This is a genomic window from Desulfocurvus vexinensis DSM 17965, from assembly GCF_000519125.1.
Taxonomy (GTDB): domain Bacteria; phylum Desulfobacterota; class Desulfovibrionia; order Desulfovibrionales; family Desulfovibrionaceae; genus Desulfocurvus; species Desulfocurvus vexinensis.
The window spans coordinates 1-55,763 of record NZ_JAEX01000006.1 but is presented as its reverse complement, the minus strand read 5'-3'; the positions used below and the strand labels follow the sequence as shown (position 1 = coordinate 55,763).

At 71.1% G+C, this 55,763-nt stretch carries 50 protein-coding genes; 35 read left to right on the top strand and 15 right to left on the bottom strand.

Annotation, left to right across the window (positions count from 1 at the left end; all coding sequences use genetic code 11):
• Positions 1-114: 114 nt before the first annotated feature.
• The 10 genes from G495_RS0107255 to G495_RS0107210 all read left to right on the top strand — a co-directional run bounded on the left by G495_RS0107255 (position 115) and on the right by G495_RS0107210 (position 11,080).
• Positions 115-858: a phosphoadenosine phosphosulfate reductase family protein gene (locus tag G495_RS0107255; RefSeq protein WP_169734365.1), complete on the top strand. Its 744-nt coding sequence runs from the start codon at positions 115-117 to the stop codon at positions 856-858.
• 242 nt (positions 859-1,100) lie between these two features.
• On the top strand, positions 1,101-2,228 hold the full coding sequence (gene ispG, locus G495_RS0107250; RefSeq protein ID WP_035251311.1) for a flavodoxin-dependent (E)-4-hydroxy-3-methylbut-2-enyl-diphosphate synthase: 1,128 nt from the start codon (positions 1,101-1,103) through the stop codon (positions 2,226-2,228).
• Complete coding sequence (locus tag G495_RS0107245; RefSeq protein WP_028587262.1) at positions 2,229-3,986, top strand: proline--tRNA ligase; 1,758 nt, start codon at positions 2,229-2,231, stop codon at positions 3,984-3,986.
• A 1-nt stretch (position 3,987) separates the two neighbouring features.
• Positions 3,988-4,650, top strand: a complete 663-nt coding sequence (locus G495_RS0107240) for a LysE family translocator (protein WP_051445166.1) — start codon at positions 3,988-3,990, stop codon at positions 4,648-4,650.
• 9 nt (positions 4,651-4,659) lie between these two features.
• Positions 4,660-6,153, top strand: a complete 1,494-nt coding sequence (gene xseA, locus G495_RS18125) for an exodeoxyribonuclease VII large subunit (protein ID WP_051445165.1) — start codon at positions 4,660-4,662, stop codon at positions 6,151-6,153.
• Positions 6,153-7,031 carry a M23 family metallopeptidase gene (locus G495_RS0107230; RefSeq protein ID WP_035251309.1) on the top strand — a complete coding sequence of 293 codons (879 nt, stop codon included), beginning with the start codon at positions 6,153-6,155 and terminating at the stop codon, positions 7,029-7,031. Before xseA ends, G495_RS0107230 begins: the two co-directional genes overlap by 1 nt.
• A gap of 10 nt (positions 7,032-7,041) precedes the next feature.
• Positions 7,042-7,269, top strand: a complete 228-nt coding sequence (xseB, locus tag G495_RS0107225) for an exodeoxyribonuclease VII small subunit (RefSeq protein ID WP_156939623.1) — start codon at positions 7,042-7,044, stop codon at positions 7,267-7,269.
• Positions 7,262-8,155 carry a polyprenyl synthetase family protein gene (locus G495_RS0107220; RefSeq protein WP_211234133.1) on the top strand — a complete coding sequence of 298 codons (894 nt, stop codon included), beginning with the start codon at positions 7,262-7,264 and terminating at the stop codon, positions 8,153-8,155. Before xseB ends, G495_RS0107220 begins: the two co-directional genes overlap by 8 nt.
• Positions 8,156-8,232: 77 nt before the next feature.
• Complete coding sequence (dxs, locus tag G495_RS0107215; protein ID WP_028587257.1) at positions 8,233-10,137, top strand: 1-deoxy-D-xylulose-5-phosphate synthase; 1,905 nt, start codon at positions 8,233-8,235, stop codon at positions 10,135-10,137.
• A 322-nt stretch (positions 10,138-10,459) separates the two neighbouring features.
• Positions 10,460-11,080 carry an FMN-dependent NADH-azoreductase gene (locus G495_RS0107210; protein WP_028587256.1) on the top strand — a complete coding sequence of 207 codons (621 nt, stop codon included), beginning with the start codon at positions 10,460-10,462 and terminating at the stop codon, positions 11,078-11,080.
• Positions 11,081-11,201: 121 nt separating this feature from the next.
• Here G495_RS0107210 and G495_RS18120 read toward each other — a convergent pair whose 3' ends face one another.
• On the bottom strand, positions 11,202-12,989 hold the full coding sequence (locus G495_RS18120) for a long-chain-fatty-acid--CoA ligase (RefSeq protein WP_084457984.1): 1,788 nt from the start codon (positions 12,987-12,989) through the stop codon (positions 11,202-11,204).
• Positions 12,990-13,410: 421 nt separating this feature from the next.
• Between G495_RS18120 and G495_RS20300 the strand changes: the two genes are divergently transcribed.
• The 3 genes from G495_RS20300 to G495_RS0107190 are packed head-to-tail and all read left to right on the top strand — an operon-like array spanning position 13,411 to position 18,267.
• Complete coding sequence (locus G495_RS20300) at positions 13,411-14,076, top strand: TetR/AcrR family transcriptional regulator (RefSeq protein ID WP_051445164.1); 666 nt, start codon at positions 13,411-13,413, stop codon at positions 14,074-14,076.
• Positions 14,063-15,160, top strand: a complete 1,098-nt coding sequence (locus tag G495_RS0107195) for an efflux RND transporter periplasmic adaptor subunit (protein ID WP_051445163.1) — start codon at positions 14,063-14,065, stop codon at positions 15,158-15,160. Before G495_RS20300 ends, G495_RS0107195 begins: the two co-directional genes overlap by 14 nt.
• Positions 15,157-18,267: an efflux RND transporter permease subunit gene (locus G495_RS0107190; protein ID WP_028587254.1), complete on the top strand. Its 3,111-nt coding sequence runs from the start codon at positions 15,157-15,159 to the stop codon at positions 18,265-18,267. Before G495_RS0107195 ends, G495_RS0107190 begins: the two co-directional genes overlap by 4 nt.
• Before the next feature lie 126 nt (positions 18,268-18,393).
• On the opposite strand, the gene G495_RS0107185 is transcribed toward G495_RS0107190, so the two are convergent.
• From G495_RS0107185 to G495_RS18105, 6 genes are all read right to left on the bottom strand, one after another.
• Positions 18,394-18,924: a MerR family transcriptional regulator gene (locus tag G495_RS0107185; protein WP_035251307.1), complete on the bottom strand. Its 531-nt coding sequence runs from the start codon at positions 18,922-18,924 to the stop codon at positions 18,394-18,396.
• A 20-nt stretch (positions 18,925-18,944) separates the two neighbouring features.
• Positions 18,945-19,454: an SRPBCC family protein gene (locus G495_RS0107180; protein WP_028587252.1), complete on the bottom strand. Its 510-nt coding sequence runs from the start codon at positions 19,452-19,454 to the stop codon at positions 18,945-18,947.
• 270 nt (positions 19,455-19,724) lie between these two features.
• Positions 19,725-21,368 carry a glutamate synthase-related protein gene (locus G495_RS0107175; protein ID WP_028587251.1) on the bottom strand — a complete coding sequence of 548 codons (1,644 nt, stop codon included), beginning with the start codon at positions 21,366-21,368 and terminating at the stop codon, positions 19,725-19,727.
• 254 nt (positions 21,369-21,622) lie between these two features.
• A complete protein-coding gene (locus G495_RS18110) occupies positions 21,623-22,309 on the bottom strand; it encodes an SPOR domain-containing protein (RefSeq protein WP_035251305.1) in 687 nt (228 codons plus the stop codon).
• Positions 22,310-22,327: 18 nt separating this feature from the next.
• Positions 22,328-23,983, bottom strand: a complete 1,656-nt coding sequence (argS, locus tag G495_RS0107165) for an arginine--tRNA ligase (protein ID WP_028587250.1) — start codon at positions 23,981-23,983, stop codon at positions 22,328-22,330.
• 45 nt (positions 23,984-24,028) lie between these two features.
• Positions 24,029-24,982: an ACP S-malonyltransferase gene (locus G495_RS18105; protein WP_035251303.1), complete on the bottom strand. Its 954-nt coding sequence runs from the start codon at positions 24,980-24,982 to the stop codon at positions 24,029-24,031.
• Positions 24,983-25,144: 162 nt separating this feature from the next.
• On the opposite strand from G495_RS18105, the gene G495_RS0107155 reads away from it, so the two are divergent.
• The gene (locus tag G495_RS0107155) at positions 25,145-25,792 is read left to right on the top strand and encodes a 16S rRNA (guanine(527)-N(7))-methyltransferase RsmG (protein ID WP_245588387.1); all 648 of its coding nucleotides are present in this window, start codon (positions 25,145-25,147) and stop codon (positions 25,790-25,792) included.
• On the opposite strand, the gene G495_RS0107150 is transcribed toward G495_RS0107155, so the two are convergent.
• Together G495_RS0107150 and G495_RS0107145 are read right to left on the bottom strand one after the other, a co-directional pair.
• Complete coding sequence (locus G495_RS0107150; protein ID WP_035251301.1) at positions 25,753-25,977, bottom strand: hypothetical protein; 225 nt, start codon at positions 25,975-25,977, stop codon at positions 25,753-25,755. The two genes, G495_RS0107155 and G495_RS0107150, sit on opposite strands and share 40 nt — an antisense overlap.
• A 33-nt stretch (positions 25,978-26,010) precedes the next feature.
• Positions 26,011-26,481 (bottom strand): 23S rRNA (pseudouridine(1915)-N(3))-methyltransferase RlmH, encoded by a 471-nt coding sequence (locus tag G495_RS0107145; RefSeq protein ID WP_028587247.1) that lies wholly within the window; start codon positions 26,479-26,481, stop codon positions 26,011-26,013.
• Positions 26,482-26,620: 139 nt separating this feature from the next.
• Here G495_RS0107145 and G495_RS18100 point away from each other — a divergent pair, with 139 nt between their 5' ends.
• From G495_RS18100 to G495_RS0107120, 5 genes are all read left to right on the top strand, one after another.
• Positions 26,621-27,226, top strand: coding sequence for a DUF4390 domain-containing protein (locus G495_RS18100; RefSeq protein WP_051445162.1), 606 nt, complete (start codon positions 26,621-26,623; stop codon positions 27,224-27,226).
• 10 nt (positions 27,227-27,236) lie between these two features.
• The gene (locus tag G495_RS0107135; RefSeq protein ID WP_028587246.1) at positions 27,237-29,438 is read left to right on the top strand and encodes a sensor histidine kinase NtrY-like; all 2,202 of its coding nucleotides are present in this window, start codon (positions 27,237-27,239) and stop codon (positions 29,436-29,438) included.
• A gap of 159 nt (positions 29,439-29,597) precedes the next feature.
• Positions 29,598-30,569, top strand: coding sequence for a TIGR01777 family oxidoreductase (locus G495_RS0107130; protein ID WP_028587245.1), 972 nt, complete (start codon positions 29,598-29,600; stop codon positions 30,567-30,569).
• Positions 30,566-31,936, top strand: coding sequence for an HD domain-containing phosphohydrolase (locus tag G495_RS0107125; RefSeq protein ID WP_028587244.1), 1,371 nt, complete (start codon positions 30,566-30,568; stop codon positions 31,934-31,936). Before G495_RS0107130 ends, G495_RS0107125 begins: the two co-directional genes overlap by 4 nt.
• A 90-nt stretch (positions 31,937-32,026) precedes the next feature.
• Positions 32,027-33,412 (top strand): sigma-54-dependent transcriptional regulator, encoded by a 1,386-nt coding sequence (locus G495_RS0107120; RefSeq protein ID WP_028587243.1) that lies wholly within the window; start codon positions 32,027-32,029, stop codon positions 33,410-33,412.
• A 173-nt stretch (positions 33,413-33,585) separates the two neighbouring features.
• On the opposite strand, the gene G495_RS0107115 is transcribed toward G495_RS0107120, so the two are convergent.
• Both G495_RS0107115 and G495_RS0107110 read right to left on the bottom strand, forming a co-directional pair.
• Positions 33,586-34,335: a purine nucleoside phosphorylase YfiH/LACC1 family protein gene (locus G495_RS0107115; protein ID WP_028587242.1), complete on the bottom strand. Its 750-nt coding sequence runs from the start codon at positions 34,333-34,335 to the stop codon at positions 33,586-33,588.
• The gene (locus tag G495_RS0107110; protein ID WP_028587241.1) at positions 34,314-34,937 is read right to left on the bottom strand and encodes a 5-formyltetrahydrofolate cyclo-ligase; all 624 of its coding nucleotides are present in this window, start codon (positions 34,935-34,937) and stop codon (positions 34,314-34,316) included. The genes G495_RS0107115 and G495_RS0107110 overlap by 22 nt, the downstream gene beginning before the upstream one ends.
• Positions 34,938-35,038: 101 nt before the next feature.
• Between G495_RS0107110 and G495_RS0107105 the strand changes: the two genes are divergently transcribed.
• The 10 genes from G495_RS0107105 (at position 35,039) to G495_RS18095 (ending at position 44,046) form a co-directional block, all read left to right on the top strand.
• A complete protein-coding gene (locus G495_RS0107105) occupies positions 35,039-35,704 on the top strand; it encodes a metallophosphoesterase (protein WP_028587240.1) in 666 nt (221 codons plus the stop codon).
• A gap of 9 nt (positions 35,705-35,713) precedes the next feature.
• Positions 35,714-36,484 (top strand): exodeoxyribonuclease III, encoded by a 771-nt coding sequence (locus G495_RS0107100; RefSeq protein ID WP_028587239.1) that lies wholly within the window; start codon positions 35,714-35,716, stop codon positions 36,482-36,484.
• A 1-nt stretch (position 36,485) separates the two neighbouring features.
• Positions 36,486-37,076: a hypothetical protein gene (locus G495_RS0107095; RefSeq protein WP_028587238.1), complete on the top strand. Its 591-nt coding sequence runs from the start codon at positions 36,486-36,488 to the stop codon at positions 37,074-37,076.
• Entirely contained in the window at positions 37,073-37,489 is a 417-nt protein-coding gene (locus G495_RS0107090; RefSeq protein WP_028587237.1) for a gamma-glutamylcyclotransferase family protein, read from the top strand. Before G495_RS0107095 ends, G495_RS0107090 begins: the two co-directional genes overlap by 4 nt.
• A 245-nt stretch (positions 37,490-37,734) precedes the next feature.
• A complete protein-coding gene (locus tag G495_RS0107085; protein WP_035251299.1) occupies positions 37,735-38,388 on the top strand; it encodes a succinate dehydrogenase/fumarate reductase transmembrane subunit in 654 nt (217 codons plus the stop codon).
• 12 nt (positions 38,389-38,400) lie between these two features.
• Positions 38,401-40,251 (top strand): fumarate reductase flavoprotein subunit, encoded by a 1,851-nt coding sequence (locus tag G495_RS0107080; RefSeq protein ID WP_028587235.1) that lies wholly within the window; start codon positions 38,401-38,403, stop codon positions 40,249-40,251.
• Positions 40,252-40,253: 2 nt separating this feature from the next.
• Entirely contained in the window at positions 40,254-40,997 is a 744-nt protein-coding gene (locus tag G495_RS0107075; RefSeq protein WP_028587234.1) for a fumarate reductase iron-sulfur subunit, read from the top strand.
• 18 nt (positions 40,998-41,015) lie between these two features.
• Positions 41,016-41,852 (top strand): fumarate hydratase, encoded by an 837-nt coding sequence (locus G495_RS0107070; protein WP_028587233.1) that lies wholly within the window; start codon positions 41,016-41,018, stop codon positions 41,850-41,852.
• Positions 41,852-42,409, top strand: coding sequence for a Fe-S-containing hydro-lyase (locus G495_RS0107065; protein ID WP_028587232.1), 558 nt, complete (start codon positions 41,852-41,854; stop codon positions 42,407-42,409). The genes G495_RS0107070 and G495_RS0107065 overlap by 1 nt, the downstream gene beginning before the upstream one ends.
• 437 nt (positions 42,410-42,846) lie before the next feature.
• Positions 42,847-44,046, top strand: coding sequence for a Fic family protein (locus tag G495_RS18095; protein WP_169734364.1), 1,200 nt, complete (start codon positions 42,847-42,849; stop codon positions 44,044-44,046).
• A 121-nt stretch (positions 44,047-44,167) separates the two neighbouring features.
• On the opposite strand, the gene G495_RS0107055 is transcribed toward G495_RS18095, so the two are convergent.
• Positions 44,168-45,382 (bottom strand): SLC13 family permease, encoded by a 1,215-nt coding sequence (locus tag G495_RS0107055; RefSeq protein WP_028587231.1) that lies wholly within the window; start codon positions 45,380-45,382, stop codon positions 44,168-44,170.
• Positions 45,383-45,801: 419 nt separating this feature from the next.
• Between G495_RS0107055 and G495_RS0107050 the strand changes: the two genes are divergently transcribed.
• Positions 45,802-46,224 carry a PaaI family thioesterase gene (locus tag G495_RS0107050; RefSeq protein WP_156939621.1) on the top strand — a complete coding sequence of 141 codons (423 nt, stop codon included), beginning with the start codon at positions 45,802-45,804 and terminating at the stop codon, positions 46,222-46,224.
• A 15-nt stretch (positions 46,225-46,239) separates the two neighbouring features.
• On the top strand, positions 46,240-47,076 hold the full coding sequence (locus tag G495_RS20295) for a class I SAM-dependent methyltransferase (protein WP_051445159.1): 837 nt from the start codon (positions 46,240-46,242) through the stop codon (positions 47,074-47,076).
• 66 nt (positions 47,077-47,142) lie between these two features.
• Here the strand turns inward: G495_RS20295 and G495_RS0107040 are convergent, their stop codons facing one another.
• The 3 genes from G495_RS0107040 to G495_RS0107030 all read right to left on the bottom strand — a co-directional run bounded on the left by G495_RS0107040 (position 47,143) and on the right by G495_RS0107030 (position 50,962).
• The gene (locus G495_RS0107040; RefSeq protein WP_084457979.1) at positions 47,143-48,297 is read right to left on the bottom strand and encodes a DMT family transporter; all 1,155 of its coding nucleotides are present in this window, start codon (positions 48,295-48,297) and stop codon (positions 47,143-47,145) included.
• Between the two features lie 72 nt (positions 48,298-48,369).
• A complete protein-coding gene (locus G495_RS0107035; RefSeq protein ID WP_245588386.1) occupies positions 48,370-49,299 on the bottom strand; it encodes an AraC family transcriptional regulator in 930 nt (309 codons plus the stop codon).
• A 346-nt stretch (positions 49,300-49,645) separates the two neighbouring features.
• Positions 49,646-50,962 (bottom strand): malic enzyme-like NAD(P)-binding protein, encoded by a 1,317-nt coding sequence (locus G495_RS0107030; RefSeq protein ID WP_028587227.1) that lies wholly within the window; start codon positions 50,960-50,962, stop codon positions 49,646-49,648.
• A 342-nt stretch (positions 50,963-51,304) separates the two neighbouring features.
• Here G495_RS0107030 and G495_RS0107025 point away from each other — a divergent pair, with 342 nt between their 5' ends.
• The 4 genes from G495_RS0107025 to G495_RS18085 all read left to right on the top strand — a co-directional run bounded on the left by G495_RS0107025 (position 51,305) and on the right by G495_RS18085 (position 54,969).
• Positions 51,305-52,897 (top strand): glycosyltransferase family 9 protein, encoded by a 1,593-nt coding sequence (locus G495_RS0107025; RefSeq protein ID WP_028587226.1) that lies wholly within the window; start codon positions 51,305-51,307, stop codon positions 52,895-52,897.
• Between the two features lie 48 nt (positions 52,898-52,945).
• The gene (locus G495_RS0107020) at positions 52,946-53,554 is read left to right on the top strand and encodes a DUF8043 domain-containing protein (protein WP_028587225.1); all 609 of its coding nucleotides are present in this window, start codon (positions 52,946-52,948) and stop codon (positions 53,552-53,554) included.
• Positions 53,555-53,556: 2 nt separating this feature from the next.
• Positions 53,557-53,913 (top strand): hypothetical protein, encoded by a 357-nt coding sequence (locus G495_RS0107015; RefSeq protein WP_028587224.1) that lies wholly within the window; start codon positions 53,557-53,559, stop codon positions 53,911-53,913.
• Between the two features lie 153 nt (positions 53,914-54,066).
• Positions 54,067-54,969, top strand: coding sequence for a pseudouridine synthase family protein (locus tag G495_RS18085; protein ID WP_051445158.1), 903 nt, complete (start codon positions 54,067-54,069; stop codon positions 54,967-54,969).
• The last annotated feature ends 794 nt before the right edge of the window (positions 54,970-55,763 follow it).

Genomic DNA, 55,763 nt, shown 5'->3' with positions numbered 1-55,763 from the left:
CCTGCGCGCGGCCTGGGTCTGGCGGGCGGCCCGCCCGCGCCGTTGCCAAGGGCGCTGGCCTGGGGTATCCGGGGCCTGCGCTGCCTTTGCGGCGCAGGGAGCGTGGCCGGACCCATGAGCGGACAGACGATCGATCCCCAAACCCTGCTGGCGGCCCTGCCGCCCCTGGCCCCGGGCGGGCCCGTGCTGGAGGGCCGCCTGGCGGCGGCCTGGGCTTTCCTGCGCGCGGCGGCCCTGGCCGCCGGGCCGGGGCGCGTGGCCGTGGCCTGGACCGGCGGCAAGGACTCGACCCTGGCCCTGTGGCTGTGGCGCGCGGTGCTGGCCGAGGTCGCCCCGGGGGCGCGGCCCCGGGCCGTGAACCTGGACACGGGCTGCAAGTTCCCGCAGGTGCTGGCCTTTCGCGACGCCCTGGCCGAGGCCTGGGGCGTGGACCTGCATGTGGCCCGGCCCGGGGTGGACCTGGAGGCCTACCCCGTGGCCGTGGACAAGGTGGCCTGCTGCCGCGACCTCAAGGTCCGACCCCTGGCCGGGGCCGTGGCGGCGCTGGATATTGCCGTGCTCATCACCGGGGTGCGCGCCGACGAGCACCCGGCCCGCGCCGCGCGCCCCGCCGCCGAGGCCCACGCCGACCCGCCGCACCTGCGCCTGGCCCCGCTGTGGCATTTCGGCGAATTCGACATCTGGGCCGCCACCCTGGACCACGGGCTGCCCTGCTGCGCGCTCTACGGCCAGGGCTACCGCTCCCTGGGCTGCGTGCCCTGCACGGCCCTGCCGGACCCCGGCGCCGGGGAGCGCTCGGGCCGCGACCAGGACAAGGAGCGGCACATGGAAGCCCTGCGCAGCCTGGGGTATTTCTAGGCGCGCAGGGTTTTTCCGCCCGGGCGGGCGGCCCGGCGTCGTGCATAAGGACCGTCGGGCCGAGCGCATGGTTTTCCCCACCCCGCAAGGCGGCCCGGGGGCGGCGGCCACCCCGCGCGGATTGCCGCGCGGCCTTTCCCCGCCCCGCCCGCCCGGGGCCGGGGGGCGGGTTGTCCTTGGCTTGGCGCGGGAAATGGGGTAACAAGCCTTCTCTTCGCAAGCCGCAGCACACGAGCCGCACCATGACCGCCGCAGAGCACGCCCACGCCACCGTGACCGACCCCTTCCGGCCCCCGCGCCGGGTCTCGCGCGTGGTGCGCGTGGGGGGGGTGGCCATCGGCGGGGACCATCCCGTGGCCGTGCAGAGCATGACCAACACCGACACCCGCGACGTGGGCGCGACCCTGGCCCAGATTCGCGCCCTAGCCGAGGCCGGGTGCGAGATCGTGCGCCTGGCCGTGCTGGACGAGGAGGCCGCCCGGGCCCTGGCGGCCATCCGCCGCGACTCGCCCGTGCCGCTGGTGGCCGACATCCACTTCGACCACCGCCTGGCGCTCATGGCCGTGGACGCGGGCCTGGACGGGCTGCGCATCAACCCCGGCAACATCGGCGGGGCGGCCCAGGTGGACGCCGTGGTCCGCGCGGCCAAGGCCGCCGGGGTGCCCATGCGCATCGGCGTCAACTCCGGCTCGGTGGACAAGCGCCTGCTGGCGCGCTTTGGCGGGCCCACGCCCGAGGCCATGGTCGAAAGCGCCCTGGAGCACGTGCGCCTGCTCGAAGAGCGCGACTTTTTCGACACCAAGATCTCGGTCAAGGCCTCCAGCGTGCCCGCGACCATCGCGGCCTACCGCCTGCTGGCCGGGCGCTGCGACTATCCGCTGCACATCGGCGTCACCGAGGCGGGCACCCCGGGGCGCGGCACGGTCAAATCGTCCGTGGGGCTGGGCGTTTTGCTCTACCACGGCATCGGCGACACCGTGCGCGTGTCGCTCACGGGCGACCCCGTGGCCGAGATGGACGTGGCCTGGGAGCTGTTGCGCGCCCTGGGCCTGCGCGCGCGCGGCCCGGAGATCGTCTCCTGCCCCACCTGCGGGCGCACGGAGATCGCCCTGGCCGAGCTGGCCCGGGCCGTGGAGGAGCGCCTGCGCCCGGTGACGGACGTGTTCACCGTGGCGGTCATGGGCTGCGTGGTCAACGGCCCCGGCGAGGCCAAGGGCGCGGATATCGGCATTGCCGGAGGCCGGGGCAAGGGCCTGATCTTCCGCCGGGGCGAGGTGGTGCGCACCGTGCGCGGGGCGCAGAATCTGCTGCCCGAATTCATGGCCGAGCTGGAAAAATTTCTCGAAGAACGCAAGAAGGAGACGCCATAGATGAAGATGAGCACCCTGTACGCCCCGACCCTCAAGGAAGCCCCGGGCGATGCCGAGGTCGTGAGCCACAAGCTGCTGGTGCGCGCGGGCATGATCCGCAAGCTGACCTCGGGCATCTACACCATCCTGCCCCTGGGCCTGCGCGCCGTGAACAAGGTCGCCGCCATCGTGCGCGAAGAGATGAACCGCGCGGGCGCCCAGGAAATCCTCATGCCCATGGTCCAGCCCGGGGACCTGTGGCGCGAGTCGGGCCGCTGGGAGCACTACGGCAAGGAGCTGTTGCGCTTCGAGGACCGCCACGGGCGCGACTACTGCCTGGGCCCCACCCACGAGGAGGTCGTCACCGACCTGATCCGCGGCGAGGTGCGCTCCTACCGCCAGCTGCCCCTGAACCTCTACCAGGTCCAGGGCAAGTTCCGCGACGAGATCCGCCCGCGCTTCGGGCTGATGCGCTGCCGCGAGTTCATCATGAAGGACGCCTACTCCTTCGACGCCGACGAGGCCGGGGCCGAGGCGAGCTACCGCGCCATGTACGACGCCTACACGGCCATCTTTACCCGCCTGGGCCTGCGCTTCCGCGCCGTGGACGCCGACTCCGGGTCCATCGGCGGCAGCTTCTCCCACGAGTTCATGGTCCTGGCCGACACGGGCGAGGACACCATCGCCGTGTGCCAGGCCTGCGACTACGCGGCCAACCTGGAAAAGGCCGGGGTGCGCGGCAAGTTCGACCCCAGCCCCGAGGAGGGCCCGCGCCTGACCGAGGTGCCCACCCCCGGCGCGCACACCGTGGAAGAGGTCGCCGCGCTGCTGGACGTGAACCCCACCCAGATCATCAAGACCCTGCTCTACGACGCCGACGGCCAGCCCGTGGCGGCGCTGGTGCGCGGCGACCGCGAGCTGAACGAGATCAAGCTCAAGAACGCCCTGGGCTGCGCCGAGCTGCGCCTGGCCAGCCCCGAGCAGGTCCGGGAGTGGACCGGCGCGCCCGTGGGCTTCGCCGGGCCCGTGGGCCTTGGCGTGGCGCGCATCCTGGCCGACCAGGAGCTGCGCACGGCCATGGACTACGTGGTCGGGGCCAACAAGGCCGACGCCCACTTCCGCCACCTGTGCCTGGGCCGCGATGTGCAGGCCAAGATCGACTACCGCGACCTGCGCACCATCACCGCCAAGGACCCCTGCCCGTGCTGCGGCGGCCCCCTGGCCCTGCCCCGGGGCATCGAGGTCGGCCACGTCTTCAAGCTGGGCACCAAGTATTCCGAAGCCCTGGGCGCGCGCTTCCTGGACGAGGCGGGCAAGGAGCAGACCATCATCATGGGCTGCTACGGCATCGGCGTGACCCGCGTGGTGGCCGCGTGCATCGAACAGAACCACGACGCGGCGGGCATCGTGTTCCCGCCGCCGGTGGCGCCCTTCGAGGCCGTGGTGCTCTGCCTGGACCCCAAGGATGAGGCCGTGCTGGCCCGGACCGAGGAGGTGGCCGACGCCCTGCGCGCCGCCGGGGCCGACGTGCTGCTGGACGACCGCGACGAGCGCCCGGGCGTGAAGTTCAAGGACGCCGACCTCATCGGCTTCCCGCTGCAGTGCGTGGTGGGCGGCAAGGGCCTGGCCCGGGGCATCGTGGAATGCAAGGACCGCCGCAGCGGCGAGAAGACCGAGCTGCCCCTGGAGGGCTTCGCGCGCGAGGCGGCCCTGTGGCGCAAGGGCGTGTGGTGCGGCTGGGGCCTGGGCGCCGGGGACGGCGTCGAGGAGTGCCGCTAGCATGGCCGCCGACGCGCTGGCCGGGCTGGCCGCGACCCTGGGCGGGGGCCTGACTGGCGCCGCGCTGCTGGCCCTGGCCGGGGCGTCGGCCGTGTTCGCGGCGGCGCCCGGCCCGGGCATCGCGGCCATCGTCTCCCAGGCCGTGACCCGGGGCCGGGGGCCTGCCGTGCTCTGGGCCATGGGCACGACCCTGGGCGACATGGTCTACCTGCTGTTCGCGGCCTACGGCCTGGGCTGGGTGGCGGGCACGGCGGGGCCGGCCTTCGCCGCCCTGCGCTGGGCCGGGGCGGGCTATCTGGTCTGGCTCGGGGTGCGCAGCCTGCGCGCCGCGCCGCCCCGGGAGCCCCTGGCCGCCCCGGGCGCGGCCTGCGGGCGCAAGCGCTTTTTGCTGGGCGGGATGTGCGTCTCCCTGGGCAACCCCAAGGTCATCGCCTTCTACTGCGGGTTCCTGCCCGCCTTCGTGGACCTGGAGCACCTGACCCACGCTGGCGTGGCCGCCGTGGCCCTGGTCGTCGGCGCCACGGTGCTGTGCGTGGCCACGGCCTTCGCGGTGCTGGCCGCGCGGGGCGGGGCGCTGCTGCGCCGCCCGCGCCCGTGGAAGATCATGAACCGCACCGCCGGGACGGTGATGATCGGCGCGGGCGTGGCCGTGGCGGCGCAGTAGGGGCCTGCGGTGCCGCACATCTTCGAGGTCGGCGAGCTGACGGGCGCCGTCAAGGACGTGCTGGAGAGCCAGTTCCCCTTCGTGTGGGTGCGCGGCGAGGTCGGCGGGGTCAGCCGCCCGGCCAGCGGGCACCTGTATTTCAGCCTCAAGGACGCCCGGGCGCGGCTGTCCGTGGTCTGGTTCCGGCGCAGCCAGCGCTGCGTGGCCCCCGGCGGGGTGGACCCGCGCACCGGCGAGGTGCTCGAGCACGGCTGCACCGCCGAGCTGACCGAGGGCACCACCGTGCTGGTGGCCGGGCGGCTTTCGGTGTTCGAGCCCCAGGGGGCGTACCAGCTGGTGGCCGAGCTGGTCCAGGAGCAGGGAGCCGGGCAGCTGGCCATGCAGTTCGAGGCCATGAAGGCGCGCCTGGCGGGCCTGGGCTACTTCGACCCCGGGCGCAAGCGGCCCCTGCCTGCGCACCCGGCGCGGGTGGCCGTGGTCACCGCGCCTACGGGCGCGGCCATCCGCGATTTCCTGTGTCTGGCCGGGGAGCGCGGCTGGGGCTGCGCCATCCGCATCTACCCGGCCCTGGTGCAGGGCGAGCAGGCCCCGGCCCAGGTGGCCGCCGCCCTGGACGCGGCCTGCGCCGACGGCTGGGCCGAGGCGGTGGCGCTGATCCGTGGCGGCGGCTCCCTGGAAGACCTGTGGGCCTTCAACACCGAGCCCGTGGCCGACGCAGTGTTCCGCGCCACGGTGCCTGTGGTCTGCGGGGTGGGCCACGAGGTGGACACGAGCATCGCCGACCTGGTGGCCGACGTGCGCGCGGCCACGCCCAGCCACGCGGCGCAACTTTTGTGGCCCGAGCGCGCGGCGCTCATGCAGCGGGTGGACGTGCTGGAGCAGGGGCTGTTCACCGCCATGGGCGGGCTGCTGGAGCGCCGCGAGGCCGCCCTAGGGCAGGTGGAGAAGGCCCTGCGCTGGCTCTCCCCGGCCCAGCGGCTGGCGCGCATGCAGGAGCGCCTGGGCACGGCCCTGCGCGACCTGCTGCGCGCGGGCAAGGCCCTGACGGCGCAGCCCCGGGCCGAGCTGGACCGTTGCGCGGGCGCCCTGGACGCGGCCTTCGGACCCCGGGCCGTGGCGCGGCGGCAGGGCGAGGTGCGGGCCCTGGCCCTGCGCCTGCCCCGGGCCGCGCGGCCCCTGCTGCGCGAGGCCGAGGGCGCCCGGGCCCTGGGGCGGCGCCTGGCCCTGGCCGGGCAGGCCGGGCCCCGGGGCGCGGCCCAGGCCCTGGCGCTGCTGGAATCGCGCCTGAAGGCCGTGGACCCCGAGGCGCCCCTGGCGCGCGGCTACGGGCTGGTGCGCGTGGCGGCCACGGGGCGGCTGCTGCGCAGCGTGGCCGAGGCCGCGCCTGGGCAGGAGCTGGACATCCGCGTGGCCGACGGCGCCGTTGGCGCGCGGGTGCTGGACGTGCGCCCCGGGCCGGCCGGACCTGGCGGATCGGGCGGGCCGGATGGAGAGGCCGGGTGATGCGCGCGCCGCGTGTCTTCATGGTCCTGCTGGCCCTGGCCCTGCTGGCCTGGGCCACCCCCGCCCGGGCCGGGGCGCGCCTGGAGTGCCCCGCCGAGGTCGGCCAGGGGCTGCCGTTTTTCGTGCGCGTGGTGGCCGACGAGGCCCCGGGCGCGGTGGACCTGGAGTTCGGCTCCGTGCGCGCCCGGGTGGAGCCCCGCGAGGGCGGCGGGGGCTGGGAGGCCCTGACCCTCCTGGGCACGAACCTGGAAGCCGCGCCGGGCCCGGTGCGGCTCGTGGCGCGGCTTGCCGGGCCGGGCGGGCCGCTGGTGCTGGAGCGCGAGGTGCGCGTGGTGGACCGCAGCTTTCCCGAGCAGCGGCTTTCCGTGGCGCGCGAGATGGTCCACCTGACCCCCGAGGCCCGGGCGCGCCACGAGGCCGAGCGGGCCGAGGTGCGCCGCGTGCTGGCCGACGTGTCCCGCCCCCGGGCCTGGGGCGGGGAGTTCGTGCGGCCCGTGCCGGGCGCGGTGTCCAGCGCCTTCGGCCTGCGGCGCTTCTTCAACGGCGAGCCGCGCGCCCCGCACCGGGGCGTGGACCTGCGCGGCCCCGAGGGCCAGCCCGTGCTGGCCATGGCCGCGGGCACGGTGGTCCTGGCGGCGCAGCACTATTTCGCGGGCGGCAGCGTGTATGTGGACCACGGCCAGGGGCTGGTGAGCATGTACTTCCACCTCTCGGAGCTGCTGGTGCGCCCCGGCGACGCCCTGGCCGCCGGGGACGTGCTCGGCAGGGTGGGCAGCACCGGGCGGGTCACGGGCCCGCATCTGCATTTCGGCCTGGCGGTGTATGGCGAGCTGGTGGACCCCATGCCGCTTGTCACCGGCAGCCTCAGACCAGAATAGGAGCATGCGCATGAGTCAGGACAAGGACGGCTTCGAGGCCAGCATGGCCCGGCTGCGGGAGATCGTGGAGAAGCTCGAAGGCGGGGACCTGCCGCTGGAGGAGGGCGTGACCCTGTTCCGCGAGGGGGTGGCCCTGGCCAGGAGCTGCCGCGAGCGGCTGGACAAGGCCCGCAACGAGGTGACCATTCTGGCCGACGGCGTGTTGCGCGACTTCGCACCGGAGGACGGCGATGCCTGACGTGGACGTGAAGAAGACCCTGGCCAACTATGCGGCGGCGGTGGAGCGGCACCTGGAAACCTGCCTGGAGGGCCGCGACATCGCGCCCCGGCTGGCCGAGGCCATGCGCTACAGCCTGCTGGCCGGGGGCAAGCGCCTGCGGCCCGTGCTGTGCATGGTCTGGGCCGAGATCGCCGGTACGCCCGCGCAAGCCGTGGTGCCCTTCGCGGCGGGCATCGAATGCATCCACACCTATTCGCTGATCCACGACGACCTGCCCGCCATGGACAACGACGACCTGCGCCGGGGCAAGCCCACCAGCCACAAGGTCTTCGGCGAGGCCACGGCCATCCTGGCGGGCGACGCCCTGCTCACCGAGGCCTTCAGCCTGATGCTCGGGGTCACGGAGGTGCCCGCCGAGCGGGTGCTCCAGGCCACGGCGGTGCTGGCCTACGGCGCGGGCCCCAGCGGCATGGTCGGCGGCCAGCAGGTGGACATGGAGCTGACCGGGCGCGCGGGCGTGGATCTGCGCGACCTGCAACGCATGCATTCCCTCAAGACCGGGGCGCTCATCACCGCCTCGTGCCTGGCCGGGTGCATCCTGGGCGGCGGCGGCGAACAGGACATGCAAAACGCCATGGAATACGGCAAGCACCTGGGCATGGCCTTCCAGATCGCCGACGACATCCTGGACGTGGTCGGCGACCAGCAGGAGCTGGGCAAGCCCGTGGGCAGCGACCAGGACCAGGGCAAGAACACCTACCCTTCGCTGGTGGGGCTGGAACAGAGCCGGATCATGGCCGTGCAGTGCGCCGTGCAGGCCAACCGGGCCCTGCAGGGCTACCGGGGCCCGCAGGTGGACTTCCTGGGCCATCTGGCGGCATATGTTGTGGAGCGCACCAATTGACGGCAACCCCGGGCGGCGGTCCTCCGGCGCCCCCCGCGACAAGGACCGGCGAACCCATGGCCCGCAAAGCTAGGACAATGGACAAGACACTTCCGCAGACGCCCATCCTGCCGCGCATCGCGCGGCCCAGGGACGTGCAGGCCCTGACTTCCGCCGAGCTGGCCGCCCTGGCGGCGGAGCTGCGCGCGCGCATCATCGAGACCGTGGCCGCCAACGGCGGGCACCTGGCCCCCTCGCTGGGGGTCGTGGAGCTGACCCTGGCCCTGCTCAAGGTCTTCGACCCCGACCAGGACAGGATCGTGTGGGACGTGGGCCACCAGGCCTACGGCTACAAGCTGCTCACGGGCCGGGCCGAGCGCTTCGGCACCCTGCGCACCCTGGGCGGATTGAGCGGTTTCCCCAAGATGAGCGAGAGCCCCTACGACCATTTCGGCGTGGGCCATTCGTCCACGTCCATCTCCGCTGCCCTGGGCATGGCCATGGCCCGCGACCTGCGCGGCGAGGACCGCAAGGTCGTGGCCGTCATCGGCGACGGTTCCATGACCGCCGGGCTGGCCTTCGAGGGCTTGAACCAGGCCGGGGGCATGGGCAGCGACATGGTCGTGGTGCTCAACGACAACGAGATGTCCATCTCGCGCAACGTGGGCGCCCTGTCGCAGTTCATCTCCAAGAGCATCACCAAGCGCTGGGTGGTGCGCTTCAAGAAGGACGTGGAGGCCCTGCTCAAGCAGGTGCCCAAGATCGGCAGCGACCTGGCCGACTACGCGCGCAAGTCCGAGGAGGCCTTCAAGCACTTCTTCACCCCGGGCATCCTCTTCGAGGCCTTCCGCTTCAACTACCTGGGCCCCTTCGACGGCCACAACGTGGACGGGCTGGTGGACGTGTTCCGCCATGTCCACGACCTGGAAGGCCCGGTGCTGGTGCATGTGCTGACCACCAAGGGCCGGGGCTACCAGCCCGCCGAGTCCAACCCGACCTACTTCCACGGCGTGGGCTGCTTCGAGCCCGAGACGGGCGCGGCCCTGAAGTTCGGCCCCTGCGCGCTGCCCTCGTACACCGAGGTCTTCGGCAGAACGCTGCTGCGCCTGGCCGAGGCCGACGAGCGCGTGGTGGCCATCACCGCCGCCATGCCCGAGGGCACGGGGCTGTCGCCCTTCGCCGAGCAGATGCCCGACCGTTTCGTGGACGTGGGCATCTGCGAGCAGCACGCCGTGACCTTCGCCGCCGGGCTGGCCACCCAGGGCTTCCGGCCCGTGGTGGCCATCTATTCGACCTTCATGCAGCGCTCCTACGACCAGATCGTGCACGACGTGTGCCTGCAGAACCTGCCCGTGACCCTGTGCCTGGACCGCGGCGGGCTGGTGGGCGAGGACGGGCCGACGCACCACGGGGCCTTCGACCTGAGCTTTTTGCGTCATGTCCCCAACCTGACCTTCATGGTCCCGGCGGACGAGGCCGAGCTGGCGCGGATGCTGGTCACGGCGCTGGGGCACGACGGGCCGGTGGCCCTGCGCTACCCGCGCGGGGTGGGCATCGGCGCGGCCCTGGACGACGAGCCCAGGCCCCTGGCCCTGGGCCGGGGCAAGCTGCTGCGCGAGGGCGCCGACGCCCTGGTGCTGGCCATCGGCAGCCGGGTCCACCCGGCCCTGGAGGCCGCGCGCGAGATCGAGGCCGAGACCGGGCGCCAGGTGGCGGTGTTCAACGCGCGCTTCGTGCGCCCGCTGCCCGTGGAGCAGATCGCCGCCCTGGCGGCAGGCACCACCCGGGTGCTCACGGTGGAGGAGAACGCCCTGGCGGGCGGCTTCGGCTCGGCGGTGCTGGAGGCCCTGGCCGACCGCGACCTGCTGGCCGGGCGCACCGTGCGCCGCCTGGGCCTGCCCGATGCCTTCGTGGAGCACGGCAAGCAGAAGGAGTTGCGCGCGCGCCTGGGCATCGACCGCGCGGGCATCAAGGCCGCGCTGCTGGAGTTGCTCGGGGTGTAGGGCCGCGCGCGGCGAAGGGGCCGCCAACCAATGGTTTTGCCGCAGCCCGGGCCACCCCGGGCTGTTTTTTTTGCGCGCCGGGCCCGGCAGGGCGGAGGCCGGAGACAGCGGGCGCGCGCCGGGGGGAGCGCCGCGCGCCGGGCGGGGCGGCACTCCCGGGGCCCGGCTGCGACCCGGCACGGTTCACGTTGACGCCGGGTGTGCAAAGACTATATGTTTGGTCAAGATAGCAACCCCCCGCCGCAGGGCGGGGCCGGATCAAGCCAGACCAGGCCGGACCAGTCCGGACCAGGTCAGACCAAGCCAGACCTAGGAGGACACGATGAACAGGCTGTTGTATCTCAAGGCGTCCCCGCGCGGGTCGCGTTCGCATTCCGTGGCCGTGGCCGACGCCTTCGTCGAGCAGTGGAAGGCCGTGAACCCCGGGGCCGAGGTGGTGGTCCGCAACCTCTTCGAGATGGACCTGCCGCCCTTTGACGGCGACCGGATCATGGCCAAGTACAATATCCTGCATGGCCGGGGCCATTCCCTGGACGAGAAGCAGGCCTGGGGCGAGATCGAGGCGATCATCAACGACTTCAAGTCGTTCGACCGCTACGCCTTCGCCGTGCCCATGTGGAACTTCAGCGTGCCCTACCGCCTGAAGCAGTACTTCGATATCCTCGTGCAGCCCGGCTACACCGTGGGCATGAACGAGAAGGGCTACTTCGGGATGCTCGAAGGCAAGAAGGCCTTCGTGGCCTACTCCAGCGGCGGCATCTACCCCGAGGGCAACCCGGTGGAGACCTGGGACTACCAGTCCACCTGGCTGCGCATGATCCTGGGCTTCATCGGCATCTCCGACGTGGTCAGCGCGACGACCAACGGCATGCTCATGGAGGGCCGCGACGCGCGCCGCTCCGACGCCATTGTCCGCGCGGCGGAGCTGGCCCGGGGGTTCTAGGGGCCCGGAGCCCGGGCCGCCCGCCCCGGCCAACGACAACCGAGCGCCCCGCGCGGCACAGCCGCGCGGGGCGCTTGCGTTGGTGGCGGGGCGGCCCGGGGGCAGCCGCCCGTGCGCCCGGCTAGTCCAGGTCCGAGCTCTCCGTGTTGTCGTCGGTGGGCTCGTCGTCCGCAGCACCGGCGGGCAGGCCGGCGGCCTTGCGCGCCGCGCGGCGCGCCGCGCGGGCCTCGGCCTTTTCGGCCTCCTCGGCGCGCAGGGCCCGGCGCAGCACCTTGCCGACCATGGTCTTGGGCAGCTCGGTGCGGAACTCCACCTGCCGGGGCAGCTTGTACTTGGCCAGCTTCTGGCGGCACCAGGCGATGACCTCGCTCTTGGTCATCTCCTGGCCCTCGTGCAGCACCACGTAGACCTTGACGATCTCCCCACGCGAGGCGTGGGGGATGCCCACGGCCACGGCGTCCTTGATCTTGGGGTGCTCGTGGAGCACCTCGTCGATCTCGCGCGGGTAGATGTTGTACCCGCTGGAGATGATCAGGTCCTTCTTGCGGTCCACGATGGTGAAGTAGCCTTCCTCGTCCATGGTGGCGATGTCGCCGGTGTAGAGCCAGCCGTTGCGCAGCACGTTGGCCGTTTCGTCGGGGCGCTGCCAGTAGCCGGACATGACCTGCGGCCCGCGCACGATGAGCTCGCCCTTCTTGCCCGGGGGCATGTTGATCTGGCCCACGTCCATGTCCACGATGCGGCTGTCGGTTCCGGGCAGGGGCAGGCCGATGGACCCGGGCTTCTTCACGCCCGTGAGCGGGTTGAAGTGCGTGGCGGGCGAGGCCTCGGTCAGCCCGTAGCCCTCGACGATCTCCGACTCGGTGAGCCGGGTGAACTCGCGCATGGTTTCCACCGGAATGGGCGCCGAGCCCGACACGCAGACCTTGAGGGACTTGAAGTCCGCCGGGTCGATGTTCTTCTGGTGCAGGATGGCCGCGTACACCGCCGGGGCGCCCGGGAAGATGGTCGGCTTGGTGGCCTTGATGACCTTGATGAGGTCCTGGGGCACGAAGCGCGGCACGGGCAGCATGGTGGCGCCGATGCTGGTGGGCAGGTTCAGGCCCACGGTCAGGCCGTAGATGTGGAAGAAGGGCAGGATGTCCAGGAAGCTTTGGTGCTCGCGGCCCAGGGTGTGCAGGATGGCGTGGCACTGCTGGACGTTGGCCGTCATGTTGCGGTGGGTGATCATCACGCCCTTGGAGATGCCCGTGGTGCCGCCGGTGTATTGCAGCAGGGCGAGATCCTTGCGCGGGTCCGCCGGGGGGCGGCTGATGCGCTCGTCGCCCTTGGTCAGCGGCTTCCAGCGCACCACGCGCGAGCCGTCCACCGGCACGTCGGTGAACAGGTTCTCCTTCTTCGCCTTGATCTTGTAGAGCAGGTTGAGCGGCAGGGCCAGGCAGTCGGAGATGGAGGTGACGATGAACTTCTCCACCCCGGGCAGCCGGTCCTGCACGGATTTGATCTTCGGCCAGAGGTGGTCGAGCACGATCATGAAGCGGCAGCCCGCGTCGTTGATCTGGTGGATCAACTCCTTTTCCATGTACAGCGGGTTGGTCATCACCACCACGGCCCCGGATTTCAGCGCGCCCCAGTAGGACAGGATGGTCTGGGGCAAGTTGGGCAGCATGATGGAGATGCGTTCGCCGGGTTGCAGCCCCAGGTGGCGCAGGTTGGCCGCGATGACCTCGGACTGCTCGCGCAGCTTGCGGTAGGACATGGACCAGTTGCGGAAGATGATGGCCTTGCGCTTGGGGAAGTTGTCCGCCGCGCGGTCCAGGTACCCGAAGATGGGGATGTTCTCGTAGGTGATGTGCGGATCGACCTCGCGGTCGTAGTGATCCATCCAGGGGCGCGGAAAGTCCGTCATGCGTGCCTCGCAACCGGGTGGGGGGGCGTCCTTGGTGAGGGCGCCCGCACCACGCGGGCGCGCCCTTGGGCCGGCCACAGGCCGGGCAGGGTTTCATAATCTGAAAAACGGAATCTGTGAAGCGTTTTGGCGCCCCGGGGGGCCAGGCCCCATCCCGCCCCGCCGGGCCGCGCGCGCCGCGGCCCCAGGTCGCGGCGTACGCATCCATTGGGCTGTAAATCATCACGGCGCAATTGTATAGCCCACCGCGCGGCTCCGGCGCGGCTTGTGGCGCCGCGTTGGCCTATCCTTCCGGAATATAAGGCCATGACTAATCTTAACATTCCCTGCCTTGACTTTCCCTGCCCGAATTCATACATGGCTTCAAACTAAAATTGAAACGCTGTTTTAAGAGAGTTCAAGATCCATCAGGAGTGTTGCCATGAGCGTCAGCGAAACGGTGCCGGCCCCGACCAGGGACAGGATTCTGGCCGCCGCCTCGGACGTGTTCGCCCAGGAAGGTTTCGAGAAGGCTACCGTGCGCGGCATCTGCGCCCAGGCCCAGGCCAACGTGGCCGCCGTGAACTACCATTTCCGCGACAAGCGCGAGCTGTACCGCATGGTGCTCCAGGCCTGGCAGGCCGAAGCCGAGGCGCGCTTTCCCCTGGACGGGGGGCTTGCGGCCCCGGAGGCCCCGGTGGCCGAGCGGCTGCGCGGTTTCTACCGCGCCATGCTGCTGCGCCTGTTCCGGGGCGCCAGCGACCCCCAGGCGGCCTATGGCCGGGCCAGGGTCTGGCTGGGCGAGCTGATCCAGGCGGGGCTTGCCCAGTCGCCGGAAAGCATGCGCAACTATACGACCATGGAGGCCCACCTGCGCCCCCTGGTGCATGCGGAGCTGGGGCCCGTGGAGGGTACCCGGCTGCGCGACGCCGTGGACAGCTGCCTGGCCCAGGTGGTCATCTATTTCCTGGGCTTTGTTTCCGACCCCGGTTTTTTTTCCCTCGCGCTGGCCAAGGACGGCGAGATCGACCGTGTGGCCGCGCACATGACACGCTTCGCCCTGGGAGGGCTCCGGGCGATGAAGGAGAACGGCAATGACGACATATGACGGCGCGCCCGCCCGGGCCGCCCGTATCGTGCGGGCCGTGGCCGCGTATCTCGCCGCCGGGGCCCTGGGCCTCGGGCTGGCGCTGGCTGGCTGCACGGACAAGGGCCCGGCCCCGGCCCCCGGGGCCGGGGCGGAGCAGGAGGCCGAGCACCGGGTCCAGGTGCGCGTGCAGCGGGTGGAGCCCGTCGTGCTGCGCGACGTGCTGACCCTGCCCGGCGAAACCGAGCCTGACGCCGACGTGGTGCTCTCGTCGGAGACCGACGGCGTCGTGGAATGGGTCGGCCCCGTGGAGGGCCAGCGCGTGGAGCAGGGCGAAACGCTCATGCGCATCGACGTGGCGGCCAAACGCGCCAAGCTGGAGCAGGCCGAGCTGTCCAGCCGCCTGGCCGAGGCCCAGGCCCGCCGCCGCGAGCAGCTTTTCCAGGAGAGCGTGCTTTCGCGCGAGGAGCTGGACGAATCGCGCACGGCCATGGAAGTGGCCCGCGCCAGCGTGGCCGAGGCCCGTGCGGACTTCGCCCAGGGCCAGGTGCGCGCGCCCATCTCCGGCGTGGTGGAGAGCCTGGACGCCGACCCCGGCGAGTTCGTCTCCGTGGGCCAGCAGCTTCTGCGGCTGGTCAACCGCGACGTGGTGCGCGTCATCGTCAGCGTGCCCGAGCTGGACGTGCGCTACCTGAGCCCGGGCAGCGAGGCCGACGTGACCGTGGACGCCTGGCCGGGGCGCAGCTGGCGGGGCCGGGTGGATTTCGTGTCCGCCAAGGCCGACAGCGCCACGCGCACCTTCTCCGCCCGGGTGCTGGTGGACAACGCCGACGGCGCCATCCGCCCCGGGATGCTCGCGCGGGCGTCGTTTTTGCGCCGCGAGATCGCGGACGCCGTGGCCGTGCCGCTTTCCTCGGTGCAGGACAAGGGCGGCGAGCGGATGCTCTTCGTGGAGGATGGCGGCGTGGTCCGGGCGCGCACGGTGGAGCTGGGCGTGGTCCAGGGCGGGGTGGTGCAGGTGCTCTCGGGCCTTGAGCCGGGCGAGAATCTCATCGTCGCCGGGCAGGGTTCCGTGGAGGAAGGTACGCGGGTGGTGGTGCAATGATCGTCAACCGCGCAGCCCTGGCCCGCAAGTCGGCGGTGCTGGTGCTCACCGTGTTCCTGGCCCTGGCCGGGGCGGTGGCCTACCGCTCCCTGCCCCTGGAGTCCAACCCCGACGTGACCATCCCCTATGTCTTCGTGACCACCGACTACGAGGGCGTGGCCCCGGAGGACATGGAAAAGCTGGTGACCATCCCCCTGGAGCGCAAGCTCAAGGGCCTGTCGGACCTGGAGGAGCTGCGCTCCATCTCCCAGGACGGCGCCAGCATCATCGCCCTGAAGTTCCTGCCCGACATCGATATCGACGACGCCTTGCAAAAGGTGCGCGACAAGGTGGACCAGGCCAAGTCCGACCTGCCTGCGGACCTGCCCGACGATCCGGTCATCGCCGAGATGAACTTCTCGGACCGCCCGATCATCAACGTCGTGCTCTCCGGGCCCTTCAGCCTCAAGCGGCTCAAGGTGCTGGCCGAATCGTTCGAGGACCGCTTCGAGGCCGTGCCCGGCGTGCTGGACGCCAGCGTCCTGGGCGGGCTGGAGCGCGAGATCCACGTGCTCTTCGACCTGGACCGCGTGGCCTTCTACCGCATGCCCTTTTCCAGCCTGCTCACGGCGGTCACCGAGGGCAACGTCAACGTGCCCGGCGGGTCCATGGACATCGGCGACCAGCGCTACCAGGTGCGCGTGCCCGAGGACTTCCAGCACCCCGACGAGATCCGCTCGCTGGTGGCCTTCACGCGCGGCGGGCGCCCCGTGTACCTGCGCGACGTGGCCAGCATCGAGGACGCCGCCAAGGACCAGGAGACCATCGCGCGCATGGACGGCCAGCAGAGCGTCACCGTGTCCGTCACCAAGCGCAGCGGCGAGAACGTGGTGCAGATCGTCGAGGCCCTGCGCGCCGCCGTGCAGGAGCTGCGCGGCGAGATGCCCCCGGCGCTGACCGTGACCCTGACCTCCGACCAGTCCGAGGACATCAAGAGCATGTTCGCCGACCTGGAGAACAACATCATCTCCGGGCTGGTGCTGGTGCTGGCCGTGGTGCTGTTGTTCATCGGCGGGCGCTCGGCGCTGTTCGTGTCCCTGTCCATCCCGTTGTCCATGCTCATCACCTTCGCTGTGCTCCAGGCCCTGGGCATCACCCTGAACATGGTGGTGCTCTTCGCCCTGATCCTGGCCCTGGGCATGCTCGTGGACAACGGCATCGTGGTGGTGGAGAACGTCTACCGCCACATGCAGGAGGGTGCGGACCGCGCCCAGGCTGCCCAGGCGGGCACCGACGAAGTGGCCTGGCCGGTCATCGCCTCGACCCTGACCACCCTGGGCGCCTTCGTGCCCATGATGTTCTGGCCGGGCATCATGGGCCAGTTCATGTCCTACCTGCCGCTGACGGTGATGGTCGCCCTGTCGGCCTCGCTGTTCGTGGCCCTGGTGGTCAACCCCGTGCTTTCGGCGCGCTTCCAGACCGTGCGCGCCGCCACCGCCGCCTCCCGCCCGCAGGACCGCGCCCTGGAATGGCTCCAGCGGCGCTACCTGGCCCTGCTGGCCCGGGCCCTGGACCATCGCCTGGCGGTGGCCGGGCTGGCCGTGGTGCTGCTGGTGGCCTCGGTGGGCGCCTTCGTGGCCTTCGGGCGCGGGGTGGAGTTCATGCCCTCGTCGGACCCCGAGCGGGCCTGGGTGCACATCGAGACCCCCGTGGGCACCAGCCTGGAAGCGTCGGACCGCATCGTGCGCCAGGCCGAGGCCCTGTGCCTGGCCGAGCCCGACGTGCTGCACGTCATCACCCAGGTCGGCACCATGGGCGGCAACCCCTTCGGCAGCTCCAACGCGGGCACCCACGTCTCCAAGCTCACCGTGGAATTCAAGGACTTCCACGAGCGCTCGCGGCCCTCCACCGCGCTGGTGGACGACCTGCGCGCGGCCCTGGCCGCCGCCATCACCGGCGCCACCGTGCGCGTGGAGAAGGAAACCATGGGCCCGCCCACGGGCGAGCCGGTGAACATGGAGATCCAGGGCACGGACATGCAGGCCCTGGGCGAGGTGGTGGCCCTGGTCATGGAGCGCATCAAGGGCGTGCCCGGGCTGGTGGACCTTCAGTCCGACTACATCCAGGGCAAGCCGGAAATCCGCGTGGCCGTGGACAAGGAAAAGGCCGCGCTCATGGGCCTGACCGCCAGCACCGTGGCCCAGACCGTCAAGGCCGCCGTGGGCGGTACCAAGGTCGGCTCCTACCGCGAAGGCAAGGACGAGTATGACATCGTGGCCAAGCTGCCCAGGAAGGACCGCAGCAGCCTGGAAGGCCTGACCCGGCTGACGGTGTCGGGCACCGACGGCGAGCCCATCCCCCTGACCAGTTTGGCCACGGTGGAGATGGCCGGGGGCATCGGCGGCATCAAGCACATCGACCAGAAGCGCGTGGTCACCGTGTCCGCCGACGTGAGCGGGCGCACCACCGGCCAGGTGCTGGCCGACGTGGAGGCCATCATGCGCACCGTGGAGTTGCCGCGCGGGTTCTCCTACTCCTTCACCGGCGAGAAGCAGGACCAGCAGGAGGCTTCGGACTTCCTGGGCAAGGCCTTCGTGGCCGCGCTGTTCCTGATCTTCCTGGTGCTGGTCACGCAGTTCGACGGCTTTAGGGCCCCGCTGATCATCTTGGCCTCGGTGGGCCTGTCGCTCATCGGCGTGTTCGCCGGGCTGCTGCTCACGGGCATGTCGTTCTCGGTGATCATGACCGGGGTCGGCGTCATCAGCCTCGCGGGGGTGGTGGTCAACAACGCCATCGTGCTCATCGACTACTTCAACCAGCTGCGGGCCCGGGGGCTGGCGGTGCGCGAGGCGCTCATGCAGGCCGGGGCCACGCGCTTCCGCCCGGTGCTGCTCACCGCCGTGACGACCATCCTCGGCCTGTTGCCCATGGCCACGGGGGTCAGCTTCGACTTCCTGAGCTTCTCGTGGGACGTGGGCAGCGAGAGCGCCCAGTGGTGGGGCCCCATGGCCGTGGCCGTGGTCTTCGGCCTGCTGGTGGCCACACTGCTGACCCTGGTTGTGGTGCCCGTGCTGTGCTCCCTGGCCGAGGAAGGCCTGTGGCGGCGCGCGGAGGGCGGGGGGGCCTAGTTGGCGCGGGTCAGCAGGCCGCTCACAACCCGGCCCCACCGGGAGACGGAGGGCTGCAATTCTGTTCGTTCCACGCCTGGGGGCAGGTGCAGGCAAAGGGGCCCGCTCGCGCGGGCCCCTCGTTTTTCAGCGCCGGGCGCAGCGGCGCGACCAGGCCCGGATGGCCGCCACCTCGTCGGCGGGGATGCACAGGAACTCCAGGAACTGCTGGTGGCGCTCGGGCTCGCTGCGCTCGAACCCGGCGTGCCAGCGGGCCATGTCCTGCTCCGTGAAGCCTGCGGCCTCGAGGATGCCTGTCCAGGCCTCGCGGGTCATGAGCACCTTGCGCCGGGCCTCAGGGGTTTGCAGGATGCCCAGGATGAAGCGCTGCTGCTCGCGCAGCCGGGCGATGTCGGCGTTGATCTCGTCCAGGCGCGCGGTGAGCACCTGGGCCGGGGCTCCGTCCTCGCTGTCCAGCAGCGCGGCGATGCGCGCCAGGGGCAGCCCGGCCTGGCGGTAGATGCGGATGCGCTCCAGGCGTGCGGCGTCCTGCTCCGTGTACAGGCGATAGCCGCTCTTGGAGCGCTCCGAGGCATCCAGCAGGCCGATCTTCGCGTAGTGCAGCAGTGCCGCGCGCGACAGGCCGAAGCGCCTGGCCAGGCGCCCGATGGTTTCCATGGTCCTCCTCCCCGGCGGGTTCAGGCCGTGCCCGTGCCCCGGAGCATGGTTCCGGTGCGCAGGTAGTGGTCGAGCATGGCCTCCAGCTCCGCCGTTTCCCGGTGGTATTCCGCTTCGACGCCGTCCGCAAGATGGTCGCGCCCGGCGTCGGTGGTGGCGGTCAGCCGGTTGTGCCACAGGACCGTGGCACCCCCGGCGCCGTCAGGGGCCAGGGTGATGGTCAGGTGCGTGACCAGGCCCAGGGCGGCGAAGCGCACGTACTCGATGGCCCGGGGCGGCTCGAAGCGCACGCAGGTCCAGGTTTCCGTGCCGACGCCCGGGAAGGCGGTGCGGAACACGCAGCCCGGCCCGGCGGCGCCAAGGGGCGCGTGCAGCACCTCGCAGCGCCAGTCGGGAATCCAGTCGTACTCGCGCACCGGGCACAGCAGGGGAAAGACCCTGTCGGGCGGCGCGCACAGGCGCATGACGTGCGCCACATCGCAGTGCGGGGCCAGGAGCGCGCCGGGCGCAGGGCTGGAATCGACGGTCATGATGTCCTCCTCGGTTTGGGGTTGAGGGGGCAGCATGAACCGTGAGGCAACAGACGGGTCAAGGGCCGGAGGAAAAAGTCCGCGCGCTTCCGGCGGGCGTGATCAGAGGGCGCCCGCCGGGTTTGTCGGCCTGGGGCTCCTGCAGCGACGGGGGGCGGGCTCGAAGGTCCGCCCCGAGCGGAGCGGCGAAAAAAGGCCGGACCCTTGCGGGCCCGGCCTTTTCATTTGGCGGGCGGGGCGTCAGGTGCCCCCCCACCCCTGGTGTCTGCCTTAGCCCAGCAGGATGCGCCGTGCGGTTTCGTCGCCCACTTCGGTGATGAAGGGGATGCCCGTTTCGCGCTCGGTTTCGCGGTTGGCGGAGGTGATGTCCTCGCGGCGGATGTCGGCCACGTCGAACTTGCGCGCCCCGGCCAGCAGCTGCTGGAGCCCGGCGGAGAGCTTGTCCATGAGCGTGACGATGGCCACGGCGCCGTAGGGCACGTTGCGCATTTCGTCCTTGCCCAGGCGCGAGGAGAGCTGGTGCCACGCGGCGAAGATCTCCTCGGGGGTGCGGCCATGCTCCACCACCGTGGCGGGCAGGGCGTCCCAGTTGCCGTTGATGGCCTCGCGGCGCTCGGGGTGCAGGGCGCCTTCGATGTTGGTGCCCAGGAACCCGGGAATCATCATCGCCCGGCCCATGCAGATCATCTTCACGAAGGGCGCGCCCAAAGCCAGGGCCTTGAAGATATTGCTTTCCTTGGCGAAGCCGCCCGCGAAGCTCATGTCCACCACGCGCTGGCCGCGCGCGGCCAGCAGGGCGGCGTACTCGTAGGCCTTGGCGTGCAGCAGCACGCTGGGCACGCCCCAGGTCTCCATCATGTTCCAGGGGCTCATGCCCGTGCCGCCGCCCGAGCCGTCCATGGTCAGCAGGTCGAGCCCGGCCTCGCTGGCGAAGCGGATGGCCATGGCCAGGCCTTCCATGCCGTAGGAGCCGGTCTTGAGGGTGATGCGCGCAAAGCCCAGGCTGCGCAGGTATTTCACTGAGGTCATGAACTCGTCGCGGACCTTCTCGTAGCTGTCCTGGGCGGTGTAGCCCAGGCGGCTGTGCCGCGCGAAGGAGCGCACGGCGCCGGACGCGAAGGCCTCGCGCACGCCGGGGTTCTCGGGGTCGGGGTCCACGAGGTAGCCGCGCTTTTTCAGGAACAGGGCGTAGTCCAGGCTGGTGACTTCGATCTCACCGCCGATGTTCTTGGCACCCTGGCCCCACTTCAGCTCGATGATGATGCGGTCGCCGTACTTCTCGGCCAGGTATTCGGCCACGCCGTTGCGCGTGTCCTCGACGTTGAGCTGGACGATGATGGCGCCCATGCCGTCGTGGTAGCGCAGGTAGGTCTGGATGCGCCGCTCCAGCTCGGGGGCGCTCTGGATGCGCCCGCTCGACAGCTCGGAGGCGCGGTCCACGCCGACCACGTTTTCGCCGACCACGATGGGCACGCCCGCCAGGGCGCAGCCCACGGCGAAGGAGTTCCAGTACTTGGCGGCGATGAAGGTCGAGCCCAGGGCGCCGGTCATGAAGGGCAGGCGGCAGTTGGTCTTGACCTGGTTGCCGAAGGAGGTGGCCAGGTTCACGTCGGTGAACAGGCAGTCGCCGGAGCGGGCCTTGTCCTCGTTGCCGTTCATGCCGCGCGCGCCGTAGCAGGCGCCCTGGATGCGCAGGGCGTTGTAGGACACGCCCACGTGGCAGGTGTTGCCGCTGCCGGCGGTGACCAGGCCGAAGTCGCGGGGGTAGAGGGTTTCCCGGCCCTTGAGGCTGGCCAGCCAGGTTTCGCACTTGCCCTTGCAGTCGGCCCGGCACAGGGTACACAGGCCGGATTCGATGGCGTTGCCGCGGTTGGTCGTGCCAAGCACGTCGTTCTGCTTCGACCAGTGGTTCATGCGGGGGTCCCCTTTGTGGATAAAAGATTGTTTACAGAAACGAAGAAGAGGTAGGCCAAAGCCTACGAATTTGCAAGTTCCAGAAAGGGGCCGGACGGCGGGGCGCGCGGGGCGGGGGTGAGAAAGAGTGGTCCGGCGGGTGGAGCGGAGCGGGCAGAAGCCGCGCGGGGCGGGGCGGGCCCAAGGGCCGCCGGGGTTGGCGGCGCCCCGTCCGCCCGGGCGGGGCGGCCCTCCGGGCCCGCCCGCCCCGTTCGCTACAGCGGCGTCTTGGTTCTGATGATTGGCTTCTGGACCCCGGCAGCGGCCAGTTTGGCCTTCAGGGCCTCGGTCTGCTCGGGGGTGCCCTGGAAGTGGACCAGGATGCGGTGCCACGTCGTGCCCTGGGCCTGGGCGGACTCCACGCTGGTGGTCAGGCCCTGGCCCTGGAGGCGCGCGGCGAACTTGCGGGCCACCTCGGCATCGCGCAGGGCGCCCACCTGGTAGACATAGGCGAAGCGCTGGCCGGAGGCCTGGGCCGCCGGGGCGGCGGCTGGCGCGGTGGCCGCTGCTGGCGCCGGGGCCTGGGGCGCGGCAGCCGGGGGCTGGGCTCCCGGGGCGGCTGCGGCCCGGGGCTTGACCGGGGCGGCCTCGCCGGGCTTGCGGTGCAGGTCGTCGTAGAATTCCAGCTCTTCGGCGCGCAGCACCTCGGGCGGGGCCGGAGCCGGGGCCGGGGCGGTGGCGTTTGCCTCGGGGCGCGGCATGATGCGCGCCAGCTCGGGCACGGCCTCTTCGGGCTTGTAGCCCCGGCCCACCAGCACCCCCAGCACGAAGGCCCAGGCCAGGGCCGCAACGGAGACGACCACCGTCGTCACCAGCCCGCCCGCCGTGAGGTTGAAGGGCAGGCGGCGGGGCTGCCCGTCCCCGTCGTCCCTGGTTTTGCGCCTGGTGTTGTCCTTGGCCATGATGCCTTCCTGTGTGGGTTACATGGACCGGGGCGCGGACACGCCCAGCAGGCCGAGCCCGCCGGAAAGCACCTGGGCCACGGCGCCGAGCAGCAGAAGCCGGGCGCGCTCCACCTCGGGCGCCTCGCCCAGGATGCGCGTGGAATGGTAGTAGCTGTGCAGGGCCCCGGCCAGGGTCATCAGGTAGTGGCTGACGTGGTGCGGGGCGAGATTGGCCGCCGCCGCCGCCACCGTGTCGGGGAACTGCTCCACGAGCTTGGCCAGGCGCAGGTCCTCGGCGGCGGCGAGCGGCGCCAGGGCCGCTGCCGAGGGCTCGCCCGCGTCCACGCCACGCTCGGCGGCCTTGCGCAGGATGGAGTGGATGCGCGCGTGGGCGTACTGCACGTAGTACACGGGGTTGTCCATGGACTGCTGCTTGACCAGCTCCAGGTCGAAGTCCAGGGGGCTGTCGCTCTTGCGCGACAGGAACATGAAGCGCGCCGCGTCGGCGCCCACCTCGCGGACCACGTCGGCCAGGGTCTCGAACTCTCCGGCGCGGGTGGACATGGCCACCTGCTCCCCGCCGCGCAAGAGGTTCACCAGCTGCACCAGGATGACCTGGAGGTCGTCGGCCCCCCGGCCCAGGGCCTGCACGGCGGCCTTCATGCGCGGCACGTAGCCGTGGTGGTCGGCGCCCCAGATGTCCACCACCATGTCGAAGCCGCGCTCGTACTTGTCGTCGTGGTAGGCGATGTCCGAGGCGAAATAGGTCAGCAGGCCGTCGGACTTGCGCAGCACGCGGTCCTTGTCGTCGGCGTACTGCGTGGAGCGGAACCAGAAGGCGCCGTCCTGGTCGTAGGCCAGCCCGCGCGCGCGCATGCGCTCGAAGGCGCGGTCCACGGCGCCGCGCTCAAGCAGGCTGCGCTCGGAGAACCACACCTGGTGCTCCACGCCGAAGTCTTCCAGATCCTTGCGGATGCCCGCCAGGATGTCGGCCATGGCCTTCTCGCGGCAGGCGTCCACGGCCTGGTCCTCGCTGGCGGCCTCGAAGAAGGGGCGGCCCTTTTCTTCCAGCAGCTCGCGGGCGATGTCGATGATGTAGTCGCCGCGGTAGTAGTCGCCGGGCTCGGGCACCTCGCGGCCCAGCAGGGCCTGCATGCGGTACCACACGCTCTGGCCGAGGATGAGCATCTGCCGCCCGGCGTCGTTGATGTAGTATTCGGTCTGGGTGTCGTAGCCCGCCGCGCGCAGCACGCGCGCCAGGCTGTCGCCCACGGCGGCGCCGCGCCCGTGGCCGATGTGCAGCGGCCCGGTGGGGTTGGCCGACACGTATTCCACCTGCACGCGGCGGCCCTGGCCCGTGTCGGTGCGGCCGTAGGCGGCCTCGGCGGCCAGGGCCTGGGCCACGGTGGCCTGCCAGAAGGCCGGGGTGAAGGTCACGTTCAGAAAGCCGGGCCCGGCGATGTCCACCCGGGCGATGTCCGTCGAGCGGGCGGCGATGGCGTCCGCCAGGGCCTGGGCCAGCTCGCGCGGGGGGCGCCCGGCCTGCTTGGCCAGGACCATGGCCACGTTGGTGGCCAGGTCGCCGTGGCGTTCGTCCTTGGGCGGCTCGATGGTCAGCTTGTCGGGCAGGGCCAGGCCCATGTCCGTGACGCAGGCAAGAAGCAGCGAGTGCAGGGTATCGTGTGCGCGCATTGTCTGTGGTGTCTCTTTCGCCGCGCGGGCGGCGCGGGGTGCTGGTTAGTCCTGCCCGGCGGGCAGCTCGTCCACGGCGGCCATGGTGTCCAGGCTGTGGCCCGTCCAGTCGGCGGGCAGGCCGTCCAGGTTCTGGCCGAGCATCTTGGTCAAAACGCCCTTGGGCCCGGGCTCGTAGAAGGTGCGCGCGCCCATGGCGTACTGGTTGCGGTTGATCTCGATCCAGCGCACCGGCGAGGTCATCTGGCGGGCCATGGCCGCGGCGATGGCCCCGGGGTCGGCCTGGGCGTCGGCGGTGACGTTGAGGAACACCGGGGCCTTGGGGCGGCGCCAGTCGGCCCTGGCCAGGCGCTTTTCCAGCTCGGCGGCGGCCTCGGCGATGAGCGGGCTGTGGAAGGCGCCGGACACGGGCAGGGGGATGGCCCGGCCCTTGCGCTCCTTGGCCAGGGCGGCGGCGGCCTCCAGGGCGGCCTTGTGCCCCGAGAGCACGAACTGGCCCGGGGTGTTGTAGTTGGCCACCAGCAGTTCGCGCCCTGTGGCCTCGCGGGCCTGGGCGGCGATGGCCTCGGCGTCGTCCTGGCCGAGCTTGAGCAGGGCGGTCATGCCCTGGTCCGGCCCGCCTGCCTCGGCCATGAGCGCCCCGCGCAGGGAGACCAGCTCCAGGGCCTCCTCCACGGACAGCGCCCCGGCGGCGGCCAGGGCCGGATACTCGCCCAGGCTGTGCCCGCCGAAGCAGTGGGCCTGCGCGCGCTCTGCGGCGTGCATCCACAGGGTCAGGGCGGCCACGGTCAGCGCCGGTTGCAGGGCGCGGGTGTCGGCCATGTCGTGGTCGTCGCCGCCCCAGTAGATTTCGCGCAGGGGCTGGCGGCTGACGTTCTCGGCCAGGGTCCAGTAGTACATGTAGCGGTCGTCGGCCTCGGCCAGGTCGCGGCCCATGTCCTTGACCTGCGAGCCCTGGCCGGGAAAATTCACGGCCACCAGCGGGGTGGTTGCATTCATGGTCGTTCCTCCAGTATCAGGACCGGGACGGCGCCCGCCCGGTGCCGCTTTGGCGTGTGCCCGGCGGGGTAGCCCGGCGGGGGCGGCCCTGTCAAGAATTCCCGGGAGGCCCGGGGTTCCCGGGGCCGCCGGTCCGCCCACTTATAAAGGAGAATGACGGGAATGCCCAGCCCTGGCGAAGTCGCCTCCCTGGCCCGGGAACTGGGCCGCGAGCTGGCCGCGCCCCAGGCCGGGGCCCTGGCGGCCTACCTCGCGGCGCTCATGAAGTGGAAGGACGCCGTGAACCTCGTCAGCGCGCGCGACTGGCAGGACGCCCTGGCCAACCTGGTGGCCGACTCCTGGCATCTGGCGGATTTCCTGGCCACCCTGGGCCTGCCCGAGGCGCCGCGCAGCCTGGACCTGGGCGCGGGCGCCGGGCTGCCGGGGCTGCCGCTGCGCGCGTTCTGGCCCCCGGGGCGCTACCTGCTGGTGGAGCCGCGCCACAAGCGCGTGGCCTTCATGCGCACGGCCCTGGCGCGCATGGGCCTGGAGCGCACCGAGGTCCGCGCCTGCCGCGCCCAGGACCTGCCCGGGGCGGACCTGCCTGCGGACCTGGTGCTCAGCCGGGCCTTCATGCCGTGGCGCGAGCTTGTGGCCTTCGTGCGGCCCATGCTCGCCCCGGGCGGGCTGTGCGTGGTCATGGCCAACCAGGACGCCCCGGACGCGGCGGACCTGCCCCCGGGCTGGGCCCTGCGCGGGCGGGCGGCCTATGCCTCGGGCGCCGGGCAGCGCTATTTCTGGGCGCTGTCGCCCGAGAGCATGTCCATGTAGCCGTCCTTGAAGATCAGCCGCGTGGCCTGGGCGTCGGCCAGTTCGCCCAGGTCCATGAGCCGTTCCAGGAATTCCAGGATCTCCAGGCGCCGGGTCTCGTCGCCGTTGTCGAACTCGAAAGCCATGTCGCCCGAGGTCATGAAGGCCTCGATTTTTTCCAGGTAGGCCAGGTCGGTCAGTGCCATGTGCGGTGTTCCTCGGGCCGCGCGGGGCGCGGGTCAGGCGTGGTGGTAGGGCAGGCCCCGGGCGATGGCCAGGGCGCGGTAGACCTGCTCGAGCAGGATCACCCGGGCCAGCTCGTGGGGGAAGGTCATGGGCGACAGGGACAGGCGCTCGCGGCAGGCCGCCAGCACCTCGGGCGCCAGCCCGAAGGCCCCGCCGACAATGAAGCACGGCGCGCTGGCCGGGTCGTCGGTCCAGGCCGTGAGCCGTTTGGCCAGGGCGGCGGAGGTCATGGTCCGCCCGCCCTCGTCCAGGGCCACGGCGTGGTCCTGTGGGCCGAGTTTTTCCAGGATCTTCGCGCCTTCCCAGGCTTTCTTGGCCTCGGGGGTCAGCTGCGCCGGGGCGTCTTTGATGACGATTTCCTCGCAGGGCGTCAGGGGCTGGATGCGCCCCAGGTAGAGCCCGGCGGCGTCCTGCCACCAGCCCCTGCGCAGTTTGCCGACCCAGATGAAACGGATGCGCCGCACGCTGCCTCCCGGCCCGGATGTGCGCCCGCAGGTTGCCAAGGCGCGGGCCTTGGTTTACTTGTCAGGAAACGCCCGCCAGCGCAACCCGGCCTCCCAGGCCCCCGGCGGCGCAGGAGAAAGACAAGGCATCGGAACCACGTTGCTCCGTTACGCGGCCCACTCCCCCCTTTCGGCATGGCGCGCCCTGGCGCGCCTGTTCTTCGCGCTTGCGCTGGCCGTGGCCGCCCTGGGTTGCCCCGTTGCCCGGGCCGCCGACGGCGCCCTGGATCTGGGCAACCTGACCCTGGACAACCACGCCGGGGACATCACCGTGCGCTTTGGCGTCAGCCTGCCCGACATCGAGGGCCTGGAGCAGGAACTTGCCGCCGGAACCACCGTGGGCCTCAAATGCCAGGCCACGATCTACCGCCGCAAGAGCCTGTGGGCCGACACCAACGTGGCCGAAGCCACCCTGGTCAGCCCGCTGCGCAAGGACGCCCTGGCCAACGACTACATCCTCGAGATCCCCGGCGATCCCCGCCCCCTGCGCGACAAGAACCTCGCGGCCCTGCTGGACAAGGGCTGGGGCCGCCTGGCCATGGACCTGGGCCCCTGGGAAAGCCTGCTGCCCGGCCACCAGTACCGGTTGCGCCTGGAAATCTCCATGGGCCGCCTGGAAGTGCCGGTCTGGATGCGCTATGTGGTCTTCTTCATGTCGTTTGATCTCTACAAGCCGGTGAGCTACCAGCTCGAATTCAACTACTAGGGCGGGCGCAGTGGCTTCCACCGACTCCATAAAGGTCAGCGTGGGCACGGCCCGGGAACGCAAGCGCCGCCAGCGCGAGATCATGCTGGCCCTGGCGCTGCTGGTCGTGGTCATCGTGCTCACCGGGGTGGAGCTCAAGTACTTCGGCGAGATCAGCTCCCTGGTCTTCCTGGCCCTGTTCAACATCAACGTCATCTTGTTGTGCGTGGTCCTGTTCGTGGTCATGCGCAACGTGGTCAAGCTGGTGCTGGAGCGCCGCCGCAAGGTGCTCGGCTCCAAGCTGCGCACGCGCCTGGTCATTTCCTTCCTGGCCCTGTCCATCGTGCCCACGGTGCTCATGTTCGGCCTGGGCGCCCTGTTCGTGCAGACTTCGGTGGACTTCTGGTTCAAGACCCAGGTGGAGGAATCGCTGGACCAGGCCCTGGAGGTCGGCCAGGCCTTCTACGCCTCGTCCCAGGAGCGCCTGGAGCGCCGCGCCGGGCACCTGAGCCAGAGCATCCGCGACGGGCACATGGCCTGGGGTAGCAAGGCCATGGGCGCCTACCTGGCCGAGAAGCGCACGGAATACGACCTGGGGCTGGTGGGCGTGCTGGGGCCCGACCGCCGCGAGCGCGACTGGCACGCCGGGGGCCCGTGGGCCACGGTCTGGCCCGAAATCAAGCAGCGCGTGGACTGGGACGGCCTGCGCGAGCGCCCGGAATTCTGGTCCACCATCCGCCCCGGCCCGGGGGCGGACATGGTCATCGGCGTGCTGCCCGTGAACGACGGGGCCAGCGGCTACCTCGTGCTGGGCGAGACCATCGGCCACGGGCTGCTCTACAAGCTGGACCACATCGTACGCGGGGTCAGCGAATACAAGCAGATACGCACCATGAAGCACCAGTGGAAGCTGGCGCTGTACGTGCTTTTGGCCGTGGTCACCCTGCTCATCGTCATGGGCGCCATCTGGTTCGGCATGCGCCTGGCCAAGGAGCTTTCGGCCCCGGTGCAGGCCCTGGCCGAGGGCACCCAGCGCGTGGCCCGGGGCGACCTTTCCGTGCGCCTGGAGGACCAGTCCAGCGACGAGCTGGGCTTCCTGGTCCAGAGCTTCAACCAGATGGCCCGCGACCTGCAACAGAGCCGCGCCGGGCTGACCGAGGCCAACCTGCGCCTGAACCAGCAGAACCGCGAGCTGGAGCAGTGGGGCCGCTACATCGAAGCCCTTTTGGACAACATCACCGCCGGGGTCATCTCCCTGGACAGCGACGGGCGCATCAGCACCGTGAACAAGGCCGCCGAGGACATGCTCGGCCTGGACGGCAAGGCCATGCACGGGCGCAGGCCCCTGGAGCTGTTGCACGGCGAATACCTGGGCATGCTGCGCGAGATCTTCGAGCAGTTCATGGAAAGCCCGGGCTCGCAGTGGCAGCGCCAGATCGAGCTGACCCTGGGCAGCCGCGACCTCAAGCTGCTGGTCAACTGCGTGACCCTGCGCACCAGCGAGGGCAAGGACGCCGGGCTGGTGGCCGTGTTCGAGGATATCACCGAGCTGGAGAAGATGCAGCGCGTGGCCGCCTGGCGCGAGGTCGCCCGGCGCATCGCCCACGAGATCAAGAACCCGCTCACGCCCATCAAGCTCTCGGCCCAGCGCATCGAGCGCAAGTTCGGCCCCGAGATCGACGACCCGGTGTTCACGCAGTGCACGGGGCTCATCGTGCGCCAGGTGGAGCATCTGCAACAGATGGTCACCGAGTTCTCGGCCTTCGCCAAGCTGCCCGAGGCCAAGCTGCGCCCGGGCCAGCTGGCCCCGCTGCTCGAAGAGGTGGTCAGCACCTTCCAGAACAGCCACAGCGACATCGGCTGGTCCCTGCGCTGCCCCGAGGGACTGCCGCCCATCAAGATGGACCCCCAGGGCCTGCGCCGCGTGTTCCTGAACATCCTGACCAACGCCGCCGAGGCCCTGGCCGGGCAGCCCGGCGGGCAGGTGGACGCCGTGGTCACCCACGACGGCGTTTCCGGCTGGGTGCGCGTGGAGTTCCGCGACAACGGCCCGGGCCTGACCCAGGAGGAGCGCTCCCGGCTCTTCGAGCCCTACTTCTCGCGCAAGCGCGGGGGCACCGGCCTGGGGCTGACCATCGTGCGTTCCATCGTCAGCGACCACCACGGCTACGTGCGCGCCGTGCCCAACTCGCCCCGGGGCTCGGTGCTGGTGGTGGAGCTGCCCACGGCCTGAGCCCACGGGGCGCCCGGCGTCCGTGCGGGCAAATTTCCTTTCCGCGCGTGTCTTTTTCCTCTTTCGCCTTTCCTTGTCTGGCGTCTTTTTGTATGCTTGCCGATACTGGTGAACCCTTGGGCGCCCCGGGCGCCCCGGGCCGCCGGACGGAGGACTTCGATGCGCGTGGTGGTCACGGGCGGAACGGGTTTCATAGGCCGGACGCTGGTCGGCGCGCTTGTGGCGCGGGGCGACGCCGTGGGCGTGCCCACGCGCGATCCCGCGCGGGCCCGGGCCCTGCTGGGCCCCGCCGTGGCCGCCGTGGCCTGGAACGGGCGCGACCCCGAGCCCCTGGCGCGGCTGCTGGCCGGGCCCAGGCCGTGCGCAGTGGTCAACCTTGCGGGCGAGCCCATCGCGGCGGGCCGCTGGACCTTCGCGCGCAAGGCGCGCATCCTGGAGAGCCGCGTGCTGGCGGGCCGGGCTGTGGCCGAGGCCGCGAGCATGGCCGAGGCGCCGCCCGCCGTGGTCGTCCAGGGCTCCGCCGTGGGCTACTACGGCCCCCGGGCCTCGCGCAGCGGCGACGTGCTCGGCGAGAGCCGCCCCTGCGGGCCGGGGTTCCTGGCCGAGGTCTGCCGCCAGTGGGAGGCGTCCAGCGAGGCGGTGGAAGGCCTGGGCACGCGCCGCGTGGTCATCCGCACCGGGCTGGTGCTGGGCCCGGGCGGCGGCATGCTGGCCCGGATGCTTCCGGCCTTTCGCCTGTTTTTGGGCGGCCCCCTGGGCGGCGGCGGCCAGTGGCTGCCCTGGGTCCACCTGGCCGACGTGGTGGGCGCCGTGCTCTGGCTGCTCGACGACGCCAGCGCCAGTGGGCCCTACAATCTGTGCGCTCCGAAGGCCGCGACCATGGCCGGGTTCTGCCGGGAACTCGGCAAGGCCATGGGCCGCCCCTCGTGGCTGGCGGTGCCCTCGCCGGTGCTGGCCCTGCTGCTGGGGGCCGAAATGGCCCGTGAAACCGTCCTGGCCAGCCAGCGCGCCGCCCCCCTGCGCCTGGACGCCGGAGGCTACCACTTCGTGCTGCCCGACCTCGGGCAGGCACTGGCCGCCTGCCTGGACGGGCGGCCCGAACCACCGGGCGGAAGGACCAGCCCCCAGTGACCCCCAAGCCCACCATTCTCGTGGTTGAGGACGAGACCATCGTGGCCATGGACATCCGCCACCGGCTGACCAACCTCGGGTATTCCGTGGCCGACGTGGTGCCCACGGGCGAGGGCGCCGTGGAGGCCGCCCGGCGCCTGCGCCCCGACGTGGTGCTCATGGACATCATGCTCGCCGGGGCCATGGACGGCGTGCAGGCCGCCGGAGCCATCGCCCAGAGCTGCGACATCCCGGTGATTTTCGTCACGGCCTACGCCGACGAGGAAACCCTGCAACGCGCCAAGGCCACCCAGCCCTTCGGCTACGTCATCAAGCCCTTCGACGACCGCGAGGTGCACACGGCCATCGAAATGGCCCACTACAAGCATTCCAACGAGCAGCGCCGCCGCAAGGAGCGCAAGTGGCTGGAGACGACCCTGGACAGCGTGGGCGAGGGCATCGTGGCCACCGACGCCCGGGGCCAGGTGAACTACCTGAACGCCGTGGCCGGGCGGGTGCTCGGGCTGGGGCTGGACGAGGCCCGGCACCGGCCCCTGGCCCGGGTGCTGCCCTTGCGCGAGGAGGGCGGCCAGCCTGTGGACCTTTTGCCCCGCGTCCTGGAAGGCGGCTGCCCGCTGCATGCCGAGGGCCTGGTGCTGCGCGCCCCGGCCGGGGAGCTGCCCGTGGACATGACCGCCTGCCTGGTGGCGGACGAGGGCGGCGAGGCCCAGGGCGTGGTCATGGCCTTCCGCGACATCTCCGGGCGCAGGGAGACCATGGCCCGCCTGCGCAGCACCGTGGACCGCCTGCGCCAGACCGTGGAGGCCACGGTGCAGGCCCTGGTGCTGACCTCGGAGAAGCGCGACCCCTACACCGCCGGACACCAGCAGCGCGTGGCGCGCCTGGCCGTGGCCATCGCCGCGCGCCTGGGGCTGGCCGACGAGCGCCTGGAGGGCGTGCGCGTGGCCGGGCTGCTGCACGACTTGGGCAAGATCTACATCCCCGCCGAAATCCTCTCCAAGCCCGCGCGGCTTACGGCCATGGAGTTCGGGCTCATGCAGACCCACCCCGGGGTGGGCTACGAGATCCTGAGCGGGGTGCCCTTCCCCTGGCCCATTGCGGACTTCGTGGTCCAGCACCACGAGCGCCTGGACGGCACGGGCTACCCCAATGGGCTGGCGGGCGAGGCCGTGTGCCTGGAGGCGCGCGTGCTGGCCGTGGCCGACGTGGTGGAGGCCATGAGCTCCCATCGGCCCTACCGCGCGGCCCTGGGCCTGGAACTGGCCCTGGACGAGGTGCGCAAGGGCCGGGGCACGCGCTACGACGAGGCCGTGGTGGACGCCTGCCTGGAGCTGTTCGCCGCCGGGGAGTTCTCTTTCGAGGGCTAGCCCCGGCCTTGCCCTGCCCGGGTTTTTGCGGGTATGCACAGGAGGCCGGGCCGTGGGGGTCCGGCCAACCGCCAGCCAGGGGAGGGCAGGGTGCCGGCCAGGATTCTCGTAGTTGACGACGAACAGGACATCCGCTTCTCGCTGCGCGGCATCCTCGAGGACGAGGGCCACGAGGTCCACGAGGCCGAAAGCGGCGAGGCGGCCCTGCGGCTGGTGGACGAGCGTGCGCCCGACCTGGTGCTGCTCGACATCTGGCTCACGGGCATCGACGGGCTGGAGGTGCTGGACACCCTGCGCTCGCGGCTGCCCGACCTGCCGGTGATCATGATCTCCGGCCACGGCAACATCGAGACCGCCGTGGCGGCCATCAAGAAGGGCGCCTTCGACTTCATCGAGAAGCCCCTGTCCCTGGAAAAAGTCATCCTGTGCGTGAACAAGGCGCTGGAATTCAACACCATCCAGCGCGAGAACCAGGAGCTGCGCCTGCGCCTGGGCTCGGAGCAGATCCGCACCCTCACCGGGCGCTCGGCGGCGGTGGCCTCCCTGCGCCAGCACATCGCCCAGGTGGCGCCCACCGAGGCCTGGGTGCTCATCACCGGCGAGAACGGCACGGGCAAGGAGATCGTGGCCCGCATGATCCACGCCCAGTCGCGGCGCGGGGCGCGGCCCATGGTCGCCGTGAACTGCGCGGCCATCCCCGAGGAACTCATCGAGAGCGAGCTGTTCGGCCACGAGAAGGGCGCCTTCACCGGGGCCGAGGCCTCGCGGCAGGGCAAGTTCGAGCTGGCCGACGGGGGCACGCTGTTCCTGGACGAGATCGGCGACATGAGCCTGAAAACTCAGGCCAAGATCCTGCGCATCCTCCAGGAGCAGAAGTTCGAGCACGTGGGCGGGCGCAGGACCATCACCGTGGACGTGCGCGTCATCGCCGCCACCAACAAGGACCTGATGGAGGAAATCCGCGAGGGGCGCTTCCGCGAGGATTTGTACTACCGGCTCAAGGTCTTCCCGCTGGTGGTGCCGCCGCTGCGCGAGCGCGGCGAGGACATCCCCCTGCTCATCCGGGATTTCCTGGACCGCCTGACGCGCACCCAGGGCTTCCGCGAGCTGGCCTTCACCGACGACGCGCTGCGCGTGCTGTGCGCCTACCCCTGGCCGGGCAATGTGCGCGAGCTCAAGAATTTCGTGGAGCGCATGCTCATCCTGCACTCCGGGGCCGAGGTCGGCCCCGAGGACCTGCCCGCCGAAATCCTCGCCGCGCGCCCGGCCCCGGCCCCCGGCGCCCCGCCGCACGACCTGCCCATCCCCTCCGGCGCCGTGGACTTCAAGGCCGCGCGCCAGGAGTTCGAAGCCGAATTCCTGCGCCGCAAGCTCGAAGAGTTCGAAGGCAGCGTCAGCCGCCTCGCCGAATCCATCGGCCTGGAACGCACCTACCTCTACCGCAAACTCAAGGCCTACGGCATCCAGACGGGGTGAGGAGGTTGGCGGCGGGACGGGGAACGGGTGGTCGATCCCCAGCGGCAGAGTTCCTTGCTGTTCCTTTGCGGGCAGGGCAGTCCGTGGCCCCCTGTGGGGCCACGGGTATTTTGGGAGAGGCGCGGGACGGCGCAGGCCAGCCATGCGCCCGCGCGGGCGCCGCCGCCCGGCGGCTACTTCCGTATCCAGATCACGCTGGCCTGTCGGCCGCAGGTGCGCTCGCGGCGGTAGGAGAAGAACAGCTCGGGCGTGGCGTGGGTGCACAGGTCCAGGCCGTGGATGCGCTCGGGCAGCAGCCCGGCGGCCAGGAGCTGGTCGCGCGTCAGGCGCCAGAGGTCCACGGTGCGCGTGGCGGGGTCGTGGTAGGGCGCGAAGGCCGGGCCGAACTCGGCCTCGAAGTTGGTGAATTCGCTGGCCGCCGGGCCCAGGCTCGGGCCGCGCACGGCCAGCAGCTCGGCGGGCGCCAGGCCGTATTCCCGGCACAGGGCGCGCACTCCGCGTTGGGGGAACTCCGCCGCGTTGCCCCGCCAGCCCACATGCAGCGCCGCCACCACGCCCCCGCTCTCGTGGGCCAGCAGGATGGGCTGGCAGTCGGCGGTCTTGATGACCAGGGCCCGGCCCGGCTCGGCGGTGGCCAGCCCGTCGGCCTCGAAGGTGCCGGGAGCGTCGATGTCGCCGGGGTCGGGGTCGAAGAGCATCTGCGTGCCGTGGACCTGGCGCAGCTCCTGCCACGAGCCGAAGCCCAGGGCGCCCTGCATGGCCCGGCGCCACGCGCGCACGGCCCCGGGGTCGTCGCCCACGTCCAGGGAGATGTTGCCGCCGCCGTAGGGCCCGCAGGCGCCTGCGGCCCGCGCCCCGAAGGCGCAGCCCACGCGGTCCAGCCCGGGAAAGGCGAAGGGAATCAGTCGCGGTTTCGGGTCCACAGGGTCTGCTCCTCGGTGATGATCACGTCCACGGGCACGTCCCACGGCTCGGCAGGCAGCTCGGCCACGAGCTGGAAGCCGAAGCACGGCGCCGCCAGCAGCGGCCCCGGGCGCCCCAGCCCCGCCAGAAAACGGTCGTAGAACCCGCCCCCGAAGCCCAGGCGCTGGCCGCGCCGGTCGAAGGCCACCCCCGGCACCAGCACCAGGTCGGGCCGGGGGGCGTCCAGGGCCGGGCAGGCGTGCGGGTCGGGCTCGGCGATGCCAAAGGCCCCCGGGCACAGGTCGGCCAGGCCCGTGGCGCAGGCCACGTCCATGGCTCCGGGCTCCCCGGGGCGGCAGCGCGGCAACAGCACCCGCGCCCCGCGCGCCCACAGCTCCTCAACCAGCGCGGCCACGTCCACCTCGCCCTGCACGGGCATGTAGGCCAGCACCTCGCGCGCCGTGGCCCAGGCGGGCAGCGCCCGCACCCGCGCCAGCACCCGCGCCGAGCGCGCGGCGGCCTCGGCCCGGGGCAGGGCCCGGCGCTGGGCCAGCAGGGCCGCGCGCAGGGCGCTGCGGGCTGGTCCGGGGCCGCCGGGGGCCGTGTGTCGGGGGGTTTCCATCGCGGGCTTTTGGGCTAGGGTTGTGCGTCGCGGCCCGGGGCCGCTGCGGGCGCCCTTGGGTTGTACCCGCTTCCGGGCCGAGGGAAAAGAGGGGGAGCACCGTGAAATACGACAAGTACTGGATCGGCATCGGCGATATCCACGGCGACCCGGGCAACGTCGCGCGCATTCCGGGCGTGGCCGAGGCCGCAGGCGTCGTGGTCAGCGGCGACCTGACCACCCACGGCGGGGTGGACGCGGCGCGCCGGGTCATCGACGCCGTGCGCCGGGCCAACCCTGTGGTCCTGGCCCAGATCGGCAACATGGACACCGCCGCCGTGGGCCGCTGGCTGGAGGACGAAGGCCTGTCCATCCACGGCCAGGCCCGCGAACTGGCGCCCGGGGTGGGCCTCGTGGGCGTTGGCTGTTCCAGCCCCACGCCCTTCGGCACGCCCAGCGAGGTGCCCGACGAGCGCCTGGGCGAGCTGCTGGAGCAGGCCCTGGCCCTGGCCGGGCAGTGGGACGCCACGCTGCTGGTGGCCCACGATCCGCCCCACGGCACCAAGGCCGATCTGGTGGGCGCGCGGCACGTGGGCAGCCGGGCCGTGCGCGCCTTCGTGGAGCGCGTCCAGCCCGACGTGTGCCTGTCCGGGCATATCCACGAGTCGCGGGCCCTGGACTTCGTGGGCCGCACCGCCGTGGTCAACCCCGGGATGCTGGCCCAGGGCGGCTACGCCGTCATCGGCCTGGCCGGGCGGACGCTGACCGTGAAACTGCGCACCCTGTAAGGCGGCGGGATGAAACTCTATTCGTGGAACGTCAACGGCCTGCGGGCCGTGATCCAGAAAGGCTTCTGGAACTGGTTCGACGCCAGCGGCGCCGATGTGGTCGGCCTGCAGGAAATCAAGGCCGAGCCGCAGCAGCTGGACGAGGCCGACCGGGGCCGCCCGGGTTACGAGGTGGCCTGGAACCCCTGCCGCACGCGCAAGGGCTATTCGGGTACGGCGGCGCTGTACCGCGTGGCGCCCCTGGCCGTGCGCACCGGCCTGCCCGACGAGCGCTTCAACGGCGAGGGCCGCTGCATCCACCTGGAATACCCGTCCTTCCACTTCTTCACCATCTACTTCCCCAACGGCCAGCAGGGCGACGAGCGTCTGGAGTTCAAGCTCGGCTACTACGACTGCTTCCTGGCCCACAGCGAGGCCTTGCGGCGAGAGAAGCCCATCGTGGTCTGCGGCGATTTCAACACCGCGCACAAGGAAATCGACCTCAAGAACCCCAAGGCCAACGAGAACACCTCGGGCTTCCTGCCCGTGGAGCGCGCCTGGATGGACCGCTTCGTGGCCCACGGCTATGTGGACACCTTCCGCCTGTTCGAGCCCGGGCCGGACCACTATTCGTGGTGGACCTACCGCTACGGGGCCCGCGCGCGCAACGCGGGGTGGCGCATCGACTATTTCTTCGTCAGCGAGGAACTGCGGGGCAAGGTGACGCGGGCCTGGATCGAGCCCGAGGTCCTGGGCTCGGACCATTGCCCCGTGGGCCTGGAACTGGACCTGGAGGCCTAGGATGAGCGACACGGACGGCCCGGGGGGCCCGGTCGGGGTGGACAAGCTGCGCGACGAGATCATCGAGACCCAGCGCGGGCACCTGGACATGGTCAAATGGAAGATCGTGCTCGTGGCCGCCCTGGGCGCCGTGGGCCTGGGCTTCCAGGGCGCGGGCACGCCCGGCGGCGGGGGGCGCGCGGCCCTGCCCGCCCACTATGTGCTGTGCCTGATCCCCTTCGTCTGCGCCTACTGCGACCTCATGCTTTGCACGCTTTTGCTGCGCATGTACGCCATCGGGGCCTTCCTGCACCGCCAGGGCGCCGCGCAGGGCGCGCTGCTGGCGCGCTATGAACACTGCATCGATTCCCTGCGCCGGGGCCGGGACCAGCACGGCGGCCTGTTCAGCTTCGAGGGGCTGGCCGTCTTCGGTTCCAGCTTTCTGTTTTCCGCGCTGGTGTTCCTGGTGCTCGTCTCCCTGGGGGAGTTCGCCCTGGGTCTGTCGGGCCTTGCGGGAGTGGGCTTCACGCTGTGGATCCGCCGCAGGTTCAGCGAGAAGCAGTCGTGCGTCGTCGAGACCATGAAGCGGTGCGAAGGAGGCGATCGCCCATGAGCGCCCCCACCCCTGACGACCTGTTCTTCGCCTACGGCACCCTCATGCGCAGCGCGGGCGGGCCGTGGGCCGAGCGGCTGGAGGCCATGGGCGAACTGCTGGGCCGGGGCAGCGTGGCCGGGCGGCTGTTTCGCGTGAGCTGGTACCCGGGCATGGTCGAGGCCGACGGCCCGGGCCAGCGCGTGCTGGGCGAGGTCTGGCGGCTGGCCGCCCCCGGGCGGGCCTGGCCGCTGCTGGACGAATTCGAGGGCGTCATCCCCGGCAAGCCGGATATCTCGCGCTACCGCCGCGCCGTGGTGGACGTGACCCTGGACAACGGCACGCCCCTGGCCTGTCAGGCCTACCTGCTCAACTACCCCACCGCCGACCTGGAGCCCATCCCCTCGGGCGACTTCCGCGACGTGGTCCTCTAGGCCCGCCGCCCGCGCCCTTCCCGGCGCCTTCCGCGCCGCCCCGTGGCGCGCGAATGGCCATCAACAATTGACAATCGGTCATTCAGGGTTCAAGAATCAGGGGCTTTTGTCCGGCGTTGGGGGGCGACCCCCTGGAGGCCGCCGGGCAGGGGCCTTCGGGCGTGTGTCCGCGTTGCGGGAGGCGCGCCGCGCCCGGGGTGCTGGTTGGTTGGCTGTATCGCGTTCCATTATCCCTGGAGGAAGACATGGCGGTTGTCGATTCGACCCTGCATGTGCCCAGGCCGTCGATGCTCTCGGCGTATCTGGACTGGTTGCAGATGCTCACCGGCGCGGGCCTGGTGCTGTTCATGTGGAGCCACATGATCCTGGTGTCCAGCGTCATCATCGGCCCCGGCGTCATGAACGCCCTGGCTGGATTTTTCGAGGCCACCTACATGGCCCAGGTCGGCGGACCCCTCATCGGGTTCGCCTTTTTGCTGCATTTCGTGCTGGCGGCGCGCAAGCTGCCCTTCCGGCTCGACGAGCAGCGCACCATCTGGGCCCACGCCAAGACCCTGCGCCACCGCGACACCTGGCTGTGGCTGGTGCAGGCGGGCAGCGCCATGATCATCCTCATCATGGGCTCCATCCACATGTGGGTGGTGCTCACCGACCTGCCCATCTCGGCGGCCAAGAGCGCCGCGCGCGTGGCCGACGGCTGGTGGCTGGCCTTCTACCTCGTGCTGCTGCCCCTGGTGGAGCTGCACGTGGGCATCGGCTTCTACCGCATCGGGGTCAAATGGGGGTTCATCAAGCGTTCGCGCCGCGCGAAAATGAAGCGCGTGGAGAACATCCTGACCCTGGCGTTCATCGGCATCGGGCTGCTGACCCTGATCCGTTTCCTGCTTCTGGCCTACTGACAAGGAGAGACCATGCAGACTTTCGTGACGGACCTGCTGTGCATCGGCGCGGGGCTGGCGGGGGAGCGTGTGGCCATCGAGGCCGCAGGAGCCGGGTTCGACGTCATTTGCCTGTCCATCGTTCCGGCGCGGCGCTCGCATTCCTCCGCCGCCCAGGGCGGGATGCAGGCGGCCCTGGGCAACAGCGCCATGGGCGAGGGCGACAGCCCCGACGTGCATTTCATGGATACGGTCAAGGGCTCCGACTGGGGCTGCGACCAGGAAGTGGCGCGCATCTTCTGCGACAACGCGCCCATCGCCATGCGCCAGATGGCCCACTGGGGCGTGCCCTGGAACCGCGTCGTGGCGGGCAAGAGCTTCTACTACAAGGGCGGCGAGCGCTACGAGAAAGAGGAAAAGGCCGAGAAGGAAGGGCTGATCACCGCCCGCGCCTTCGGCGGCACCGCCAAATGGCGCACCTGCTACACCTCCGACGGCACCGGGCACACCGTGCTCTACACCATGGACAACCGCGCCGCCCAGCTTGGCGTGGCCGTGCATGACAAGACGGAGATGATCAGCCTGATCCACGACGGCGGGCGCTGCCTGGGCGCCGTGGCCCGCTGCCTGAAGACCGGCGAGCTGCGCGTGTACCTGGCCAAGGCCACGCTCATCGCGGCGGGGGGCTTCGGGCGCATCTACCGCGAGTCCACCAACGCGGTGATCTGCGACGGCGGCGCCCACGCGGCGGTGCTCGACACCGGCGTGGTGCCCCTGGGCAACATGGAGGCCGTGCAGTTCCACCCCACGGGCATCGTGCCCACCTACATCCTGGTCACCGAGGGCTGCCGTGGCGACGGCGGCACCCTGCTGGACGTGAACCAGGAGCGCTTCATGCATGTCTACGAGCCCGACAAGGCCGAGCTGGCCTCGCGCGACGTGGTCTCGCGCTGGATGATGCACCACATCCGCGAGGGCAAGGGCGTGCAGAGCCCCTACGGGCAGCACCTGTGGCTGGACATCCGCCACCTGGGCGAGGAGCATATCCGCGTCAAGCTGCGCGAGGTGGACGAAATCTGCCAGAACTTCCTGGGCGTGGACCCCGTGCACAGCCTGATCCCCGTCAAGCCCGTGCAGCACTACTCCATGGGCGGCGTGCGCACCAACAAGGACGGCGCGGCCTACGGGCTGGCGGGCCTGTTCAGCGCGGGCGAGGCCGCCTGTTGGGACATGCACGGCTTCAACCGCCTGGGCGGCAACTCCCTGGCCGAGACCGTGGTCGCGGGCGGGGTCATCGGCGTCAAGGTCGTGGACTACCTGCGGGGCGCCAGCGCGCAGTACGGCACCGCCGTGGTCGCCGACCGCGTGGCGCGCGACCAGGAGCGCATCCGCCGCCTGACCGAGGGCGCCGACGGCAGCGAGGACGTGTACAAGGTCCGCGCCGCCATGCAGGACGCCCTGCAGGACGGCGTGCACATCTTCCGCAACAAGGAAGGCCTGGAGCGCGCCGTGGCGACCCTCCAGGAGGTCCACGCCCGCGCCAAGCGCATCGGCCTCAAGTCCGACGGCGTGGGCGCCAACCCCGAGCTGGCCCTGGCGCTGAAGATGCCCGGGCTGGTGCGTCTGGCCCTGTGCGTGGCCCACGGCGCGCTGATGCGCACCGAGTCGCGCGGCTCCCACGCCCGCGAGGACTTCCCCGAGCGCAACGACCGCGACTGGCTGACCCGCACCCTGGCCACCTGGAAGAGCGAGGGCGACGACCTGCCGACCCTGGACTACGAACCGGCCACCCGGACCTTCGAGATTCCCCCGGGCGAGCGCGGCTACGGCGGCGGCAAGATCATTCCCATGGACAGCGCCCCCAAGCCCGGCAAGGAGAACTAGCCATGGACCGCACCCTGAAATTCAACATCTTCCGCTACAACCCCATGGCCCAGGGCACCGCGCCGCGCATGGAAACCTTCGTGCTGCCCGAAATCCCCTCCATGACCCTGTTCATCGCCCTGAACCAGATCCGCGAGGAGCAGGACCCGTCGTTGCAGTTCGACTTCTGCTGCCGCGCGGGCATCTGCGGCGCCTGCGGCATGCTCATCAACGGCCGCCCGGGCCTGGCCTGCAAGACCAAGACGAAAGACCTGCCCGAGGAAATCACCCTGCTGCCGCTGCCGGTGTTCAAGCTGGTGGGCGACCTGTCCGTGGACACGGGCTCCTGGTTCCGCGAAATGTACGCCCGCGTGGGCTCGTGGATTCATACCGACAAGCAGTTCGACCCGCTGGCCGAAGAGGAGCGCATGGACAACGCCCTGGCCAACGAGATCTACGAGCTGGAGCGCTGCGTGGAGTGCGGCTGCTGCGTGGCGGGCTGCGGCACGGCGCGCATGCGCAAGGACTTCCTGGGCGCCGTGGCCCTGAACCGCATCGCGCGCTTTGCCCTGGACCCGCGCGACCAGCGCACCGACCGCGACTACTTCGAGATCATCGGCGACGACAACGGCATCTTCGGCTGCATGGGCCTGCTGGGCTGCGAGGATGTCTGCCCCAAGGAACTGCCGCTTCAGGACCAGCTCGGCTTCCTGCGCCGCAAGATGGGCCTGACGGCCATCCGGCGCTTTTTGCCCGGCGCGAAGTAGCACAGGAGACACAAGACAATGCGTACCATCAAGGCGGCGGACATCGTGCCCAAGGTGGCCGAGATGATCCGCCACGCCAGCATCCATCTGCCCGACGACGTGAAACGGGCCTTCAAGGACTGCATGGCCGCCGAGGACAGCCCGGCGGCCAAGGAGATCTTCCGCCAGCTGCTGGAGAACTCCGACATGGCCGAGGCCACCGGCCTGCCCCTGTGCCAGGACTGCGGCCTGGCCGTGTTTTTCGTGGACGTGGGCGAGGACGTGGTCGTGCAGGGCAGCCTCAAGGACGCCGTGACCCGGGGTATGGTCCTGGGCTACCAGGAGGGCTTTTTGCGCAAGTCGTCCTGCGACCCCATGACCCGCGCCAACACCGGCGACAACACCCCGGCCATCATCCACTTCGACTTCGTGCCCGGCGACCGCATCCGCATCGCCTTCATGGCCAAGGGCGGCGGCAGCGAGAACATGTCCCGCGTGACCATGCTTTCCCCGGCCCAGGGCTGGGAGGGCATCAAGCGCTTCGTGGTCGAGCGCGTGGCCGAGGCCGGGCCCAACCCCTGCCCGCCGACCATGATCGGCGTGGGCATCGGCGGCACCTTCGAGCGCGCGCCCATCCTGGCCAAACGCTCGCTCATGCGCCACCTGGACGAAAAGCACCCCGACCCCAAGATCGCCGCCCTGGAAGACGAACTGCTCACGGCCATTAACAAGCTGGGCATCGGCCCCATGGGCCTGGGCGGGAAGACCACCTGCCTGGGCGTGAAGATCGAAATGGCGCCCTGCCATTTGGCCAGCCTGCCCCTGGCCGTCAACGTGCAGTGCCACTCCATCCGCCACGAGGAGGTTGTCATCTGATGGCCGAATACACGCTGACCACCCCGCTGACCGACGCGGACGTGGCGCCCCTGCGCGCGGGCGACGTGGTGTTCATCACCGGCACCATCTACACCGCCCGCGACGCCGCCCACAAGCGGCTCATGGCGCTCATCGACGAGGGCCAGCCGCTGCCCTTCGAGTTGCAAGGCTCCATCGTCTACTACGTGGGCCCCAGCCCCGCGCCCCCCGGGCGGCCCATCGGCGCCGCCGGGCCGACCACCAGCTACCGCATGGACACCTACGCCCCGCGCCTGCACGCCCTGGGGCAAAAGGCCTCCATCGGCAAGGGCAAGCGCAGCGACGCCGTGAAGGCGGCCCTCAAGGAACACACCGCCGTCTACTTCGGCGCCACCGGCGGCGCGGGCGCGCTGCTCTCCAAATGCATCACCGCCGCCCGCATCATCGCCTTCGACGACCTCGGCCCCGAAGCCATCCGCGAACTCACCGTGGAAAACTTCCCGGTCCTGGTCATCAACGACAGCGTCGGCGGTGAACTCTACGCCGTGCCGGACAGGAAGGCGGCGGGGTTGGAGTAGGGGGAAACGCCTCCGGCGGCCAGGGCGCTGCCCTGGACCCGGCAGGGGACACGTCCCCTGCACCCCGCCATTGAAAGGCCGCGTCCCGTAAGGGGCGCGCTGTACAGAGATAGTATTCACCTGACACTGCCGCCCCCGGCGGGGCGCGTTCAAGGCGGCCTTTGTGGCCGCCTTTTCTTTGTCTTTCCGGGTTGGCAGGCCAGCCCTGAACGTTGGGCCGGGGTGGATTGGTCGCCGGGGGAATTGGGGTGCGATTTTCCCTGTTGGGCGGGTGGTTGTGGTTTTGGCAAATATTTCGGCAAAAATTATGTTCAATTCCGGGGTTGCATGTTTCTCTATTTTTCATTAAAGCAAGCTATAGCGTGCAATTATGCTGCGGTTATTCCGGAAAAAATTCCGGCAAATATTTCGGAAAAATCATGCCAGCGATACCACAAATGGAACCCATGGTCCCCGGGCGGCGGAGCGATCTGGAGGATTTGGCTTTGGAGGTTTTCAAGGCCTCGGCGAAGCTGGCTGGGCGGGTGCATCCGGTGACGGCCCAGCGGGTCGGCGGGCTGTTGCGCAACGTCAACAGCTACTATTCGAACCTCATCGAGGGCATCCGCACGACGCTTCTGGAGATCGAATCCGGCCTCAGGGAGCTTGCGCAGGACGACAGAACCCGCAAGCTCCAGCTGCTGCACAAGCAGAACATCGCGGCCCAGGCCGCTGTGGATGCGCAGTGCGCGGGCGGTTTGCCCGCCGTGGCCGAAGCCGGTTTCCTGTGCCGCCTTCACGAGTTGCTCTTTGCCGGTGTGCCAAGGGAATTCCTCATCCAGCGGAACCAGGAAGGCACACGGGAGGTCGAGACCCTCCCCGGGCGGCTGCGCGATGACAACGTGCGCGTGGGGGCGCATGTGCCGCCCGATTGGCAGGCGCTGCCCGGGCTTTTGGCGCGCTTCCAGGAGGCGTATGCCCTTGAAAGGGCGCAGGGTGCGGGGCGGCTGGTTCTTGCCGCCGCAAGCCATCACCGGCTGCTTTGGATTCACCCGTTTTTCGAAGGCAACGGGCGCGTCGCCCGGCTGTTTTCGGATGTGTACCTCAAGTGCTGCGGGCTGGAAGGCTACGGGCTGTGGACTCTGGGCCGGGGGCTGGCGCGGGCGGAGGGCGACTACAAGGCGCTCCTGGCCGCTGCGGACGCCCCGCGCCAGGGCGACTACGACGGGCGCGGCAGTCTTTCGGAGGACGGCCTGCGCCGGTTCTGTCTCTTTTTTCTGCACACGGCCCTGGATCAGGCCCGGTTCATGGACGCGCTCCTGAACCTGGACGCGGCGGCCAGGAACATCGCGTTCTACTGTTCCCTGCGAACCAGGGGGCACATGGCGGAGAGGGGGCCCCTGCCCAAGGAGGCGGCCCGCATCCTCACGCATGTCTTCGTGCATGGCCAGATCGCCAAGGGCGAGGTCCACGAACTCATCAACGCCTCGGACCGCAAGGCCCGCGACATCGTGAAGGCGCTGCTGGCCGAAGGACTGCTGGAATCCGCCAACCAGAAGGCCCCCCTGACCATCGGCCTGCCCGCGCACGCGGTGCAGTATTATTTCCCCGAGCTGTGCGACCCGGGTGCGTTCAAGGACGGACCAGGGCTGGCCTAGACCTCGTCGGTTCTCGTTCCGGATTATCGTTGCCGCCGCAGGCCTTGCCCGCCGCAGGCGCCGCCTTCCTTCGCGGTTTCTTCGCTGCTCCGGCCTTACCCTCCTCCCGCCGCCCGCCCCATCACCCCACCAGCGCCCAGGCGATGGTCAGGGTGGCGAAGGTGACGGGGAGGCCGGTGCGGGCGTGTTCGGTCCAGGAGATGCGGATGCCCAGGCGGGCGGCCTGGTCGATGACGATGATGTTGGCGATGGAGCCGACCACGATGAGGTTGCCGGCCAGGGTGCTGGACAGGGCCAGGAGGGTGCCGGCCTGGGTGGGGTCGGGCAGGGATTTGACCGCGGGGAGCAGGAGCATCACGGCGGGGACGTTGGAGACGAGGTTGGAGAGGGCCGCCGTGGCCGCATAGAGCTGGCCCGGGGCCGTGACATCCAGGCCCAGGGCGCGCAGGGAGCCCAGCAGGTGCGACAGGATGCCCCCCGTCGCCACGGCGTGGTTGACCACGAACAGGCCGATGAAGAGTACCAGCAGTTGCCAGTCCACCAGCCCCAGGGTGGTGCGCGAGGCCATGCGCCGCGAGAGCAGCAGCAGTCCGGCGGCCAGCAGCGCCGCCACCTCGCGCCCCAGCCCGCCCCACAGGAACACCGCCACCAGGGCCGCGAGCACCGCCAGCCCCTTGGTGCTCTGCCAGGCGCCGAAGTCCGGCGCGTCCACCTGCGGCTCGGGCAGGTCCGTGGCCCAGCGGCCCCGGTAGAGCAGGGCGATGAGGCCCCAGGTGGCGCCCAGGCCCAGCAGCGCGGGCAGCCCGGCGGCCAGCAGGTAGGCCCCGAAATCCAGGCCCAGCACCTGGCCGATGAGCATGTTCTGCGGGTTGCCGATGAGCGTGGCGGCGCTGCCGACGTTGGCCGCGCAGGCCAGCCCCAGGAGCAGCGGCACGGGGTTCAGCCCGCGCCGGATGCCGCCCTGGGCCAGGATGGGCGCCATGGCCAGACACACGATGTCGTTGGCCAGCACCGCCGAGAGCCCCCCGGCCACGGCCACCACCAGCCCCAGCAGCGCCACGGGCCCCACGCGCACCGCCGCCAGCCGCCGGGTCACGGCGGTGTAGAACCCGCCCAGACGCAACTGCGCCGAGACGACCATCAGCGCGAAAAGCAGGGCGATGGTGGACACGTCCACTGCGGCCCAGGCCTCGTGCGGGGCCAGCCGCCCGGCGGCCAGCAGGGCGATGGCCCCGGTGAGCGCCACGCCGGTGCGGTCCAGGGCCAGCCCGGGCACGCCGCCCAGGATCATGCCCGCGTAGACGAAAACGAAGACGCCGATGGTCAGCCAATCCATGCACGGCTCCCGGGGGACGGATGGGGACGGACGGGGACGAATGGGCGAGGTTTACAGCAGGCCCGGGCGCGAGTAAAGCGCCCGGCGGGCTTGCGCTGCGCGCGGCCCCGGGGTAGGCAGAAGGGCGCGCGGGAACGCCCTGCGCGGGGACGCCGGAGGGCGGCGCGCGGAAAACGGCACATCCGCCCGGCAGGCGCCGCGCGGGCGCGCCGGGGGCTCCCGGCCTGGGCCCTGATCTGGCCCTGGCTCCGGCCTGACCCCGGCCTTGGCCTAATCCCGGCCCGGGGTTTTGGCCCCGGTTTCGCCTGGCCCGCGTTGGGCCCGGCTGCGGCGCGGCCCCACCCTGGCCCGCGCCCCGGGCGGCCCCCCCCCGCGCCGCCCGGCCCGGCACAACAACACGACCCAACAGGACGGACCCCATGGGCGAGCTGGACGCGGCCTTCCGCGATCTGATCGAGAACGGCATTCCCTTCAACAACTACCTGGGCCTGCGCGTGCGCTCGCTGGAGCGCGGGCGCTGCTCGCTGCTGGTGCCGCGTCGGCCCGAGCTGGTGGGCGACGCCCGGCGCGGCGCGCTGCACGGCGGGGTCATTTCCATGCTCGTGGACACCTGCGGCGGCTTCGCCGTGTGGACCATGGGCCAGCCCTCGGACCGCATCGCCACCATCGACCTGCGCGTGGACTACCTGAAGCCCGCCATGGAGGGCGACCTCGTGGCCGAGTCGGAAGTGCGCCTGCACGGCAACCGCGTGGGCAACGCCGTGACCGTGGTCTATTGCAGCACGGACCCCGGGACCATCGTGGCCGAGGGCCGCAGCGTCTACAACATCCGCCGGGCCTAGCCACAGGGGAGAGCCATGCGCAGCGACCGCGACGCGGTGATCCAGAAGTTCCTGGTGGAGTTTGCCGCACCCGACGGCATGGACGTGCTGGAAATCGGCTGCGGCGATGGCCGCGTGGCCGCCGGGCTGGCGGGCTGGGCGGCGTCCTACGTGGGGCTGGACGCGGACCCGGCGGCCCTGGCCGAGGCCCAGGCGCGCGTGCCGGACGCCGCCTTCGTGGAAGGCCAGGGCGAGGCCCTGGACTTCGCCGACGAGAGCTTCGACGTGGTGCTCTTGACCCTGTGCCTGCACCGCATGGACGCCGAAGCGGCCCTGGCCGAGGCCCGGCGCGTGCTGCGCCCGGGCGGGCGGGTGGTGGTGCTGGAGCCGGTGCCCTTCAGCGAGGTCGGCCGCGCGCGGGCGGTGCTGCGCGACGACGCGCCGGACCACGCCCAGGCCCAGCAGGCCATGGCCCATGGCCCGCTGCCCGTGGTGCGCCGCGAGCTGTTCCGCACCACCCTGGAATTCGAGGACGCCGGGGAGTTCCTGGACTTCCTGTTCGCGGATTACGCCGACCCCGAGGATGAGGACATGGACTGGGGCGCAGGCTTCCCGGACGGCCCGGGCCCGGGCCTGCGCGGCCAGCACGGCGGAGACTTTGACGACGATGACGAGGATGCGGACGACGATGCGGACCGCGAGGAAGAGCAGGACGCTGCGGACGATGCCCCAGACGAGGATGACGAGGACGCCTCCTGGCGCGACCCGGACCTGGAACACCTGGTGCTCTCCGAGCTGGGCCCCAAGGGCGGCGACGCGCCCCTGACGCTGTTCGACGACCTGCTGGTGGTGCTGCTGGCGCGGGTGGACTAGAGAACTCCCCTCGGCAAGGACTCCCTTTTCCCTTTCGTAAGGGCGCGGCGCGGGCTCACCCCGGCCTCAGCCCCGGCGGCAGATGCACCAGATGCCCGCCAGCACCAGCCCGGCCCCGGCCAGATGGCCCCAGCCCAGGGCCTCGCCCAGCACCAGGGCCGAGAGGCCCACGGCGCTCACGGGCATCACCGCCGTGAAGATCCCCGCCGTGCCCGCGCCCACGCGCGTCACCCCCCGGAACCAGAGCAGATAGGCCGCCACCGTGACCACCAGCCCGTAATAGGCCACCGTGGCCCACGAGGCCGCGCCCACCGCCGCGAAATCGAAGCCCCGGGCCTCCATGAGCGCCCCGGGCGCGAACAGCGCCAGCCCGAAGACCGTCACCAGCGTGGACACCGCCAGGGGCGAAAGCGGCTCGGGCACGGCCTTGCGCAGCAGCAGGAACAGCGATTCGGCCAGCACGGCCCCGAGCACCAGCAGGTTGCCGCCCAGGGCTGCGCCGCCGGGGCCGCCGGGGCCGCCGGGGCCGTCCATCACGCTGTGCAGGTTGATGGCCGCCACCCCGAGCACGGAGAGCGCCACCCCGGCCAGGGCCCGGCGCGTGGGCCGTTCGCCCAGCAGCAGGAAGGCGATGCAGGCCATGGCCGCCGGGGTGGTGCTGGTGATGATGCCCGCCGCCCCGGCGCTGGTGCTGCGCAGGCCCTGGAGCAGCAGCACGTTGAACAGCAGCCCGCCGCAGGCCGCCTGGGCCAGCATCACCGCGAGGCTGCGCACCGACACGCGCGGCCAGCCCTCGCGCACCAGCAGCAGTGGCACGAGCACCGCCGCCGCGCAGGCGAAGCGCAGGGCCGAGGCCAGCTGTACGGGCAGTTCGGCCACGAGCATCTTGCCCGCCACCACCGAGCTGCCGACGATGACCATGGCCAGGGCCAAGCTGGCGTAGGCGCCCAGGGGCGGGGCGGCGGGGGCTGGCTGGCTGGTGCGCTCACGGCAGGGCCGCCCGGGGGCGCCCGGGGCACCCGGAGCAGTGCCGGGAGCGGCAAGAGAGGTGCCGGATGCAGCAGGGGCACCCGAGGTGGCGCCGGGCGCGGGCGCGGCCAGCGGGGAAACGCAGGCGGCAGGAGTGTCCGGGGTGGCCAGGGCAGCGGCGGGCGCGGCATTTGCTGCGCGCGCCGGGTCCGCCGGGCGGGCGAGGGGCGTGGCGTGGGGTCGGGTGGTCATGGGGCCTCCGGGGTGCGGCGTGGCGGCGCGGGATGCGCCGCCCGGGCCGGACCATAGCCCCCCCGGCCCCGGCTAGGTTTGCAGGAACTTGCGGTAGCGCCCGGGCGTGAGACCGGTCAGGCGCCGGAAGGTGTGGGTCAGGTGGGCCTGGTCGGTGAAGCCGGTTTCGGCGGCGATGTCGGCCAGGCGCATGGGTCCGGCCAGCAGTTCGCGGGCCAGGCGCACGCGCAGCCCCAGCAGGTAGGCGTGGGGCGGTAGGCCCAGGGCGGCGCTGAAGCAACGCGCGAGGTGGAAGGGCGAGAGCCCGGCCACGCGGGCCAGCTCGTCCAGGGACACGTCCTCGCGGCAGTGGGCGTCGAGCCAGGCCCGGGCGCGGGCCACGGCCCGGGGCTCGCGGCCCGCGCGGGGCAGGGGCCGGGTGGCGTCGCCGTGGCGGGCGATCCACAGGGCGAGCATGTGCAGTAGGCGCGTCTGGCGGGCCAGCAGCGGGGCGCCGGGGTCCATGAGCAGGCGATGGACGGCCTGGACCTCGGCGGCCAGGGCGGGGTCGGCCAGCACCCCGGCGGCGAAGTCCGGCGCGGGCACGGGCCGCCCGGCGGCCTCGGCGGCGGCGCGCTGCACCAGGTCCGGGTCCAGGTAGAACATGCGGTAGGTCCAGCCCGGGCCGGAGCCGGGGTGCCCGTCGTGGACCTCGCCGGGCGTGGTCAGGTTCACGCTGCCGGGCAGGGCCACGTTGGCCCGGCCCAGGAAGCGGAACTCCAGGGCGCCGTGCTCCACCACGCCCACGGCGTAGCGGCGGTGGAAGTGGCGGGCGAAGCGCTGGCGCAGGCCGCGCGCGTGCAGCAGCTCCACCCCCGGCAGCCCGGGCGGGCGCAGCAGCACGGGCCCCTCACCCGGGGCCGTCCCCTGCGCCGCAAGGGCCGCACCACCACCCCCGGGCGGCAAGGCCGGGGACGCGGCGGCGTCCATGGGGGCTGCGGGCTGTGCGGTGCGTCTGGTCACGGGGCCTCCGGCGGAGCGGGGCGTCCGCTCCGGGTCCGGTCTGGCATGGACCCGGCGGGCGCGTCTTGTACAATCCTGCTCCCGCCCCCCGCCCCGGGGCAAGGAAAAAACGCGCCCCCCTTTGCCTCCCGCCCCGGCTGGCTGCGGCGCTTCGCCGCAGCCAGCCGGGGCGGCGTACGGGGTCGAGGGGCCTTTGGTCCCGGGCGGAGCCCGGGCCGCCGGAGGCATCCCCCTTCGCCCTTCGCCCTTCGCCCTTGCCTCTTGCCCCGTAGCAAAAAAAGGGCCGCCCCCTGTGCAGGGAGGCGGCCCGAGAGATCACGCAGCCAGGGCGCGCGCCGGGGCGGGTCTAGAAGTCCAGGCCGTAGGCATCCACCACCAGGGCGATGCGGCGCTTGGCCTCGGCGAGCCGGGCGCGCAGGGACTTCTTGTACTCCTCGATGTCCAGCTGGATGGTGGCCACGCCGGTGTCCATGGCGGCCTGGGCCACGGCGGCGGCTTCCCATTCGAGCACGCGCGGGTCGAAGGGGCTGGGGATGACGTAGTCCACGCCGAACTCCAGCTTGCGGCCGTAGATGGCGCAGATGTCGTCGGGCACCGGCTCCTTGGCCAGGGCGGCCAGGGCCTGCGAGGCGGCGATCTTCATCTGCTCGTTGATCTCGGTGGCTCGGGTGTCCAGGGCGCCGCGGAAGATGAAGGGGAAGCCCAGGACGTTGTTGATCTGGTTGGGGTAGTCCGAGCGGCCGGTGCCCATGATGGCCTCGGGGCGGGCGCCCTTGGCGTCGGTGTAGGTGATTTCGGGGTCGGGGTTGGCGCAGGCGAAGATGATCGGGTTCTTGTTCATGCTGCGCACCATGTCCGGCGTGATGGCGCCCTTGACGGACAGGCCCAGGAACATGTCCGCGCCCTTCATGCAGTCGGCGATGGAGCCGTGGTCCTTGTCCTGGGCGAAGAGGGACTTCTCGGGGGAGAGCTTGCCCCGGCCCTTGTGGATGAGCCCGCGCGAGTCGAACATGAAGACGTTCTCGGGGCGGATGCCCATGGCGACGTAGAACTTGGTGCAGGCGATGGCCGAGGCGCCCGCGCCGGAGACCACGAGCTTCAGGTTCTCGATCTTCTTGCCGGAAATTTCCAGGGCGTTGATGATGCCCGCGCCGGAGATGATGGCCGTGCCGTGCTGGTCGTCGTGGAACACGGGGATGTTCATCTGCTTCTTGAGCTGCTCCTCGATGTAGAAGCACTCGGGCGCCTTGATGTCCTCGAGGTTGATGCCGCCGAAGGTCGGTTCCATCATCTTCACGGCGGCGATGAGGGCGTCGGGGTCGGTGGTGTCGAGGTTGATGTCGTAGACATCGATGTCGGCGAAGCTCTTGAACAGGACGCCCTTGCCTTCCATGACCGGCTTGCCCGCGGCGGCGCCGATGTTGCCCAGGCCGAGCACGGCGGTGCCGTTGGAGACCACGGCCACCAGGTTGCCCCGGGCGGTGTACTCGAAGGATTTGGCCGGGTCGGCGGCGATTTCCAGGCAGGAGTGGGCCACGCCGGGCGAGTAGGCCATGGAGAGCTGCTTCTGGGTGCGGCAGGGCTTGACGGGGATGACCTCGATTTTGCCCTTGCGGCCCTTGGAATGGTAGTCGAGGGCCTCTTGTTTGGTGAACAGAGCCATGGAACGTCCTCCAGTTGGGGGGGTGACGAAACGTCACGGCGGGTGAGCGGCTGTCGCCCCCCGCGTGGCGGAACCATATGACGGACTGCGCGGGAGCGTATTGCAGGCGCCAGGGGAATGCAACCCCTGGCCCGCACCGGGGTGCATCCGGCGCCCGGGCGGGGCCGGCCCCGGGGCGGCCGGGGGCTTGCGGGCCGGGCGGGCCGGGGGGGCCGGGGGGGGCGCAGGGGCGCCCGGGGCGCGTCGCGCGGCCCGGTTGGCGCGAATCTTGATGCAGAGGGGCAGGCGACCCGCAACGGATGTCGGGCCTTTCTGCAATGCGTTTGAATAGCAGGATGTTTCATGCGCACTCTCGTCATCAATTTGACCCGCTTCGGCGATCTGCTCCAGACCCAGCCCGTCATCAGCGGCCTCAAGGCCCGGGGCGAAGAGGTGGGGCTGGTCTGCCTGGACAACTTTTCCGGAGCCGCGCGGCTGCTGGGCGGGGTGGACGCCGTGTTTCCCCTGCCCGGGGCGGCGCTGCTGGCCGGGCTGGACCGCGCCTGGACCGACGGGCTGGGCCTGCTGTGGAGCTGGGCCCAGGATACCCTGCGGCCCTTCGGCGCACAGCGGGTGCTGAACTTGACGGCCACGCTGCCCGGGCGGCTGCTCACGCGCCTTGCGGGCGACGCGCCCCAGGTGGGCTTCGGCATGGACGCCTTCGGCTTCGGGCGCAACACCTCGGCCTGGGCGGCGTTCCTGGTGGCCTCGTCGCGCAACCGGGGCAGCAGCCCGTACAATCTGGTGGACCAGTTCTGCGAGGTCGCCGGGCTTGAGCGCGCTGGGCGCGAGTATGCCCTGGCCGGGGCCGACGCCGGGGCAAGGGCCCGGGCCGACGCCCTGCTGGCGGCGGCCCCGGCAGGCACCCGGGGGCTGGTGGGCTTCCAGCTGGGGGCCAGCGCGGCGGTGCGCCGCTGGCCGCTGGAGCGCTTCGCCGAGCTGGGGGCGCTGCTGTGGCGCGGGCACGGGCTGTGCCCGGTGCTGCTGGGCGCGCCCGACGAGGCCGGGCTGGGCGCGCGCTTCATGGCCCGGGAGGCCTGCCCGGCCCTGGACCTCACCGGGCGCACCGCGCTGCCGGAGCTGGCGGCCGTGCTGGGGCGGATGCGCCTGCTGGTGAGCAACGACACGGGCACCATGCACCTGGCCGCCGGGCTGGGCGTGCCCATCTGCGCGGTGTTCCTGGCCACGGCCCAGCCGTGGGACACGGGGCCCTACGCCGAGGGCTGCCTGTGCCTGGAGCCGGACATGCCCTGCCACCCGTGCGGCTTCCACCACGCCTGCACCCTGGGCCACGCCTGCCGCCGGGCCGTGGAGGCCGGGGCCGTATATCATTATATAACCCGGTGGCTCGAAGGCGGCGCGTGGGCGGCGCCCGCAGCGGACGCACCGGGGGCCGGGCCCGGCGTCCGGGCCTGGGTCACGCGGCGCGACGCCTTCGGCGGCATGGACCTGGAATCCCTCACCGGCCACGAGGCCGAGGACCGCACGGCCTGGATCCGCATCCAGCGCCATTTCTATCGTCAATTTCTCGACGGCGAGCGGCCCGGCCCCATGGCCAAGGTTCCGGCGTTGTCGGCGCCCTTCCGGGCCGAGGTCGCGCCGGTGCTCGCGCAGTCCGCGCAGGTGCTGTTTTTGCTGCGCCAGCAGGTCGGCGCCCTGGGCCGGGCGCCCCTGGCGGGCCTGAAAGACAAGGTGCTGGGCAATTTCGAGCGCCTTGCGGCCCTGTGGGGCGGCAGCGCGCGCTTTGCCGTGCTGGCCGACCTGTGGCGCGAGCAGGCGCAGGAGTATGCCAAGGATTTCAGTGCACTGCCCGCACTTATCGAAGCCTGGCACGCCCTGCTCGACGCCTGGAGCCAGGCCGTGCCGCCGCTGGCACGAGATTTGAATCAAGAGTAGCGCCATGTGCCTCGCGCACATTTTGCCCATTCCCAAGGAGGGAGAGACATGATCGTTATCGATGGTCAGGAAACGGGTCTTCGCGTCAACAACTTCGCGAACCTCGAGGATCTGCTGGTCAAGGTGATGGAGCAGGACTGCCTGGACAACAGGATGGTCACCGATGTCTTCGTCAACAAGGAGGCCTTCTCCGAGATCTACCCCCACCAGGCCGAGGACATCCCCACCGCCGAGATCGAGAGCGTGGAGATCGTGACCATGGCCGTGCCCGAGATGGCGGTGAACATCACCCGCGAGCTGTACAAGGTCGTGCGCCTGATGGGCCACGGCTGCCGCAGCGTGGCGGACCTGTTCCGCCGCGGCGACGACGCCGAGGCCCTGGAGCTGTACCAGGACCTGCTCGACGTGACCCGCGACTTCCTGGGCATGATCGGCGTGCTGCGCGACGAGTTCAGCCTGAGGGACCGCCAGGTGCTCAACGACAACATGGAGGAGATCACCGCGCTGTTCTCCGAAATGATCGAAGTCAGCGAGAACGAGGACTGGATCCTTCTGGCCGACCTGCTCGAATACGAGTTCCTGGCCAGCGTCGAGAAATGGAAGCAGGTCATCGCCGACCTGCGCGAGGACATCCGCGAAGCCTCCAAGGCGGCCTAGCCATGTCCGAGTGCCTGCAACTGCTGGACAAGGCCCTGGACCTGGGCCAGCGCGAACTTGAGCTGCTGGCCGCAGGGATGGTCGAGCAGACCGAGGAGACCGCCCACCAGCGCGGCGCCCTGCTCGAGCGCGCCTGGCAGGCCAAGGAGCGCGAGCAGGTGGACGTGGACGTGCTCATGGGCAAGCTGCGCCAGCTCAAGAACCTCCAGGGCCAGCTGACCCGCGAGGCGCGCAGTCTGCACAAGAGCCTGGAAGAGGACCTGGCCCGCTCGCGCAAGGAGCGCGGGCGCCTGTCCGGCTACCGCCAGGCCACCAGGGTCGTGCCCACGGCCAGCCGTTTCGTGAGCAAGCGGGGCTAGCCCCGCCGGGCCCGGATGTCCGGGCGGGATATCATTTTCAGGCCACCGAGATCGTTTCCGGGCGCCGGGCTTCTTCCAGGACGGAGGAGGCCCGGCGCCCCGCTGTTTGCGCCCGGCCTTGGCAGGGGCGGCGAAGCAGGCTACACACCGCCCATGAACGATGTACCCGACGACACCCCGCGCGGGGTGGTGCCCCCCGAGATGGAAGGCCGCCGCCTGGACCAGGCCCTGGAACTGGTGCTGCCCGGGGCGGGGCTGCGCGCGCGCAAGCGCGCCTGGGAGGCCGGGGTCGTGCTTGTGGACGGCTTTCCGCGCCCCAAGGGCTACCGGGTCATGGCCGGGCAGGTGCTGACCCTGCGCGCCGGGGAGCCCGCCGGGGCCGCCGGGGGCGGGGGTGAGCCCGGGGGCGTGCCCGAGGGCGTGCGCGTGGTCGGGCAGAACACCGGGCTCATGGCCGCGCTGTTCAAGCCCGGGGGCGTGCACTCCGAGGCCATCGCCGGGCGGCCCGGGTCCAGCGTGGAGCAGTGCCTGGGCGCCTTCTGGCCGGGGCGTTTCGCCCGGCTGGTGAACCGGCTGGACCTGCCCACCTCGGGGCTTCTGGCCGTGGCCCTGTCCGAGGCCATGGCCGCGCGCTACCGCGAGCTGGAGGACCAGGCGGCGGTGACCAAGGTCTACGCGGCCCTGGTGCTGGGCCAGGTGGAGACCCCCTTTGTCTGCGCGGGCGCCATCGACGCCGCGCGGCGGCGGGTGGTGCGCGTGCTGGACGAGGCGGACCCCACGGGCCTGCGGCGCACCGAGGTGGAGCCAGTGCTCGCCCAGGCCGCGCCCGGGGCCACCCTGGTGCGCTGCATTATCCATAAAGGCGCGCGGCACCAGATCCGCGCCCACCTGGCGGCGGCGGGCCACCCGGTGCTGGGCGACGGGGTCTATGGTCCGCAGGAAGGGCCGCGGCTGTACCTGCACCATTTTCGGCTGCGCCTGCCGGAGTTCGAGGCCGCCGCCCCGCCGCTGTGGCCCGAATGGGCGGACTGGGGCCTGGGCAAGGACCGTTTCTGAGGCCCGGCGGGCGCGGGGTGGGGGCAGCCCGGGAGCGCCGCCAGCCCCCGGCGCATGGATGGCGGGCCCGGGCGCGCCCGAAGCGGTCCGCAAGGGGCGGCGGCAGGGTGGCTGGCCGCAGACGAATCCCTTCTATTTGAGCTGGTTGCCGGAAATATTCATTCCAGCACGATTTTCCGTTGACGGGCGGGGCGAGTTCGGTCATAACCCACTTCCGCGCTGAGGGCGGGCCTGACGGCCACTCCCGGTGCGGGTTTGAAAAGCGAAGGATTCGGATTGGTTGCCAGGGCTTGCCCGGGCGCCCGGCCCGCACAGGCGCGGCAGGGAAAATCCGAAAAAATGAAAAGAGAGCTTGACGGCCTCCGGGGTTCCGGAGTAGATAGCTCCTCCGCCGCCCGGAAGGGCGACGGGATTGAAAGAAAAGATTGCAGCGAGGGGTTGACGGGGCCAGTGGTTCCGGGTAGATACCTCGCTCCGCCTGGGAGGGCGGGGGTTCTGAAAAGAACTTGCGAAAAGGGTTGACGAGCTCGGGATGACCGGGTAGAAGCTGCCCTCCGGTGTGAAAGCGCCGGGTTTGAAAGAGGGAAGGTGTTGACGCTCTGGCGAGGCTGGGGTAGAGTACACTTTCCGCCCGCCCCGACGAGAGTCGGCGGAGCCGGCCAGGGTGCCGGGTCTGGAAGGGAAGGTTCTTTGACAATTAAATAGCGAGTCGGGGAGGTCGTGAGCGATCACGGCTTCCGGAAAATAATCGCTTTGCGATTCAATCAGGAATCGTAACCAAGATACTACTCTCA

What these genes read in the sequence shown, in the direction of transcription:
- G495_RS0107255 (WP_169734365.1), top strand. Translation starts at nt 115, where the DNA reads ATGAGCGGACAGACGATCGATCCCCAAACCCTGCTGGCGGCCCTGCCG.
- ispG (WP_035251311.1), top strand. Translation starts at nt 1,101, where the DNA reads ATGACCGCCGCAGAGCACGCCCACGCCACCGTGACCGACCCCTTCCGG.
- G495_RS0107245 (WP_028587262.1), top strand. Translation starts at nt 2,229, where the DNA reads ATGAAGATGAGCACCCTGTACGCCCCGACCCTCAAGGAAGCCCCGGGC.
- G495_RS0107240 (WP_051445166.1), top strand. Translation starts at nt 3,988, where the DNA reads ATGGCCGCCGACGCGCTGGCCGGGCTGGCCGCGACCCTGGGCGGGGGC.
- G495_RS0107230 (WP_035251309.1), top strand. Translation starts at nt 6,153, where the DNA reads ATGCGCGCGCCGCGTGTCTTCATGGTCCTGCTGGCCCTGGCCCTGCTG.
- xseB (WP_156939623.1), top strand. Translation starts at nt 7,042, where the DNA reads ATGAGTCAGGACAAGGACGGCTTCGAGGCCAGCATGGCCCGGCTGCGG.
- G495_RS0107220 (WP_211234133.1), top strand. Translation starts at nt 7,262, where the DNA reads ATGCCTGACGTGGACGTGAAGAAGACCCTGGCCAACTATGCGGCGGCG.
- dxs (WP_028587257.1), top strand. Translation starts at nt 8,233, where the DNA reads ATGGACAAGACACTTCCGCAGACGCCCATCCTGCCGCGCATCGCGCGG.
- G495_RS0107210 (WP_028587256.1), top strand. Translation starts at nt 10,460, where the DNA reads ATGAACAGGCTGTTGTATCTCAAGGCGTCCCCGCGCGGGTCGCGTTCG.
- G495_RS18120 (WP_084457984.1), bottom strand. Translation starts at nt 12,989, where the DNA reads ATGACGGACTTTCCGCGCCCCTGGATGGATCACTACGACCGCGAGGTC.
- G495_RS20300 (WP_051445164.1), top strand. Translation starts at nt 13,411, where the DNA reads ATGAGCGTCAGCGAAACGGTGCCGGCCCCGACCAGGGACAGGATTCTG.
- G495_RS0107195 (WP_051445163.1), top strand. Translation starts at nt 14,063, where the DNA reads ATGACGACATATGACGGCGCGCCCGCCCGGGCCGCCCGTATCGTGCGG.
- G495_RS0107190 (WP_028587254.1), top strand. Translation starts at nt 15,157, where the DNA reads ATGATCGTCAACCGCGCAGCCCTGGCCCGCAAGTCGGCGGTGCTGGTG.
- G495_RS0107185 (WP_035251307.1), bottom strand. Translation starts at nt 18,924, where the DNA reads ATGGAAACCATCGGGCGCCTGGCCAGGCGCTTCGGCCTGTCGCGCGCG.
- G495_RS0107180 (WP_028587252.1), bottom strand. Translation starts at nt 19,454, where the DNA reads ATGACCGTCGATTCCAGCCCTGCGCCCGGCGCGCTCCTGGCCCCGCAC.
- G495_RS0107175 (WP_028587251.1), bottom strand. Translation starts at nt 21,368, where the DNA reads ATGAACCACTGGTCGAAGCAGAACGACGTGCTTGGCACGACCAACCGC.
- G495_RS18110 (WP_035251305.1), bottom strand. Translation starts at nt 22,309, where the DNA reads ATGGCCAAGGACAACACCAGGCGCAAAACCAGGGACGACGGGGACGGG.
- argS (WP_028587250.1), bottom strand. Translation starts at nt 23,983, where the DNA reads ATGCGCGCACACGATACCCTGCACTCGCTGCTTCTTGCCTGCGTCACG.
- G495_RS18105 (WP_035251303.1), bottom strand. Translation starts at nt 24,982, where the DNA reads ATGAATGCAACCACCCCGCTGGTGGCCGTGAATTTTCCCGGCCAGGGC.
- G495_RS0107155 (WP_245588387.1), top strand. Translation starts at nt 25,145, where the DNA reads ATGCCCAGCCCTGGCGAAGTCGCCTCCCTGGCCCGGGAACTGGGCCGC.
- G495_RS0107150 (WP_035251301.1), bottom strand. Translation starts at nt 25,977, where the DNA reads ATGGCACTGACCGACCTGGCCTACCTGGAAAAAATCGAGGCCTTCATG.
- G495_RS0107130 (WP_028587245.1), top strand. Translation starts at nt 29,598, where the DNA reads ATGCGCGTGGTGGTCACGGGCGGAACGGGTTTCATAGGCCGGACGCTG.
- G495_RS0107110 (WP_028587241.1), bottom strand. Translation starts at nt 34,937, where the DNA reads ATGGAAACCCCCCGACACACGGCCCCCGGCGGCCCCGGACCAGCCCGC.
- G495_RS0107100 (WP_028587239.1), top strand. Translation starts at nt 35,714, where the DNA reads ATGAAACTCTATTCGTGGAACGTCAACGGCCTGCGGGCCGTGATCCAG.
- G495_RS0107095 (WP_028587238.1), top strand. Translation starts at nt 36,486, where the DNA reads ATGAGCGACACGGACGGCCCGGGGGGCCCGGTCGGGGTGGACAAGCTG.
- G495_RS0107090 (WP_028587237.1), top strand. Translation starts at nt 37,073, where the DNA reads ATGAGCGCCCCCACCCCTGACGACCTGTTCTTCGCCTACGGCACCCTC.
- G495_RS0107085 (WP_035251299.1), top strand. Translation starts at nt 37,735, where the DNA reads ATGGCGGTTGTCGATTCGACCCTGCATGTGCCCAGGCCGTCGATGCTC.
- G495_RS0107080 (WP_028587235.1), top strand. Translation starts at nt 38,401, where the DNA reads ATGCAGACTTTCGTGACGGACCTGCTGTGCATCGGCGCGGGGCTGGCG.
- G495_RS0107075 (WP_028587234.1), top strand. Translation starts at nt 40,254, where the DNA reads ATGGACCGCACCCTGAAATTCAACATCTTCCGCTACAACCCCATGGCC.
- G495_RS0107070 (WP_028587233.1), top strand. Translation starts at nt 41,016, where the DNA reads ATGCGTACCATCAAGGCGGCGGACATCGTGCCCAAGGTGGCCGAGATG.
- G495_RS0107065 (WP_028587232.1), top strand. Translation starts at nt 41,852, where the DNA reads ATGGCCGAATACACGCTGACCACCCCGCTGACCGACGCGGACGTGGCG.
- G495_RS18095 (WP_169734364.1), top strand. Translation starts at nt 42,847, where the DNA reads ATGGAACCCATGGTCCCCGGGCGGCGGAGCGATCTGGAGGATTTGGCT.
- G495_RS0107055 (WP_028587231.1), bottom strand. Translation starts at nt 45,382, where the DNA reads ATGGATTGGCTGACCATCGGCGTCTTCGTTTTCGTCTACGCGGGCATG.
- G495_RS0107050 (WP_156939621.1), top strand. Translation starts at nt 45,802, where the DNA reads ATGGGCGAGCTGGACGCGGCCTTCCGCGATCTGATCGAGAACGGCATT.
- G495_RS20295 (WP_051445159.1), top strand. Translation starts at nt 46,240, where the DNA reads ATGCGCAGCGACCGCGACGCGGTGATCCAGAAGTTCCTGGTGGAGTTT.
- G495_RS0107040 (WP_084457979.1), bottom strand. Translation starts at nt 48,297, where the DNA reads ATGACCACCCGACCCCACGCCACGCCCCTCGCCCGCCCGGCGGACCCG.
- G495_RS0107030 (WP_028587227.1), bottom strand. Translation starts at nt 50,962, where the DNA reads ATGGCTCTGTTCACCAAACAAGAGGCCCTCGACTACCATTCCAAGGGC.
- G495_RS0107025 (WP_028587226.1), top strand. Translation starts at nt 51,305, where the DNA reads ATGCGCACTCTCGTCATCAATTTGACCCGCTTCGGCGATCTGCTCCAG.
- G495_RS0107020 (WP_028587225.1), top strand. Translation starts at nt 52,946, where the DNA reads ATGATCGTTATCGATGGTCAGGAAACGGGTCTTCGCGTCAACAACTTC.
- G495_RS0107015 (WP_028587224.1), top strand. Translation starts at nt 53,557, where the DNA reads ATGTCCGAGTGCCTGCAACTGCTGGACAAGGCCCTGGACCTGGGCCAG.
- G495_RS18085 (WP_051445158.1), top strand. Translation starts at nt 54,067, where the DNA reads ATGAACGATGTACCCGACGACACCCCGCGCGGGGTGGTGCCCCCCGAG.